We start from the raw sequence: 57323 nt of genomic DNA, 5'->3' as shown, positions 1-57323 counted from the left end.
CCGTTGTCACTCCACCACTGTTTGCAAGTGGGGTAGCCCGCGCCATTCTCCAACCGTGGCAAGGAAATATCTCGGGTTTCATCGTAGGGCCAACTGACTCGTGGTGTCCGTGAGCGATCGGTGTCGTAGTAGCCCGGAGTGTCGAGAAAATAGCGTGAGCCGATCCAGGACGCATCATGACTTTGTGCCTTGTCCAACTGAGGACGGTTGGTGAACAGCCGAGAACGGGAATAGCCGTAGCAGTCGCGAGTGAAGTCTGCGACTTCCTGCAGCAGTACCTGGTTATCGATGCGCGAGCTGTCGATCTCCATGCGCATCTGTCGGATATCCGGTGCACAGGGGATGGAGGCGGTGGCCGCTGCGGTCACTCCTTTACTTAAGGCGTGAACCAGAAACCACCAGATTGGCACGTTGGCAGAGAGTTCGCCGATGGTGTTGAACGTGGTGCCCCAAGCGGTTTCCGCTGGCTTCGCCACGCTGACACCGCAGCGTTGGCTCGCTGCATCGTCGAACGCCATTGAAGCGAGGTTTAGCGGAAAGGCCGGCGCACAGCCGAACAATACGATGATGTAGGCCAACCAAAGCCGGTTCTCGATCCTCGGTACCGAGAGCAATCCCTTGTTGCCTTCATCCGCGCCTTGCTGGCGGGCCGACAACCACTCTTGCAAGATGATCGCGCCGAAGGGCGCAGCGAACAATCCAGTATCAGACAGGACGTTCCAGATACCGTTGTTGATGATCCAGGCCAGCAGGGAAAGGTAAAACTCCAGGTAGCTGTTAGTGCTCATAAGCATGGTGGGACCTCACAATCGAGTAAGCTCGACGCAGGTAAACAGCAAGAGCCCTAATGTCCCGGCGCGTTTCACGCGAAGTCGGTCCTGTGGTCGATGTCGATAGCGCCTCAGCAGGTCCCACCAGAGTGCAAAGAGGACGCTATAGAGCAGGGCACGCCACCACCGCAGATAAGGCCGTATCGATTCCAAGGCTTGCTGCCAGACCTCGAAACTGCCCAGCGCAGTGCGGCCGATCCAGGCGACCAGTGCGGCGGTCAGGATCATCACCGCGGCAGTCCCCAGACTCGAAAGCAAAGTGAGTGGCGGTGAACGTTTCATGGCTCACTTGCGCCTGGCGTCAGCGTCGTTGAGTCGGCCTGGCTCGGGGTCGCCTTGCTCGACGGTGCGCGACGCATCGGCACCTCCGGCATGCCGATCGAGTACGAGGCTGGCGGTATTGGTTGCCAACATTTGCCGTACCTGCAGCTCGGTCTGCAGCAGGCGTATTTCACGCTCCAGCGTGTCGATGTTTTTCGTCAAGGCCGCTTGGGCCGGTTCGGCGGAAGCGATATTAGGTTCGTGGCTGCCTGCCAGCAGCGTGCGCAATAGCAGGAGCGCTTTGTCGAGCACGCTGGACAGGGCCGTCTCACTGGCCAGGCGCCGTGCCAGGAGTTCCTGATCAGGATCGTCGCGCAGGGCTTCGATTACACCACGGGTCACCGGCAGCATCGGGCTGGAGGCTTTGCTCAGATTGTCAGGGTTCGGCGGCAGAGATCCGGACAGTAAGCCTTGCAGGGTTTTGAGGTGTTCACTGTAGGCCTCCTGGATCAGCGGCGTCAGTCCGCTGCCTGCGGTAGCCCGCAGAGTCTCGCAGGTGTCGCAGGTCGCGACTTCGGTCTCGCCCAACACTCGAGCAGCCCATTCGGATTCCTCTTGGGGTGAGGTCCATGCCTGGCAAATAGCGCCGCCCAGGCAATCACTGCTACTGATCGAGGCGCTGTCATCCACCGACCGGTTATGCAGCAGGTTGTAGCCCGCGCGCACCACATCGGAGGTTGCCCGGATGGGTGTTTGTCCGCTACCCCCAGCCTTCTGCCCGCCGACCCAAGACACCCCATTATTGCCGTTACGGGCCTCGGTTTTTTTCACCGCGGCCACCGCATCACCGCCGGTTTGTTCGAGGTTGCCCTGCATCTCCTGGTTCTTGGCCAATGCGCCCCAGCCGGCTTGACCGACCTTGTCAGCCATCTTTTCGGCCATGGCCTGGCAGGTCAGTTTGGAGCGGTCGAAGTCGATACGCCCCTGCAGCACCCCGTTACTAAGCAACTCATAGAGACCGGGGTTAGCGCGCTGGATGATCAACGCCGGCAGCGACATCACGGCTTGGGTCGCGTTCTGCACGATGCTGCCCATGATCTGCTGGAAACCTTCGGTGACGCCGTTCAACTGGTTTTGCAAGGTATTGGTGAGGCTCATGTTTCCGCACATCATGTTCGCTTGCCAGGATCCGCCGACACCGAGCCCGTTGGGGCGATAGAGCGAGCTCGGCGAGCCCGCTGCCGAGCCGCCACCGATGGTGTACATCACCCGGTCGTCGAGCACTTCGCCTTGAGTGCCTAGACGGTAATCGTCCTCGGCAGCGTGGGCATGCGTGGCCACGGCGAGCAGTCCGCAGAGCAACAAACTCATCGGGCCCAACCATGGTCCTGCAGAAAGCCGACTCATGAAGCACCACCTTCGAAGTCGATGCTGAACAGGAAGGTCTGTCCCTCACGCTTGCAGCAGCTATAGGGACGCCACAGCGACCACGCGTAGCCGCCATCCGCGCTCTGCACCGAATCGCTGGGGAAGATGGCGCATGTGGGTTGAACCACGGGGGAGAGCAATTGCCATTTGTGGGTCGAAGCGTCGTTTTCAACGATTGGGCCAGGCGGCCAATAACCATCGCGTGGTACGGATATGAGCGGGACATACACGTGCGGTTGCCAGTTGCGGGTAATGAGATCACCCGCCCGCTGCGCCATCACCGCAGCGGCTTTGAAATCGTCGGGTTGCACCAAAAATCCTTGTCGGGGATAGACGTTGCCCCACATGTTTCCCTCGAGCTGACGACCGATTTCACGGATCCCGGGCACGAGCGACTCGGGGTAAAGGCTTTCCGGGATGCCATGGCGCCAGGCCAGTGAGTCCAGGGTACTCAGGTAGTAGGGCATGAACGCAGTAGCGCCGCTGGCGCAGGCGTAGCCGGATTGCGAAGCCAGTTGTGTGGCGACCCGGCCACCCGGATGACCAATTCCATCAACGTTTTTGAAACGAGGCAGATTGTCGCGTTGGTTATTCGACGTGATCAGATTACCGCCACCTTCCGCACCATTGATGGGAGCGGAGAGGGTGGCCATCTCGGTCCATGGATTATTGCCGGTGGTGGCGTAGCTGGAAACCACCAGCTCAGGAATGAAATGACGCACCTTGGTCGAGGTTTTGACTGTGCAGCCGAAGGGTGTGCACAGGAGCCAGAAACAAATACCGATGACCCTATATTCGAGACAGCTTGGCGAAAGCGCAGAGGACGTAATGCTGCCGGTGTCCAGCGCCATGCTTGGGCCGCACGCCAGCAACACGCTCAGCGCCAATGGCCGTAGCTTTGTGGGCGGGATTGACGAGCAGGCAATGGGCATGATCCAGGCTCTCGGTGTATGGCCTGGGCAGGTTCGGTTAGGGACTGAAGACTGTCAGCGGGAATTATGAAGGCGGATCTGTCGGATTTATGAGACGTGAGACTATTATTTGACGTGGAGGAGGCTGCGCAGGGTATCGGCGCCTACAAGTAGCTGATCTGTGGTAATTTCAAAAATATTGGCGAGTTTGCATAGGACCAGCAGCGACGGATTGGCCGTGCATCGTTCGATTTGACTGACGTAGGTACGATCCAGCTCGGCCATGAGCGCCAATTGCTCTTGGGTAAGGTTCTTCACGCGTCGCATCAAGCGGATGTTTTCCGCCAACTGCAGACGGAGCTGTTCGAAGTCTTGAGTCATGCGCGCAAATTGCGCCTTGAGGGACTCTCAATCCACGGGATATAGTCTACATTGGCGTTGATCTAGGCTATTTGATGCCCTTGCCTGTTATCGAGCGTTCATTTGGTGTCGTTAAGATTTCATGGCTGGCCTGCGCGTCTAACAATAAATCAGAAATCTAGGGTGTGTATGGACGAAAACTACGTTTCAATTCCTGCGGCGGATGGTTGCTCGAGTCTTCTGACACCTTGGAGCGACGAATTTGCCCCAATGATCGAACGTGGCGTGCAATGCGCCCAGGCTTGGCTTGATACGTCCGGCGAGATTCCACTGTGGTGGGAATTGGCGCAAACGCGCAAAACCTTTCCTGTCGGTGACTGCCAGGATGCTTTTGAAGCTGGTTTTTTGTTGAGGATTCAGCAGCGGCTAAGCAGTGTGCCACCCAGCCCAAATCAAGGTTGAAAAGAACTTCCCTAAAGACGCGTTCAAACACAAAGCTCGAACCGCTCCCAGAGTTCAGCCAGCGTTTCGGCTGCTGAAGCCCCAATACCAGCGCTCTCGAAGAGTTGGTATTGGGTAATCGCCACCAGCGTCTAGTTAACCGCGTCTTTCAGCGATTTACCGGCTTTGAAACTCGGCGTCTTCGAGGCTGCGATCTTGAGGGTGGCCCCCGTTTGAGGGTTACGTCCGTCGCGCGCTGCACGCGCTTTCACCGCAAAGGTACCAAATCCAACCAAGGTGACGTTCTCACCACCTTTCAACGCAGTGGTTATGACGGTTGTGAGGGCATCCAGTGCGCGTCCGGCGGTAGACTTCGGGAGGTCGGCGGAACTCGCTATGGCCTCGATTAGATCGTTTTTATTCATGTGTGACTCCTTCCGCTTGGCTGAGTGTCGACGAGTAATCTACTCAGATAGTTCTCGGATATCTACCACAAAACCGCACTCCAGCCCTGCGCAGACGTAACGCTATTTGGTCTTCAAATCTATCCTAACGTCCCGATTCCTCGGGTCTGGTCAATACGCTCAGCTACCTGGAAAGCTGCTTCCAACTCCGAGCAACCGTTCTCCTGCATCAACCTCCAGCGCTCGGCTTTTTCCTCGGGCTCCGTCATGGCCAAGGCGAGATAGAGGCTGGGTGGTACGGCTCGAAACAGCGTTTCGAGCTTTTTCGACAGCACGACTCCCTCGGTGTATTTCCCAGGCTCTTTACTGGCGGAGAGCAACAAAGCTTTCTGTGCCGGCGTGAGTTTCTTGAATCGTGCAATCTCTTCGATTTCCGCGGGCGGCATGTTCAAGCAAATCCACCATTCGATCATGTTGAGCATGGTCTGCGCGGCGGTGGGGAAGTCGGCAAGGTTTTGCGTTGCCAGCCAGAACCAGGCACCGAGCTTGCGCCACATCTTCGTTCCCTTGACCACAAACGGCGCCAGCAGCGGGTTTTTGGTGATGATATGGCCTTCGTCGGTGACCATGATGATTGGTCGGCCCAAGTACTGGTCGCGCTCGGCAAGGTTGTTCACGGTGTTCATCAGGCTGATGTAGCTGATGGACATCTGGGCTTCGTAGCCTTCACGCGCGTAAGTGGCGAGATCGACAATGGTCACATCGCTTTCGGGCCAAGGTGTGCCTTCGCGATCAAACAGTTCACCCTCGAACCCCTGGCAAAACAGGTCGATGGACTCGCCCATTTCCTGGGCTCGTTCACGACGCTTTTCCGGTAGGTGCGGGTCGGCGGCGACGTGCAGCAAGGCGTCACGCACGTCGCGGGTTAGCACCTGGCGACCCGCTGCGACACAGGTCTGTGCCGCATCGAGAATGCACCCGCGGATCAAGCTGCGATCGGCTCGACTCAGGCGCGCCTCTTCCTTGGTCTCGCCGCCGGTGATCATCAGGCGGGCGGTGATTTCCAATTCGCCAAGAACATCGCGTTGGTCTTCGCGACTGGCTACCGCCTCATCGTCCCACTCATCAATCGACAGGTTCGCCACTTGATCCGGCTGCTCGACAAGGCGCCAAGCATCGGCGAACGGGGCGAGACTGATCGAGGTGCCAGGTTTCAGTTGGACCTTGTTGACCGACAGATCCTGTGTTGCGAAGTATTCGCCCTGCAAACCAAACGAATTGCCGGCTTCGACGATAAACAGGCGAGGGCGGTACACCGCCATGACCTGCATCAGCAGGGTGACCAGGGTGGCCGACTTACCGGCGCCGGTCGGGCCGAACAACAGCAGGTGGCCGTTCATGGCCCGGTCCCGACGTGACAACGGATCAAAACTCAACGGCGAGCCACCACGGTTGAATAGAGTGATGCCCGGGTGGCCGGTGCCGGTGCTGCGGCCCCACACCGGAACCAGGTTCGCCAGGTGCTGGGCGAACATCAGGCGCGTGTACCAGTTGCGCGTGTCGCGGGCCGGGTTGTAAACCATCGGCAACCAACGTAGGTAGCTGTTGCAGGCGGCGACTTCATCGCCTTCGCGTACCGGTTGCAGCCCCGCGCCCAACAGCGCGTTGGCCAGGCTGACCGAGCGCTGGTGCAGTTGCTGTTCATCGTGACCGCGCACATAGAACGCCAGGGTGCCGCGGTACAGCTTATGCTGGCGACCGATGATCGCACGAGCCTCCTCGACATCCTGACGGGTCTGGGTCGAGGCCAGGTTTTCACCGATGGCTTTGCGCGCCAATCGGTTTAACTGGTCTTCGAGCACATCCTGCGGCTTGACCACCAAGGTCAGACTCATCACCGTGCCTTCGGGTAACTGGTCGAATAGGGCATTGGTTGCATCACCCTTACGGTTTTCTCCGGTGAGTTGACCAATCGACGGTGCCCGTCTCAGTTTGTCCACCACCATGACCCGATGGGGTTGCCCATCGAAGTGCCAGAGTCCCCGTTGCGCATCCGAACACGGTTCGTTGAAGAACAACCGTTCGGCGAAGTCGTGATCGAAGGGCAATTCCAGCGACTCGCCATCAGCAGGCTCTGGATAGGCAACACGTTGGTAAAAGCCCTCCGGCGTTTCATCCGTGAGCCTGGGCGCCGGATTGAACCAGGGCAATAACCAGGCATACAAACCGCGGCCGTCAACGCGTGCCGATTGCACGCCGCACGCCTGCAACGAAGCCGCAATACGTTCGCAAGCCTGCTGCAGGGATTGCACAGGGGTGAGTCCCGTATCGTCGGCGCCAGCCTCAAGCCAGCGATAGATCACCAGGCGCACCCGGCGGTTATTGCCACGCCAGGGTAGGCGTGTCACCACCTTATCCTCGAACAGCCCGCCGGGCTTGGCGATGACCTGCAGATGACGGCGAGTGAGGTCCAAGTATGCCTCGGTGAAGATCGTGCCTCGGGCGCCGTCCTGAATATAATCGGTGAGACGCGTCAGGTAGGGGGTGAAGTCGTTGTCGTCCTGGCAGAAAAACTGCGCCACCCACGGCGCTTGATCCAGCTCGTCAAAGCTATCCTGCAGGGCGTCTTCAAGGGCGTCGCGGGCCGCCATCAACCAATCTGGTTCGCGCCCTTCAGTGCCGATGGGCAGCAACTCGAACAACGCACCCACCGAACGATTGTCATCAAGCAGAAAACACTGCTCGGTATCGAGGTATTCGACCCAAGGTAGGTGATCAGTGAAGCTGGGGTTGTGCGCATAGAGTGCAGCTTCATCGGCCAAGGTGGCGCGAGGACGTAATGGGTTGCGCCAGGCTTTCCACGCGCCAGTGCGGTTATCCGAATCGCTGCTACGCACTACAAGTCTTCCTGACGTTCACCCGGTAATGCGTACTGCACCTGTTGGTAGAACGGAAAGACGGTTGAGTACCCCGGGACCGGTGCCTGCTCGGTACCACTCAAATGCGGATACACGTACAGCACCAGATCGGGATTGGGCAGGCGGGGGAACAGACTGTGGATCTCGTTCGCTGCGGTGCGCGTATACGGTTCCTGGAGAGGCGCGGAGAAGTCCGCCTGAGCCAGCGGGCGGCGTAGCTGCTGCCGAGCATCTAACAGTTGCTGCTGAGTGCCTTGCGAACCGGCGCCGCTCCAGATGTCCAGCATGGTTTGCTCGCCATGGGGCAGAAGCGTTTCTTTGTCGGTGGAACACCCTGCCAGGCCCCAGCAGAACGCGCTAATCCAGATTAGGTAGGGAGGCATGATCTTTTTCATGGCGAACGCTCCGGCCCTTGGGCTCGTAGTCGATGGTGATCTCATGGTCGAGGTGAAGAGCGACTTGGGCGGCCGGTGGCACGTACACGGCAGCAAAGGTCTCGCCATAGAGTTTGTTGATCCACTCACGGATGTCGCTGACCCCACCACTGAGAATTGAATTCAGCGCGCTATTGCCACTGCTGCTGGTAACCCCGAGCGTACTGCCGCCCGAACTGATCACGCTGCTGTTGTTCTGCTCATCCCCAAGCAAGGCGGCGACGCCGGCGCCGGCGGCAGTGATCACGCTCTGGCTGCCGAGGTACTGTTGAGCGTTTGAGCGGCGTTCGCCGGCAATGCACGGGATGCCATATGGATCGGACAAGTAACCGAGTCCGCCACGGATCTTGTCGGTGTTCGAGCTCTGAGTGGTGGAGGCGTTGCGGCTGGCTACTGCCTTTGGCTGAGGCACCGTGCGGATGGTGCCATCGGTAAATACAAAGGTGATCGACTCGACCTGTCCGCGTACGCAAGACAGGGTCCAGTCACCGGACGCCGTACCGCTCATCACGGCCCCCGCGACGTCCGGCAGGTCGATGCCGTTGGCCGTCAGGTTCTCCGGACCGACCAGCACCTTGAAGGGATAGGGGTCATTCACGGTGCCGTCCACCGGGACTCGGCCGATCAGCGCGGTCATGGCGATCGAGCCCATCAGCGTGGCGTTTTCGGGGATCGTGTAGACCGGCTTCGCGCCTTCGGTACGATCAGCGGAGCGTGTCAGTTCACGTTCACCCTTGGTGACCTCGCGTAACTGCTTCTGGCTGCGGTCGATGGCATTGTCCTTCAAACCCTCCAGTGAGTTGAAGGCAGTAGGCAGACTCAGCGCGGACACGGTCTTGGTTTTGCCCTGGGCGTCGGTGGGCCGAGCATCCGAGGGCTCAATCCATTGCAATGCATCATTGGCAGAATGCTGCCCTTCGAACTTAGCACCGTCGCCTGGCTCAAGCCCCAATCCGATCGGCATGTCCTTGTCTTTGCCGGTCAGCCCCGAGAGCTGTTCTTGCAATTGTGTCAGCAGGCCACGGGCCTGGCGACTGTCTTGTTCCGCTTTGAGTCGGGCCTCGTTGGCTTGTCGGCGGCCTTCGTCGACTTGCTGGGTCACACTGCCTAGCGCCGTCTGGATACGCGAATCAACACTGTTTTCCCGCTCGCGCAGGCGGATGTTCTCCGTTTGCAACGAATCATTGTGTTTTTTTAAGCCGAGCATGTCGCTGCGCATGGCCTTCACCTGGCCGATCAGGGTGGCGACCGTATCGCGTGGGGTGTCGCCCGCAATACCGAGTGACTTGGCTTGCTCGGCGGATAACTGAAGATTGCCTTGATCAACCGACTTCTCTGGAGAGGAACTGCTGCCATCCGCGACCCAAGTTTTCAGAATAATCAACACCACGCCCAGCAGCGCAGCCGGTACCAGCCATTTGAGCAATGCGTTAGTCCTCATCGCCAGCACCTCGCGCAACGGGCGGAAGCAGTACGGCGTGTTCGAGGCCGGCATCGCGAGTGACGAGGTAGGCGATCGTGGTGTCTTCTGCACTGCCGACCGGCCCGAGGAAAGCATGTTGGAAAGCCGCGGCGAACAGCTTGGCCTGAAGTCGACGTGGATCGAGTTGCACCGTCTCTAAACCACGATTGCGCAATTTCACCGCCGTCACCCAGTATTCACCTAATCGCCAGGCGGCAATGGGTGTGCTGGAAACGTTTTCGGTCGGCAGCAAGGTTGGCAGTTCGCTGCGCAGCTTGAGCGGGACGCGGCGTACGCCGGGCAGGGATTCTACGGTGCGCAGCGGCGCGTACAGGCTTTGCGCGGCGTAGCGCGTCAAAGCGACCGGGATCGGCGTACGTTCTGGAACAGAGGCGGTGCTGGATTCCGTCTCGGTAGCCTGCACCGGAGCGTTCTTGATAATACGCACGGGCTCCAGCGGCTGATCACCAGGTGTGGCCTCGACATCCAGCAGGATGATCTCGCCCGTCGTGACCGATTGCAGTTGCAGTCGAGTCGGGGCAATGGCTTCCGACGCGCGCAAGTACAGCGTGCCGCCGGTAGATTGCACGCGCAGCTTGTCCCTCAGGGATGAGGGCACTCCAACTCGAACATTTTCATCGACAAAGACCACCCGCTCCTGATTGATAACCAGCGGGACCGCAAGGGGAAGGCGTTCCCAGTGCATCAGCTCGACGGCCTGCGCTGCAACGTCCCACAGCATCAGTGCGACGGTGAGTCCCAGAATAGAAATCCGCTTCATGGCTCACCTCCAGACAGGGAGATTTTCTGCGGCGTGCCCTGATAACAATCCAGTGCCAGTCCCCACTTATTGCGTTCGGGGTCCAGGTCGAAACGCACCACGCGCAATGGATAACGCACCACCACCCGCTTCACCGGTTCGGCGGCGTAATACTCATCAGCGTTGAGGTCGAGGGTGACCAGCCAGCTGTCGTGATCGAGTTGCTTGACCCTGAGTTCCGGATATTCGCTGTAACCTCGTCCCAGAATTTCGTAGACGCCACGTACCCGCTGGCGCAGCTCGCCGGCGGCCTTGCGGTACTCGTAGTCGCCCTCGAGGAAGGCTTTGCAGGCGGGTGTCAGGTAGGACTGCAAGCTGTAGATAGCGCGGCGGTAATCCTGTTCGCCATCCGAAGGCCAGCGGTTAAGTTGACCGAAGATGTATAGGGCGAAGGCATAGACATTCTCTGAGGGGATATCCCACCACTTGCGAGTGCTACCCGAGCGCAGGTCCGGCGGGACGTGCACTGTCAGATCAGTAGGTGCCGAGCGCCAGCCATACCAGAGTCCGGCACAGAGCAAGGCAAGGATAATTACCGCCAGACGTAGACTGAAAATGTGGGCCTGTTGGGCATCCACCTTGTTTCGAAAGCGACTCATGGTTGCCACCGCGAAAGAGCAGGGCGCAGCCGACGCGAACGGCGAACCGTCCAGGGGCCGGAGTGGAGGATCAAACTTCCGCGACCCAAGCGCCAACGGCTGGCGAGGATCCATTCGAGTTTGCGGTACAACCAGGTCTCGGGCCGGGCGCGTTTGGCCCGACGCAGTAGCGCGCCACCAGCAAGTAACACCACCGCCATGCCTGCGATCATGCTGGTCGGCGCCACAGCAATGGAGGAGGTGGCAATCGCCAGAGGGACACCCAGCACCAAGCCGATGAATGCGCCGACACCGAGCGCCACCCACATCTCATCGTTGGTCAAACCGCGTAACACGGCGGGATCACGATTGAGTCGCTCAGGCAGAAAAACCAAGGTGCCGTCGGCAAGGCGTTCGATAGTGTCGTTCATGTCGATCTTACAGAATCGCTGCGGCTTTGGTCAGGAACCAGATGATGATCACTACCAACAGAGCTCCGATTCCGACCACCGCACCGAGGTCTTTCCAAGTCTTGCGCTGGTTTTGCACGTCGGCATAAACGGTCAGGGAATGCCAAGCTACACCGAGAAAAGCGAGCAGGGCGATCAGCAGACCGAGCAAGATGCCGCCGTCGTAGGCGTAGTTTTTGATCGTTTCGATCAACCCGGAACCTTCACCCCGTGAAGGCGCTTCCATGGTCGGTAGTTCGGCAAAAGCCAAACTTGGACCAAACACCAGCAGCAGACCGATCAAGCGTTGGCTCGCACGATCACGCAGGTTGTTTTTCAGAGGGGCAAGGCACTTGAGCATGGCGGCGATCTCCTGGATTAGGACAGGGTGAAGAACATCAGGACGAGTATGGTGAGCAAGATGCGGGCGACACTGCCGCCGAAGGCTCCAAAGCGCACACTGCCGTTGGCCCAACCCCGGTAAGCCGTCCACATCACCCAGGCACACCACAGCAAAGCCTGGACCGGTAGTGGTTTCTCTGACCGAGGACGCCTTGCACGATGAACTGCAAGCGCATTTCAGCGAACCTCTGGCTGTCAGCAGGCCGCGTCCTTCACCTGACGAAGTGAGCGGTTTTGTGCGGCTACTGGCTGAGGCCCGGCGGCCGGTGATCATCGCCGGTGCAGGGGTAAAGCGTGCTGGAGCCGAAGCGCTGCTGGTGCAGTTCGCCGAGCGTTGTGCGATTCCTGTATTGGCTGCATGGCGGCGTCACGATGTTTTTCCAAATGGTCATCGGTTGTATTGCGGACACCTGCAAATGGGAACTCCCCCGGCTTTGGTCGATACCCTGCGTCAGGCTGACATGCTAATTGTTATTGGCGCGAGGCTTAACGAGATCACCACCCAGAATTACGCGGCGGTGAGCGCCGGGCAGCGCATCCTGCAAATCGATATCGACGATCACATGCTGGGCAAAGTCTATCCAATCGAACAAGGCATTGTTGCGGATGCGAACCAGGCCCTTCAAGCGCTGCTGGAACAAACATTCGCTGTGCCTTCGGATGACTGGGCTAAATCGCGACGCACCGTCTACGAAGACGTCACCAACCTTGTCGTCGAAACGCATGAGGACTACGTCGACAATCGGCAGATCATTCGCGAGCTGCGAGCACAATTGCCGGACGATTCGATCCTGACCAATGACGCCGGGAACTTCGCAGGTTGGATGCACACGTTTTTCAGCTTTCGCCAGACCAACACCTATGTCGGTGCCGCTTCAGGTGCCATGGGGTATGGCATGCCGGCCGCCATTGGCGTGCAACTGGCTCATCCAGACAAAACCGTGGTTTCCCTGTCCGGCGATGGCGGTTTGATGATGACCATTCAGGAACTGGAAACCGCAGTGCGTCTGAAGCTGCCGATCATTGCCCTGGTGTTCAACAACAACATGTACGGTTCGATCCGCATGCATCAGGAAAAGGCCCATCCTGGGCGGGTCATTGGCTCGGATCTGGGTAATCCTGATTTCGTGCTGTTGGCCCAGGCATTTGGAGCACAGGGTTTACGGGTCAACAATGACGCCGCCTTTGCCGATGCCTTGCGGATTGCGCTTGCGGCCTCGGGACCGGTTCTGATTGAGATTGTCTCTGATCCACAACGTATCTCCGTGCGCCAGACCATAGACCAAATCCGCCAGTCAGGTACCCGACGGTGAGTGCGGAGGGCGACATGGATAGCGTGGGTATCGCACTCGATCGACCGACCGTTTCTGTACAAGCCTGGGGCGCAGGCAGCGGCACCGGAAGAGCGGCGAAGCTCAAGCAACGGCTACCCGCTTTCAGCTACCTTGAAAAAGCGGCACGGCGAAGGATTCCGGGTTTTGCGTTTGACTTTGTAGAGGGTGGAACAGGTGAGCATCTGGCAGCCGAGTGCAATCGCAATGCGTTGGATGCGGTCCAGATCATCCCCCGTTATGGCACTAGCGCAGTCATGAATACTGAGGTCGAGCTGTTTGGCCGGCGCTACGCCAGCCCCATAGGTATTGCGCCGGTTGGGGTTGACGGCCTGGTATGGCCGGGGGCAACCCAATTGTTGGCCAAGGCAGCTCAGCGGGCACGAATTCCCTACATCACCGGTACGCTGGCCAGCGGTTCACTGGAGGAGGTAGCGCGACTCTGCCCCGACAATGTCTGGCTGCAGCTTTATGGTCTTCCAAGGGACGAGCACCGGGTCACCTTCGATCTGATCCGGCGTGCTGAAGACTGTGGTGTGCATGTGCTGGTCGCCACTTTGGACGCGCCGGTACGCGCCAAGCGGCCTCGGGATTTGCACAACGGCCTGATCGTTCCGTTCCGCATGACGCCGCGCACCGTCTGGCAAGTGGCGACGTCGTTGCCCTGGACGCGAGCGTTGTTCAGGAGCGGGGCGCCAGGGTTCCCCAATATCGAGCGCTACGTCGGTGGCGGAAGCGGCATGGCAGCAACCGCCGGTTTCGTGCAGCGCGAAATCAAAGGCACCTTCGACTGGGAGACGCTGGCGCGCATGCGCGATGCATGGCCCAGGGCGCTGGTGGTCAAAGGGGTGCTGCACCCGGACGATGCCGAACGCGCGATCAACCTCGGCATCGACGGCATTTTGGTCTCCAATCATGGCGGGCGGCAATCCGAGGCTGCACCACCTTCCATCGACATGTTGCCAAGTATTGCCCGAGTTGTAGGAGAGCGCGCCACCGTACTGTTCGACAGTGGCATTCGTAGCGGCCTGGATGTCGCGCGTGCCGTGGCGTTGGGGGCTCGCGGCACCTTTTGCGGGCGAGCTTTTCTCTATGGCCTCGCAGCGCTGGGGAACGAGGGGCCTGACCATGTAGCGCAATTGCTTGACGACGAACTGCGTACTGCGCTGGCGCAAAACGGAGCTTACAGCTGCGCACAGCTACGCAATGCGGCCGTACGTCATCCTGCCGCCTGGCAGGTTTGATCGTGATCAAGGCCAATCGATAACAATTTCAATAGCGAGATTACCCATGTCAAACGACCAGACTCCTTATCTCGACCAACCGCTGCCGCCTGGTGCCACGCTACGTGGCTGGCTGGATCATTTGCAAAGCAGCCAGCGCCTGACGCTGGTCGAGGCTGGTACGGCGTTGCGCTTTGGCGTAGCAGCAGTGGCCAATCGTCTGGATGGCCAGAGTGCTTCACTGTTTCTTGCCCCTGACCAGCACGCAATCCCGGTGGTTTCCGGTTTGCTCTCTGACCGCCTGTGGATGGCTGAAGCCATGGGCGTCAAGCCCTCTGAGGTGCTCAACCGGTTTCAGGATGCCAGCCTCAACCCCATCGCCGGTCAGGAAGTTCCGGATGCTCCGTGTCAGACCGTGGTGCACCACGAAGTCGATCTGCTGAAGCAGCTGCCCATCCCGACCCATAACGAGCATGACAGCGGGGCCTACATCACGGCAGGTCTGCTGATTACTCGTAATCCGCGCACCGGTATTCAGAACGTTTCTATCCACCGGTTGCAGGTCAGTTCGGCCAATCGTCTAGGCGCGTTGTTGTTGCCTCGACATGCCCTGGCGTTTTTCCAAGAAGTCGAAGGTACAGGGGAGGATCTGGAAGTTGCGGTGGTTATCGGTGCAGACCCTCTGACCCTCCTAGCGTCTCAGGCTATCGTGCCCATTGATCACGATGAGCTGGAAATCGCCGGAGCGCTGCATGGGCGTCCGCTGCCACTGGTGCGTTGCGTGACCAATCGGATTCGTGTCCCGGCGGATGCGGAAATCGTTCTGGAGGGACGCTTGTTGGCCAACGTGCGTGAACTGGAAGGGCCTTTTGGTGAATTCCCGCAGTACTACGGCGAGCGTGCCGAGCGCCACGTAATTGAGGTGGACGCCATTACTCACCGGCTGGCGCCGATTTTCCATACCATCGTGGGTGGTGGGCTAGAGCATCTGTTGTTGGGCGGCATTCCTCGGGAGGCGACGCTGCTGGCCCACCTGCGGCGCAGTTTTCCCGGTGTACGTGACGTGCATCTAGCCAAGGGCGGCGTCTGCCGCTATCACCTGTACGTGCAACTGGACAAACGCTCTGAAGGCGAAGCGAAGAATGTGATTTTAGGCGCGTTCGGCGGTCACTACGATCTCAAGCATGTGGTGGTGGTCGACCTTGATGTGGATATTCATAATCCGACTGAAGTTGAGTGGGCGATTGCCACGCGGTTTCAGGCCGACCTTGATCTAGTGCTAGTACATGAGGCCCAGGGTTCGAAGCTCGACCCATCGACGCGCGACGGCGTTGGCTCGAAGATGGGCTACGACGCCACGGTGCCATTATCAGCGCCACAGATGCGCTTCAAGCGCATCCGCGTGCCTGGCGAAGCGGAGGTCGACGTGGAGGCTGTGACGCGACCGGCACCTGTTGATTGGCAGCGCCTATTCTGACTGAGTAAGCCCAAGCAACAATGCCGAATCTCTTCGTGGGGATTGGGCATCGTTGTTTCTGCGGGGCTGTGGCGTCAGCAGCCAGCGGTTCATGTCCCGGTGTAGCTGTCCACAACGCGTCGATATTGACTGGGCGACGCACCGATATGCTGACGAAAGAACCGTGTGAAGTGACCTTGTTCGGAGAATCCGAGGCTTTCCGAGAGCAGGCCGAGGGTACCGCTACGCTCGTGTTCCAGCCAGGTGAATGCGCGGCGCATGCGGGCGTCGTTGACCAGCAGGGTCGGTGTCATGCCCGTATCTTTCTTGAACAATGCGAAGAAGTGCGCTCTGGACAGTCCACTGGCACGCGCTGCATTGTCGATCAGGTCGGGTTCTTCAAGATGTTCGAGCAGGTAAGCCGTGCCACGGCGGATGCGTGCGTCGCGAAACCCGCCATGGCTCGGCGCACCCTGGCGCCATAGTTGCCGCCACTGGGAAAAGTCTTCGATCAGCTGGATCAAGAAATCGAACAGCAGGAACTCGATACGCTCCTTGGGTACCAATGCGTAGCCGTGCATCTCGGCAATCAGTATATCGGCCAGGGTGCGAAGTTTCAGCGACAGATCAATACATGGATACTCAAAGAAATCCGGGCGCGCGCTCAACGCCAGCGACTGCTGGGCGGTGGCCAGCCATGCCGGTTCGATGTACAAGGCCAGAATCAGCGTATTACCGGCCCCAGGTTGCGGGTCATAACAATGCGGCTCCCAGGCATTGACTAGCACTGCGCTGCGATCCGCCAGGGGGACTCGGCGGCCATTGACGTTGAAATAGGTGTCTTCTCCGCAAACCTTGAGCAGCACATGGCATTCGGAATGGGTATGAGTCACCAAGGCCCGGTCCATGTTGAGCAACGCGACACGGCCAAACTTTCCGTGAAGCACTCGTTGGGCAATTGACATTGGGTGCCTCCCTCGCTCGCTCGAAGCGGCTGTTATTTTGCGGCTGCGCCGAAGGAGTAGGGCAGTCGTTGTTCGGTTTGGCGTGACGTTGTTTTGCACGGCCGCATCATCGCAGATCGATAGCGCAGTCAAAGGTCCAATATCCCGTAGACCAAGGCCTGCGTCCAGACAGATTTGGTTGGCAGGGCGATGTTCCGCTCAATGGCCGCCTATCCAAACTTGCCTGTTTCTTCACCCGTCCAAAGCGACTGCGGTTTAATTGAAGTTTCCCTTGGTTTCCGGCACAACCAGGCTGCCGACTAGATAGATCAGCGACAGCACCACAGCGAAAATCGCCAGCACCTGAGGAATTTGCGCCGGGCTGCTACTGGCCAGGGAAACGAAGGTCGGCATGGTCCCGCCCAGGGCGAAGCCGATATTCCACGACAGCCCGGTGCCGCTGGCGCGCAGTTCGGTCGCAAAGCGTTCATTGAGGAAGATCAGGATAGGTGCAATCATCGCCCCGCCCATGAAGGCGATGCCTGAGCAGTACAGCGCGGTTTGCAGCAGCGAGCCGGGTTCGGCGACGTGAACAAACATCAGCGGCAGGCTGACCAGATTGAGCGCGCCCAGAACAACGAAGGTCTTTTTTCGACCTATCAGATCGCTGACAAAGCCGAACACGAGTGAGCCGACAATGGTGCTCAACGAGCCGTACATCAACAGTTGCGACGTTTCGGTGTGGGGCACTTTGGCGACCACGTTGAGCAGCGTCGGCAAGTAACCGCAGGCCAGATAATAAGTAGCTCCGCCACCGAAAGTGATCAGCAGGTTGATCAGCATGACCTTGCGGTATTCTATGCCGAACAGGCGCTTGAGCGGTGACTGCGTCGGTTTCGCCGGGGTGTTCTTGCGGGTTTCCTGCAGTTGGCGCCACACCGGCGTCTCTTCCAGGAAGCGAAACATCAATAAACCGAAGACGGTGCTGATCAAGCCGCAGAAAAACATGCAGCGCCAGCCCCACACGTCGAACTCGGCGCCGGGGAAGATTTCGGAAAGCACCAGATAGGCGAACGATGCCAGCAACGAGCCCATGCCGGCGCCAGCTCCGCCGATCAGGCCGGACATCAGGCCCCGGTAGCGCGGCGAGATGGATTCTGTGCCAATGGTGTGAGTCGAGGCCACGATACCGCCGACGAAAATCCCCTGAACGATCCGCAGAATTAGAAACAGCACCGGCGCAATGACGCCCACCTGGGCCAGGGTGGGCAGCACGCCGAACAGCGCGGTGGAAATGCCGACGCCCACCATCGATACCATCAGTGCACGTTTGCGCCCGTGTTTGTCGGCATAGGCACCAAAGATCGCCGAGCCCAGCGGACGCACCAGCAGCGCCACGGCAAACGATGCGTAGACCGCCGCGAGAGACAGGGTTGGCGTATCCGATGGAAAAAACAGTCGGCCAATGATCGGCGCCACATACAGCAGGATGAAAAGATCAAACAGGTCCAGCGCCCAGCCAAATGTCGACGCGAAGCCTGCCAGTAATGCCTTGCGGGCGGGCAGATAGCCCGCGGCGGGCACGTCCGGCGGCGAGGCGGTTGAGTGCGTCGTGGTGCTATCGATTGTTGCCATGACAGTGACTCCTATTTTTGTAGTTATCAGGGAGAAACCTACTCAAACAAGCGCTGGCGAAACGAAGGTGGTGCAGAAGCCTCGCTGTTGCACCGCCGTCGTCTGCGCAGGATCTGTCATTCACCTTTGAACACGGCTGCACGTTTGCCATGAAATGCCTCTACGCCTTCCTTGAAATCCAGGGAGCTGCGTAGGCGGCTATAGCAGTGGCCTTCCATTTCAATGGCCACGGTCAACGGCGAGTTTTCGTTGTCATTGATCAGACGCTTCGCGGTGCGTTGGGCCAGGGGCGAGAAGCGGCACAGCTCTTCCACCAGAGCGTCGACCGTGTTTTCCAATTCGTTGTCCGGCACACATTCGGTGGCGATACCCCAGTTGTAAGCCTGCTGCCCGCTGACTCGCTTGGCGCGCATGACCATGTGCTTGGTACGGGTGATGCCGATCATCTTCTGCAAGCGGGCGGAGCCACCCGAGCCGGGAATCTGACCCAGGTTCTGTTCCGGCAGCGCATAACGGGTGGTCTCTGAAGCAATGCGGAAATCACAAGCCAGGGACAGTTCGAAACCGACGCCAAAGGTGTAGCCGCGATTGGCGACAATCACCGGCTTCTCGCAGCGGGCAGGCGCTGCGACGTTCCAGGCGAGCTTGGACACATGCTCGGGTGAGGCCTCAAGAAAACCCTTGATGTCGCCGCCGCTGGAAAAGTGCTCGCCCTCCGAGCGCAGCACGATCACCCGGACTCCGGGATGTTCGTCGAGCGCTTCGAACACCTGGCGCAACGCATCGCGCTGAGGCATGGCGATCACGTTCAGCGGTGGACGGTTGAGAATGATGTCGGCGCGCTGCCGGGCCGTGTCCACCACGACTTGGAAGCCATCGAATTTGGTGTCGAGAAATTGCTGGATCGATTGCAGTTGCATGTGAATGTCCTCCTGGGGATTAGCACGCGGTCTTCAAGATTTTGTTCTGATGCTCTTCGAGCAGTACGCGACGCAACACCTTGCCGACCGGCGATTTAGGGATTTGCTCGATGAATTGGTAATGACGCGGGCGTTTGAACTTGGCCAGCCCCGAGGCAATGCAATGGGCATCGAGTTCGGCATGGCTGACGTCGCTGCGCAGTTTGATGAACGCGGCAATAACCTTGCCCCACTGTTCGTCTGGCAGGCCGACCACCACCACTTCTTCAACAGCGGGGTGTAGCGACAGCAGGCTTTCAATTTCCACCGGGCTGACATTTTCGCCACCGGTGATGATCAGGTCGTCGACCCGACCTGTGACGAAGAGGTCGCCGTCCGCATCGAAATAGCCGATATCACCGGTGAAATACCAACCATCGTGCAACGCCTTGGCCGTGGCGTCAGGGCGATTCAGATATCCTTCGAAGGCTTCGTCGCTAGCGAGGTCGGCAATGATCTGGCCTTCCTCACCTTGGCGGGTCGAGATGCTCGGGTCAGTGGAATCTATTGGCACGATGCGGATTCGCTGATTGAGCGCACCCCGACCGGACGAGCCAGGTTTTTGGTGGGCGTGCTGGTCGATCGTAAAGGTGTAGATTTCCGAACAGCCGTAATGATTGACGAACAATTCAGGCTCGAACGCTTGCTCGACACGTTTCATCAACCCTTCACTCATAGGCGCACCGGCAAAGCCGATTTTTTTCACGCTGGCTACCCGTTCCTTTCGAAAGCTCGGATGCTCGATTAGCATGTGATACAGGGTCGGCACCAGGTACAGGTTACTGACCTGCTGCTGCTCGATGGCTTGCAAGGTCGCCTCCACATCGAAGCGAGGTACACAGACAAAGTGTCCGTCGATCAAGGCCATCGACAGCAGCGAGCGCACGCCCATGGTGTGATACAGGGGCATCACGCCCAGCGTGCATTCGTCATGCCGGTACAGATTCTGCGCAACGTGGGCCACGGCTGCCGCGCGCTCGGCACGGTGGCGGCGCGGTACACCCTTGGGCTTGTTGGTAGTGCCGGAGGTATACAGCAACAGGGAAAAATCCTCGGCCGAGGCGCGCAGAATGGTGGAGGCGGGGGCCTCGGCACATAGCTCCTCGAAGCTCAGGTCCTCTAATGCCACACGCTCGCCACTGGCGATGCGCGGCAGGGCATTGGCACCGGAACAGGCCGCGAGCGCCGCAGCGGTGGCGTCGTCATAGGCGATGGCCTTGACCTGCGCATCGGCGATGCAATGCGCCAGTTCTTCGCCGGTAGAGCGCCAGTTCAACGGGGTCACGACAATCCCGGCGAATTGGCAAGCCCAATGCAGGGTCGCCATCTGCCAGCGGTTCTGCATTGCCACCAGCATCCGGTCGCCACGTTTCAGGCCCAGACGTTCCAGGCCATGGGCGGCACGTTGAATGACGACGAACCATTGCTGGTAAGTTTTTTTCAGGGCTGCATCGCTGACGGCCACCGCATCGGGACGGCGTTCGACTGCTGCGAGGAAGCTGCGTCCGAGATCGAACATTATTGTTTTACCTCCTGGTTCGTTTGACGTTGTGATGCCACTTCAAGAACAGCCCGGACCATACCGGTGTAACCGGTGCAGCGGCACAGATGCCCGGACAGCATGTCGCGAACCTGGGTTTCGTCAGGGACGGGTACCCGTTCGAGGAAGTCCACGCAGGACATGAGAATGCCCGCCGTGCAAAAGCCGCATTGCAGGGCGTGATGACGGCGGAATGCCTGCTGCAGGTCGCTGAGCACATCGTCCTCGGCCAGCGATTCCACGGTGTCGATGCGTCGCTCATGGCTCTGCACCGCCAGCATCAGGCACGAGCGCATGGCCACGCCGTCCACCAGCACGGTGCAGGCGCCGCAGACACCGTGTTCACAGCCGACATGCACGCCGGTAGTGCCCAGATCGTGGCGCAGGAAATCACACAGCTGGGTGCGAGGCTCGGTATTGGCTTGGCGGTCGCGTCCATTGAGTTTCAGATTGACGAGAAAAGCTTGGTCGGAATTGACGCGCATGATCACACTCCTTCAATTAGGCGCTGCCCCAGTTCGCGGACCAACTGCCGGCGATAGGCGGCGCTGGCGTGTACATCGTCCTGAGCGTCCAGCGACCAGGCCACTTCGTTCAAAGCCTCCTTGAGGGTGGCGCCACGCACTAGCCGCCGATGCTGCGGCCGGTCGCTGACGCCGCCGATGCCAAACTCCACCTGTTCCTCGCCTATCGCCGCCGCCAGGGCGACCATGGCGAAGTCACCATGGCGCATGGCGATTTCCTGGAAACGGTAGATAATGCCTTCACGCTTGAGAGGGAAGCGCACCTCGACCACCAGCTCGTCGGCTTGTTTATCGGTAGTCAGAATTCCCTGAAAGAACTCGCTGGCCTTGACGCGGCGCTTGCCTTTTTTCGATTCCAGGACGATTTCCCCGCCCAAGGTGACCAGGCACAGCGGCAATTCCGCGCTGGGGTCGGCATGGGCGACGGACCCGCAGACGGTGCCGCGATTGCGGGTCTGGAAATGTCCGATCCACGGCATGGCCAGGGCCAACAGCGGCACCTCGTCGGTCAATGACGGACGTTCCAGCAACTGCGCCTGACGCACCGCCGCACCCACCGCCAGACAATCCTGGTGTCGCTCGATGTAATTTAGGTCTGGCACATGGTTGACGTCGATTAGCAGTTTTGGCTGAGCCAGGCGCATATTCAGCACGGCCATCAGCGACTGGCCGCCGGCAATGATCCGGGCCTCCTGGCCATATTCGGCGAGCAGGTCGAGCACTTCGCGACGGCTGCTTGCGCGTACGTAATCGAACGAGGCCGGCTTCACTGTGCACCTCCTTTTCCCAGCAGGGCGGCAACGGTGGCTTTGAGACGTGTCCACCAGCTGTCGCTGATTGCCTGGCCGGTGACCCGTTGGGAAAGACGGGTGAATATCTGACTGATGATGACTTTCGAGGCTCCTTGGAGCATGCGTCCGCCCACTGCCGCGACCTTGCCGCTGACCGAGACCTGATAGTGGTATTCGAGGCGTGTGTGGCCGTTTTCCAGTTCGACGAAATGCACCTTGGCGTGGCCGATGGCCGATCCCATCGAGCTGCTGCCCGATCCGGAGAGACGCAGGGAGTGCGGCGGTTCCAGGTCACTGAGGGCAACCTTGGCCTCGAAACGCGCACGAATCATGCCGACGCCTACGGTGACATCGGCGCTATAGCGGTTTTCGCTTTCCAGTTCCAGTGCATGGCAGCCGGGGATAATTGCCTTAAGGGTTTGCGGATCCAGCAGGGCGTCGAATACCTGTTGCGGCGTGGCTGGGATCACCACCGAATCGCTGGCGCGAAGGGCCGAGCCACCGGCGGGTTCGGCCGGGAAACTGTCGTCCTGTAGCATGCCAGCGGGACGTGGCGGCTCGTCGATGCCGATCAGGGTGCGCACCCGTGACGGCGTCAGCGGCAAACGGATGTCGTCACGACCCAGCGCATCGGCCACGGCATTGGCGATGCACACCGGCGTGCTCATGTTGTTGCCTTCGCCGACACCTTTGGCCCCCAGGGGCGTGAAGGGCGAGGGCGTTTCCATGTGCAGGATCAGCGGCTCGATGACTTCCGGGGCGGTGGGCACCAGATAGTCGGCGAAGGTGCCTGACAGGAAACTGCCATCGGCGCCATAGGCGAACTCTTCCATCAGGGCGGCGCCCAGGCCTTGGGTGAAACCGCCACGTATCTGGCCGTCCACTAGGTCCGGGTTGAGCATGCGTCCGGCGTCGTGACTGGTGGTGTAACGATCGATATGGATGGCGCCGGTAACCGGATCGATTTCCAGCGCGCAGATATCGAAAACAAAGCCGTAGCACAGCGAGCTGTTGACCAGGTCTGCGTCATCCGGTGCAGTCAACTGCGGAGGCGACCAGAAGGCCGTTTCACGCATGCCACCGGACTCGCCCTCAGGGAGTAAGCCCGGCGCCCAATGCGCCGCCCCGGCAATTCGGTGAAAGGGGGCGGATGGGCCGTCCACCACGAAGATCTTGCCGTCGGCAAAGCGTACGTTCTGAGCGTCCACCTTGAGCTGCACGGCGGCCAACCTGGCCAGACGATCACGAATCTTGATTGCTGCCTGATACACCACGCCGGCCACGGCCCCGGCAAAGCGACTGGAGTAGTTGCCCGAAGCAATCGACCAGGCGTCTTTCTGAGTATCGAGCTCGACGTTGACAATGATTGACTCCAGGGTCACGCCCAGCACCTGGGCCACTACTTGAGCGACAGCGGTCTGATGGCCCTGGCCCTGAGGTGTGGAGGACACATGCACCGTCACGTCGCCCAACGGCCCGACCGTGATGGTGGCGGTACTCACCGCGCCGTTTTTCGGACCGGCCTTGCCACGCTCCTCGACGGTCATGGCGGTGGTGATATAGCCCATGTTGGATATTGACGGTTCAACCACTGCGGCATAACCGATGCCGTAAATCCTGCCTTCGGCGCGCGCCTTGTCACGGCGCTGGATCAGCTCGCCCAACCCGCCATCGTTGACCGCCAGGGCGATGCCCGCCTGGTAATCGCCGGAATCGAGCAAAGCGCCGGCGGCGGCCCGATAGGGGAAGGCGCCGGCAGGCACCAGGTTTCGGCGAATCACTTCCAGAGGATCAAGCTTGAGCTGCACGGCGATATGCTGCATCAGCCGCTCCAGGGCGAAATACACTTGTGGCCCACCGAACCCCCGGTTCAGCCCGGTAGGGGTCTTGTTGGTCAGTACAACCCGGTTGCGAACCAGTAGATTGCGTACGACGTAGGCCCCGGTGAGGTTGCCGTGCATGCGATAGAACGTAGCCGGTTCCGGGGCGCGAAGGTAGGCTCCGCAGTCATCGATCTGGTCATAGCGCAAGGCAGTCACCCGGCCATCGGCGTCCACCGCGGCTTCGATCTCAGTGACGCGGTTGGTAGCCGATGACGCACCCTGCAAGTGTTCCAGGCGATCTTCAACCCATTTCACCGGCGCGCCGACCTTGCGCGCAGCAAGGCCCATCATCACTACATAGGGGAAAACGCCCTGCTTGATGCCGAAGCTGCCACCGGAATCCTTGGGGGTGCGCAGGCGCAGACGATTGCCGGGTACGTTCAAAGCTCGGGCCATAACCGTATGCAGTGCGTATGGACCCTGGAAATTGGCCATGACGTCATACACGCCTGTGGTTCGCTCAAACTGCGCGAGAACCACATAACATTCGATTGGCGTACAGGAACTGCGCGGATACTGAACCTTCAGCGAGATCCGATGGGTTGCGGACTCAAAGGCCTGTTCCGGCTCGCCGTAGCGAAAATGACGTTCATTGACCACGTTGCTGCCGACAGCTTCATGGAGCAACGGCGCCTGTTCGCCGGTCGCTGCCTCCGGATCAATGATCGGCGGCAGTGGCTCATAATCGATGCGCACCGCTTCGATGGCGTCTTCGGCCAGATAACGATTCTCGGCAATCACCACCGCAACCGGCTCACCGACGTACCGTACCTTGTCGACAGCAACGCACCAATGCTCCATGGGCTGCCGCACACCCACCGGAAACGGCAGCGCCCAACGTTTGACGTCTGCGCCGACCAGCACGCCATGCACGCCTTTCATGGTCAGCGCTTTGGCGAAATCGATGGCGGTAATACGCGCATGGGCATGAGGAGAACGAACGATTGCCGCATGCAAAGTGCCGGGCGGAATGGCCGCGTCATCGGCGAATCGACCCAATCCGCGCAGCAGGGCTGCGTCTTCTACACGCGCTTGCCGCGCACCGATATGACCGGTGTTGGCTTGAATGTCAGGCAGATGACTGTTCATGTTTGGGCTCTTGTTTTTATACATCGCAGTCGTTGAACCTGCGATTGCTTTAGAGCCGAGTGTGAGCAATGAGGCCCAACAATGCCTTGCCTTGGCTAACGGAGTTCCGCGCTGGAGTCGGATGATTTGCCTTGGAGTCTGATTGACGGGATGGTGCAGCGTGCCAAAGATAAGCTGCGATAAACGCGAAGAAATCCGGTCTGTCGTTGTTCCAACCGGCTGCGGTCGCCTCAAGCTCTGTGGAAAACTCACCGAGCAGCTGAAAGCCCGCAGTCTAAAACAGCGATAGTTGACGATATTACGTCGTGCTTTCTGCACGGTTCGTTGGCCCCAGCATTGATCCGGGGGCAATTTTTAGAGGACTAGCGAAGGGTAGACAGTACGATCATTGACGGTTGTTCAGCGCCGCTCAAAATGTGGAAAGTCGGCGGCTTTCCGTGAGGGATCTGACCGCAATGATCGGCGTCCGCAGCGGCAAACGAGAGACGGATTCTGCTCCCGGCCTTGAACCCCCGTCGTGGCACCGGCTGTTGTCCAGTCCTCGGAACTCGCAGTGGAGCAAATCAACGCCGCCGGGGGAATCCTCGGTCGCCCGGTGCAGTTGGAGATAGTTGATGATGCGTCCGGCGCAATAGGCGCACAGAAAGCCTTTGATACGCTGGTGCTGGAAAAGAAAGTCTACGCCATCATCGCGATGGAAAGTAGCGCCGCGCGCAATGCCGCCTTGCCGATTACTTCCCGAGGTCGCGTGCCCTATATCTACACCTCGTTCTACGAAGGCCGTTCTTGCAATAAGTGGATGTATGTCAACGGCTGGGTCCCAGAACAGCAAGTTGCCCCTATAGTGGATTACTTCAGCCAAAAGCTCGGGGCCAAAAACTACTTTCTTGTCGGCAGCGATTACGCCTTTGGCCGGGACATGCTCAAATTTACTAAAGCGTACATTGAGCAACACGGTGGAAAGGTTATCGGTGAAGAGTACTTGCTGATGGACGGAAGTGACTGGACCGCAGTCATTTCAAAAATTCGCTCGACGCAACCTGATGCGCTTATCAGTGCCACAGCGGGGGGCGCACCTAACGTCTCATTGGCCAAGCAGTTGAAAGCAGCGGCGTTGAAGCTGCCTTATGGCAACCTGGCCATCGACGAAGGCACCGGCAAGACCATGGGTGATGTCGCAACGGGTATGTACATGTCCGCCTCCTATCTGACCAGTATCGACACACCGGAGAATAAAAAATTCCTGAGTGACCTCGGCCAGAAGTTTGCCGGGAACCTGTCCACGCCAAACGAGCATTCCGAACCGCAATATGAAGCCTTTTTTCTTTACAAGGCCGCGGTGGAAAAAGCCAACTCCATCGACGCCGCTGCGGTCGTAGCGGCGTTTAACGATGTCTCGATCGTCGGGCCACGCGGCGTTGTGCAAATGAATGCCAGCCGTCATACACCCTTGGCCTTGCGCCTGGGCCAAATACAAAGCGACGGTTCCATTCGCATTCTTGAAACCCAGGAAGCCGTCAGTCCAGGTATTCAATGCCCGAAATTTGTAAGGGGCCAATGTTTGATTTCTAAGTAACGCTTCACGCTGCATTCTCCCCGGAAGGAGACGTCATGGTGTTAATTCTAGATATAACAACAATAGCCATGCTGTTCATAGTGACGGCGGGACTGATGATGATTTTCGGCATCATGAAAATCGTCAACTTCGCCCACGGTGCCTTGCTGACCATGGGAGGGTACGCGGCGTTTGTCGTGACCCAACTGGGATGGAGTCCCTGGCTTGCGTGGCCGTTGGCTTTCGCGACGGGCATGATCGTTGGCGCGATCATCGAATACCTGATTGTCCGGCCGCTCTATAAACGCCCCCTGGATGCCATCCTGGCAACCTGGGGGCTGGGTATCGTCATCGGTCAATTGATCATTCTCGCCTTTAGCCGGGATGTGAAGTTTGCAGACGTGCCGCTGACCGGCACCTGGTCGCTGGGTGGAACGGATTACTCGGCTTATCGATTGCTGTTGATTCCCTTGGCACTCGGCTTGTGCGCGTTGCTGATGGCGCTACTCAACGGCACCCGCTTCGGTGTCAAAACCCGCGCCGTCATCATGAACGAGGCGTTGGCCAGTGGCCTGGGCATCCATGCCGGTCGCATACGTTTCATGACCTTCAGCCTGGGCGCGGGCCTGGGCACATTGGCCGGGGCCTTGATCAGTCCGCTTTCAAGTATTGACCCGAACATGGGGATTACCTGGCTGGTTTCTGCCTTTATGCTCGTCATGGTGTCCGGACATTCGATGCCCAGCCTGATTGTGACTTGCGCGGTATTTGGTGCCTGCCAAGTCATCGTGAACACCTACGCGAGCCCGGTACTGGGCGGGCTCACGATTGCCGTGTTGGCGGCGTTGACCTTGCGTATTCGTCCAAAGGGGTTCGCACATGACTAACTCTACGTTGCAGGCGGCGAGCCCCACCGGATGTCGTCATCATTGCCACCGGAGGATTGCCGAACACCGAGGTGCTTGAGTACGGCAACGAATGGGTCGTCAGTACGTGGGATATCCTTGCTGGCGACGTCAAGCCTGCGGAGTCGGCGCTGGTGTTTGACTATAACGGCGGTCATCAAGCGCTGACCGCCGCGGAGTTCATGCTCGATCATTGCTGCGAGCTGGAAATCGCTACGCCCGAACGCATGCTCGGCCCGGACATTGGTGGATTGAACACGCCGCCCTATTTGAAGGCCTTTGCCGAACATGGCGTGCAACAGACCTTGAGCCATCAACTGACGGGCGTGCGGCGTGAAAACGGCAGGCTGGTGGCTACCTTGCGCAACCGATACGCGGACATCACCAGCGAACGGGTGGTGGATCAGGTCGTGGTTGAGCACGGCATCCTGCCACTGGACGATTTGTATTTCGAACTCAAGGCGCTGTCGTGCAATCGCGGAGAACTGGATCATCAAGCCTTTATCGACATAGAACCCCAATTGCTGGGGGAGGGCGGTCCTGGGTTTCAGTTGTTCAGGATTGGCGATGCGGTGAACAGCCGGGACATCCACGCTGCGATTTATGACGGGATGAGGTTGTCCATTGCGCTTTGAGCGAGTGCGCCAAGCAGGATATTCGCGCCATTGGCCAATTGCTGTATTACTTCAGGCGTTTGATTCAGCGGCTAGGATGCAGTTTTGCTTGGACACAGGACCTAGCGGCTTTCACAGGCGTCAGCAGTTTTTTTGGTTCGCAGTGACGGTCCGGCCTGATGGCTGTCGCCTAGAGAGAGCCTGTCGACCAATAGCCCGTGCGAGCATCAGAAATCGTTTGTAACGGGTACCGTCACTTCGTCTTTTACAAGCTCCATCACTGCATAGGAATGTGTTTGATGGACATTTGGTAAACGCCCAATCTTCTGACCTAGTACAGCTCTCACGCCGTGCGGCGTTGTACCCGCGGTTGGGAAAACCAGGATGTCGACAGTGACGAGCAGTGCCTGCCCCGGTAATGTCTGCACACGTCCGATCAGCTCAAGCGCAGTAACTGTGCTGCTGGCTCAGGATCAGTTGCTTGGCCGCGCGCCACGCGCGCTCGATGATTTGCGCCGAACTGTCATCGGTAAATTGAGCGGCGGTCAGGCGGCGGACCTGCTCGCGGGGGAGCGACAGCTTCGCGCCCCCGCCCATCGCCAGCACCTGTGCCTGACACGCGCGCTCCAGGAAATAGATTTCATGGAACGCCTCGGCGCAATCGCTTCCCGCAGCCAGCAGGCCATGATTCCTGAGGATCATGGCCTTGTGCGGGCCGAGGTCGCTGACCAGCCGGTCCCTTTCACTTTCGTGCAGCGCAATACCCTCGTAGGGGTGGTACGCCAGCTTTCCATAGAATTTCAAGGCATGCTGACTGATCGGCAGTAGGCCGTCTTCCTGGGCCGACACCGCTATTCCCGCGGCAGTGTGGGTGTGCACGACGCAATGCAGCTCAGGGCGCGCGTGGTGGATGGCGGAATGAATGATGAAGCCCGCCTGATTGATATCGGTCGGGTCGATGCCCGGCGTCACGGGCGCGCCCTCATAATCGATCACCACCAGATCCGATGCGCGCATGTGTTCGAACAGTACGCCGTATTTGTTGATCAGGAAGCGGTCGGTGTAGCCGGGCACGCGCAAGCTGATGTGTGTGTCTATCAGGTCGGTCATCCTGAAGTGAGCCATCAGCCGGTACAGGGCGGCTAGCTCGCAACGAGCGTCCCACTCGGCGTCATCGTAAACACAGGTGTTGGTCATGAAACGCTCCTGTCTAGTCTGCTGCTTGGTTTTTGAGATGGCCGAAGCTGGACGGTTTACGTGAATGATCCGGCAACGCCAAGGAGCCTTGCGCGACTTTTTTCACCAGGTATTGATAGGTCTGCAGCGCTTGCGACCACATGTGTTCCCCGATCGCCAGTGCGTCATAGCTAGCGGCACTGTCCGCTTGCTGCGCGAACTGTGGCAGGGGGGCGATCCGGGTGTGGTAATCGCAGGCGTAAAACAATGGGAAAGAGTAGCGCTCCTGCGCCACCTTACGAACCCGGTGCGCCGTGGCGACGAACTCGCCGGCGGTCATCACCTCGAGCATGTCGCCAATGTTGACCACGAAGGCATCGTCCACGGGCGGGGCATCGATCCAGTCGCCGTTATCGTTCATGACTTCCAGCCCGGGTTGATCGGCCAGCAGGATCGTGAAGCATTCGTAGTCCGTGTGCGCGCCGATACCGGGGGCATCGTGCGCCTGTTCATCGAACGGGTAATGGATAAGGCGCAGTTTGGATGGCGGACAGGTGACGAACTGCTCGAAATGATCTTCCGGCAAGCCCAGCGCCAGCGCGAAGCCGCTGAACAGCCTGGAGCCCAGGGCGAACACCGCCTGGTAATAGTCGGTGACGCGGGGCTTGAAGCCCGTCAGCGTGGGCCAGTCGTTGCTGCCGATCAGCGGGGTGCCGGCTTGCACCAGCGGGTGATCGTCCGGGGCCGGGAAGCCGACGTCGAACGCTTCCTTGTGGTCTGGCCTGGCGTTCTTGGAATAGACCTCTTCGCCTTCCGGCACATACCCTTTGTGGGTCTTCGAGGCGCCGATGTAGTAGGCCATTTTGCTCGCCATGTCCTGGGCGAAGAAATCCCTGGCGGCATCGCGCAGATTTTTGATGAGCGCGGGGTTGATGTCGTGTCCCTTGATGTACAGGAAACCGACATCACGGGCCGCCTGGCCGAGTTCAGCGGCGACCTTCATGCGGTCAGCGAGATCGGCACTGTACAAACCACTGATATCGACGATGGGGATACAGGTGAAATGCTTTGAGCTCATGGCGGGCACCTATTCTGAACCGATGAATTTAGCGAAGTGGGCGCGTTCGGTTGCACCCATCCAGCTGTTGATTTCCCATAGCTCACCCACCGGTTCATTGCTGAACGGGACGTGGTGGAGGTAGCCGTCAGGACCAAATTCGGGCGTCAGGGTCGTTCGGCTGTAACCCCGGGTGCGCTGGGATGCCCAGACCTGTTCCCAGTGGTGCTGGTGGAAGTTCAGGGCCGCCGCGTACTCGGGTGCCGCTGGATGCGGCACTTGCGGACCCTGATCGTAGCCGACCCGGGCTTGTATGTGATGGACCCGGGAGATGAAGTCGCTCAAGTCATCGGTGGCATGATCCAGCAGGCGCTCGCACACCACGATCCAGTGGCTGATGTCGGTGGTGAACAACAGCTGCGGAACCTGCCTGGCCACCTCCAGCGTGACCCAGGGCGAGTACAGCGAGCGTGACCTGTGGGTTTCGAAGCAGCACAGATGGCCGCTGGCACGAGCGATCTCCAGTGCTCGTGCGAAAAAGTCGATCTGCTGTGGCAGCGACCAGCGATCATTGCCGGCCAGGACGTTGATGAAGCGTGGCTCAAACGCATCGGCCCACCCCAGCTTCCGCCGAAAGTCCTCCAGATGAACGTCAGGGCTGGCGTTCTGATCGGGGAGCACGTCATAGGCGGTGAACAGGATGGGAATGTAGGGAATCTGTTCGCTGGCCAGCAGGCGCGCGGCGTTTGAGCGCGCTTCAACGGTAGCCGGCAGGCGCGCTTCCACGCCGTCGAAGCCTTTGGCGCGCAATTCCTGGATGGCGGTTCGCCAATCTCCCTGATAGCCCCAAAGTGTGCGAAAAATATCGAGCTCCATCATGCTACCTTCGGTCGTACCTGTGGGAATGTCTTGCACGCGAGATGATCACCTGGTTTGAGGCCTTCACCTTTGATCGGTGGGGCGAGGTCGCTTTTCACATCGATGACGCGCACATCGTCCCCCGCCCAGCACGTGGACAGCACCCGTCGTGCATGCGACAACGGGTTGCCTGGCGCCCCGTGAAGCATCCGGCAATGGAAGATCAAGCAGTCCCCCGGTTGTAGCTCCCAGGACACAATTGTGTGCTCGTGTCGGGTGGCGTCTACGTCCGGAACCGGCAGGCGCGCATCGCGGGTGCCGTCGAATGTGCTGTTCTTGTCGAAGGGCACGGCTTCGAATACCGGTGATTGCAGGTGTGAGCCCTTAGCGAACTCAAGGGTGTTGGCCATTGACACCGGATCGAGCGGGGCCCAGATGGTCAGGGCCTGATTGCCCTCGAAACACCAGTAGGACTGGTCCTGGTGCCAAGGCGTGGTTTTGTTGCTTCCGCTGCCTTTGACCAGCAGGAAGTCGTGATAGAACGTCACCGTCTCGGACTTCATCAGGGCGCCGGCAATGTCCGCCAGCGGCCCTTCAAAAGCGAACTCTTCGAACGACTTGTGGCGCTGCCAGAGCATCACATCACCAAAAAATGCCCCGGCCTGGCCGGGCTCGCCAAATTTGAAATGATCGGGGCCTGGGTTTTCGTACGCGTGGATGACGGCTTCCTCGAGGCGCTCCAGCCAGGCGCGGCCTATGGCGCCGCGCAGGCACACCACGCCATCGGCCTGGAAGGCCTGAAGGGCTGACGGATCGCCAGGGCTGTAGGATGGGTGAGTATTCAATCTGCGGGCCTCCGGTTGAATAAAAGTAAAAATTTGGACGAAGATAGCCGTCCGATGCCCGCAATTTCGCATGTCACGCGGTCCGAAAAAAAACGATATTTTTTCTTCATTAATTATAGTTTTTCTCACGAAGGCCAATATTATGCGTAGGCTGCTCCCGCCGCTGAATCCACTGCGAACCTTCGAGGCGCTGGCTCGCCTGGGCAGTATCGGCGCGGCCGCGCATGAGCTGAGCGTGACCCACGGTGCAGTGAGTCATCAGATACGCGCCCTGGAGGACAGCTTGGGCACGCACCTTTTTCATCGGGACAAGCGAAGCCTGCGGCTCACCCAGGCCGGGCAGCTCTATTCGCAGAATGTCAGGCAGGCGCTGAACCTGATTGCCGAAAGCACGCTTAAGTTGAGCATTCCTTCTACGACGGGGCGCCTTTACGTCACCTGCCCACCGACTCTGGCCGCGTGCTGGCTGGCCAAGGAGCTGCGGGATTTCAGGCGTCAGTTCCCGGAGATCCGTCTCGACATCAAGCCCCACAACCTGGACCACCAGAGCATTTCCAGCTCCAGCTACGACATCGCAATCATTTATGGCAGCGGCGACTGGGGGGATCGATCGGTACGGCGCCTCACGGCCATTGAAATGTACCCGGTGTGCAACCCGAGGTTCTTTTCCGGCGGGGAAACACCCCGGCAGGTTTCCGACTTCAGGGGCGAGTGGCTCCTGCATGAGGACGATGGGGGCAACTGGAAGCGCTGGCTGGCATCGGTGGGGGTGAGGGTCGAGGGTTTCGCCGACGGTACGTATCTTTGGGGGGGCCACCTGGCTATTGAGGCGGCGGCCAGCGGACTGGGGATCGCCGTGGGCGACGACATCGTCTGCGCCAACTATTTCCAGCACGGGCGGCTGGTGCGCCTTTTTGACAACAGCGTGCCCGCGCCTGGTGCGTATTACACGGTTTGCGAAGCCAGCAGGGCGGATGAGCCAATGATTGCGCTGTTCATCGACTGGCTGGAAAGCCGCATGCGTGATGCCTGGGCGCGCTAATCAACGTTTTCTGGCCCCGCATTTGCTTGGAAAATACCCGGCTTGAATAAGGCCGGACGCCTTACCCTTGTTATGTTGAGAAAAACTATATAGTCACCGCGCAAATACTCGATTGAATTTTTTTACCGCTTGTCAATAATTCTAGTCATTGGTCCAGAGCTGCCCCACGGTGGCCCCAGTGAGTAGTGATGTCTGAAATGAACATTAAGCAAAGCCTCAAAGCCACGGGCATCGGCAAGCGATACGGCAACTTCGTGGCCCTCGATGACATCCATCTGGATATCCAGGAGGGCGAGTTCCTGACTCTCTTGGGCCCTTCGGGGTCTGGCAAGACGACCTTCCTGATGATCCTGGCCGGCTTCCTTGCACCCGATGCCGGGCAGTTGATTCGAGCGGGCCAGGACGTCACCCGGGTGCCGCCGGAGAAGCGCAACTTCGGTATGGTCTTCCAGGGGTATGCGCTGTTTCCGCACATGACCGTTGCTGAAAACGTCGATTTTCCCCTCAAGCTGCGGGGCATGAAGCCGACCGAGCGCGAGCGCAAGGTCAATCGGATACTCGACGTCGTCGGCCTGGGCGCACACAAAGGCAAGAAGCCGACCCAGCTCTCCGGTGGTCAGCAACAACGTGTGGCGATCGCCAGGGCCCTGGTCTTCGAACCTGAACTGCTGCTGTTGGACGAGCCACTCTCGGCACTGGACAAAAACCTGCGCGAGCAGCTTCAGAGCGAACTGCAGAGGATTCACCGCGAGGTGGGCACCAGCTTCGTCTTCGTCACCCACGATCAAGGCGAGGCGCTTGCGCTGTCCACCCGGATCGCCATTTTCAACCAGGGGCGCCTGGAGCAGGCGGGTTCACCACGGGACATCTACGAGCGGCCCATCAGCCGCTTCGTGGCCGAATTCATCGGCAAGACGAACACCTTCGATCTCAACAACGTGCAGCGCGAGGGCAACGCCTACGCCAGGAAAATCGGCGAGCATTGGGTCCGCGGAGAAAGTGACCGTGTGTACGTTCAGGAGCATCTTGTGCTGGCCGTTCGGCCGGAACACCTGACCGTGGATGACACCCCCCGGACCGATCCGTCGTTCAACTCGTTGCAGGTCACCGTTCACGAGCGCGTCTATCAGGGCCCGATCACGCTGATGAACCTGCGGGCGCTGGACGGCACCGAGCTGCAGATTTCCGTGCCCAGTCACAACGTCCTGTCGAGCGGTTCGGCAGGGCAGTCACTGTACATAAGCTGGCCGATTAGTGCTGGCACCGTGCTGCCTTATTAACCTGCCCTCATCCACCCTTCGCTAGGAAAAGACTTATGAATCATCACCACCAGCGTGACTGTATTGAGGTTCTGGTTGAAAAGGCGCAGCGCGGGCAAATCAGCCGCCGTAGCTTCGTGAAGGCCATGGGCGTGTTGGCAGCGGTTCCACTGGCGATGCGCGGCAATATTTCCTGGGCGACGGATAAACCGCTGGTCTTGGTGAACTGGGGGGGCGACGCGATCAATGCTTACAAAAAAGCCTTCACCGATAGTTTCACCAAAGAAACCGGCATCGAGATCAGGATCGACGGCAGTGGCCCGACCGAGGGTGCCATTCGCACCCAGGCGTCCAGCGGCAACCCAAGTTGGGACCTGGTCGACGCGGAGCCCTACACCTCGGAAACACTGGGTCGGGAGGGGATCCTGGTGCCGATCGATTACGGTGTGGTCGACAAGAGCCAGGTGGGGCCTGGGTTGGCCAACCAATACGGGGTGGCCGGCTATCAATACAGTTACGTCATTGCCTGGGACAGCAAGAAGTTCGGCACGAAGGGCCCGGCCACCTGGGCCGACTTTTTCAATGTCGACCAATTTCCTGGTAAGCGCACGCTTTACAAATGGATGAATGGCGTGCTCGAAGCGGCCCTGATCGCCGATGGCGTCACGCCTGACAAGTTGTACCCGCTGGATGTGGCCAGAGCTCTGCGCAAACTCGACGAGTTGAAACCCCATGTATTGGCTTATTGGAGTTCGGGCGCCGAAAGCCAGCAGTTGATGGTCGAGGGCGAAGTCAGCGTGGGGGCCATCTGGAACACTCGCGCCTTGCTGATCAACGAAGACTCCGAAGACCGGATCAAGTGGAACTACGACAACGCGTTTATCACGCCGAGCAGTTGGTCGGTGCTCAAGCATGGTGACGCGGACAGGGCGCCGGCCATGCAATTCATCAATTCGGCATTGGCGCCTCAAAAGCAGGTGGAGCTTTTGAAGTTGATGGGTAACGGTACCACCAACCCGAGATGCGCTGGCATGCTCTCGGCGGAGTGGCTGGCCAAGGACTGCGGCTCACCGGAAAACCTGGCCAGGCAGGTCAAGCTCGACATCGAGTGGTACGTCGACAACTACGGCGCGACGCTGGATCAATACCTGAGCAGGATCGGTAACTGATGAGTAAGCCGGTCTGCGCGAACAAGGGCATCGGCTGGCTGTTCTGGCCGGTTCCGCTACTGATCGTTGCCTTTTATCTGATCCCCTTTCTGGGGGTGGTGACGTGGAGTGTGTCGATGCCCGAAGTCGGGCTGGACAACTACGCTCGCATCGCCACGGATGCCAATATCCGCGACGTGATCTTCAGGACCCTCAGGATTTGCCTGCTGGTCAGCCTTGTCGCGACGGTACTGGCCTACCTGTTGGCGTTCACCTGGGTATTCAGCAACAAAAGGTGGCGGTTCTTCGTGGAGATCGGCGTGTTCCTACCGTTCTGGCTTTCAGTCTTGGTGCGCACCTTCGGCTGGCTGATTGCCTTGAAAAGCAACGGCCCCGTCAACAACCTGTTGATGATGACGGGGCTAATCGACAGCCCTCTGCAGTTAACCCGAAACGAACTCGGCGTGACGATCGGAACCGTGCACTTCCTGATTCCGTTCGCGTTCTTCCCGTTGCTGCAAGCCCTGCAGAGGGTCGATCAGCGCATCGTCCTGGCGGCGCGGGGTCTGGGGGCCGGACGCCTGCGCACGTTCTGGCAAGTGTTCTTTCCGCAGACCGTCAGTGGCGTCCTGGGTGCTTTCATCATGGTGTTCGTGTTCGCCGTCGGTTTCTTCATCATCCCGGTGCTGCTGGGCGGTGGCCAGACGGTCATGATCGCTGAATACATCTTTTTGCAGATGTTCCAGACCTCGAACTGGGGGTTGGGTGCGGCGTTGAGCATCGTCGTGCTGCTGGTCGTGGGGTTGCTGTCCTGGATCCTGGTCAAGTACGTCAAGTTCGGTTCAGTGGCCAGCGAGGAAAAATGAAGTGAACAGCTATAACAGCGCCTGGCAAACCAAGCTTCTTGCCGTCTTCGCGATCGTCTTCATGCTGTTTCCCTTGGCGGTGGTGATTCCGGTCTCCTTTACCAGCAAGCGTTACCTTTCGATGCCGGACGGCAACTGGTCGTTCAGGCATTACCAGGCCCTGCTCGGCGACGAGCAATGGCTGCACAGTATCGGCCAGAGCCTGCTGCTCGGGCTGTTGACCTGCGTACTGGCGACCTTGCTCGTGCTGGCGTTCAGCTTGAGCATTTGGTACATGCGCTCCAGGCTAGCGAAGGTGGGGATTGGGATCGCCATGCTCCCGATGATCATGCCTCCGGTGATCTCGGCGATGATTCTCTACTACATGGAGACGGCAGTGTCTGCCGCCCATAAAGGCCTTGGCTACGATTCGATCGCCGGGGTGACGCTGGCCCACGTCATCATGGTGTTGCCCTTCGGTGTGATCACCATGATGGTCTCGCTCGGGCAGTTGGATCGACGGATCGAGATGGCCGCCAGGAACCTGGGTGCTTCGCTATGGCAAACCATCGGTTACGTCATCCTGCCCAATCTGAAGTTTGGTATCGCGGCCACCGCGCTGCTCAGCTTCGCCCTGAGCTGGGAAGAGGTGGCCGTGACGCTGTTTATCACCAGCGTGGACGTGGTGACGCTGCCCAAGCAGATTTGGGGTGGCTTGAGGGATAACGTCAACCCCAGCGTGGCGGCGCTGTCGGTCATCCTGATCGCCATCACGCTGCTGATCCTGGTGGTCAAGAGCGTGGTTCAGGCGCGGTACGAACACGGCGTGGAAAAATGACGACGGTCGTGGTGCTCTCCAACGACGGCGCGGTCGTCGATGAGCTGCTGCAAGCGTTTTCGGCATTGTGCCTTGAGCTGCTGGCGGTCGGCGCGGATGACTCTCGTTCTGTCGAGGCGCAGATTGCCGCCTGCTGGTATCCGCCTGCAGGTTATTTGGACGGCTACCCCAACCTGCGATTGATCCATTCCGTCAGCGCCGGGGTGGAGCACCTGGGTCTGGAGCATGTCAGCAGCGGCGCCCGAGTCTGCAGGATCGCCGACGTGGATCAGCGTCAGGGGATGATTGAATACGTGCGATGGGCGGTGTTGCATCATCATCGAGGCTTCGCCAAGGTTCTGCGGCAGCAGAGCGCCGGGCGATGGCACACACCCCGCCAGGTCCCAGCCAGGAACTACTCGGTCGGTGTGATGGGGCTGGGCACGCTGGGCAGCGCCGTCGCTGCGGACCTGGCGGCGGCCGGATACGCGGTTCGAGGCTGGTCGCGGCAGCAAGGATTTGCCCAGCATACGCTGTCTTGAAGGAAGTGCCGGGCTGGTAATGTTTCTCGACGGGCTTGATTGCGTGATCAACCTGCTGCCGTTGACGTCCGAAACCCAGCATATTCTCAACCAGCGCACCCTGGGTTTGCTCGGCCATGGCGCTCTGCTGGTCAACTGCGGCCGCGGGGGCTCACATCGAATACGAGGCACTGGCCGACGCGCTGCTCAATGGAAAACTGGACAGTGCGGTACTGGATGTCTTCGAGGTAGAGCCTTTGTCCGAGAACAGCCCGCTTTGGCACTGCCCCGGCATCACGATCACCCCGCATATGGCCTCTACGGCCTCCACTGTGAGTGTCGTCCACCAAGTGGCGGCCAACGTTGCACGTCTCGCGCAGGGGCAGCCGCTGCTCAATCAGGTGGATTTGGAGAGGGGCTACTGACTGCTGCGCGGTTGATATGGCACGCCAAACTCCGCGCCAAGGGCTACACCTTCCCTGACTACAACGGCCTCGTCCTTTTCGGGAGTACAAAAGACTCCAAGTGCTTGCACTTCCGCTTTTCCTGGGCGGATAAGCAACCCTATATTTCTCTCGTTACCTATTCTGAAATTCTGTTGGATTTGCTGAGCAGGATTGAACAGCACAAGGCCTTAACGACTGCCGAAAAATGCCGGAGCTGGTTCAACCAATTGTTCCGCTATGCGCTGGTGAATATCGAGGGGCTGGAACACAACCCAGCTTCGGACCTTGATGTGGTTGCAATCCCCAAACCGCCTGTTACGCGCAGACCGACCCGCCGGGGCTTGCGCCTCAAAGTGGGATGTGCGTTGTCGACAAGACCTGGCGCAACCCCATGAACGAGCGAATCTGGCGAACCCCGGGCAAGTAAAGCAATTGCTCCGCATGGAGCCGGTTGAAGCTGTTGCTGTCCTTCGTGCGCAGCAACATGAAGTAGTCGAACTCTCCCGTCACCACATGGCACTCCATGCAGCCGGACACTTTTTGGGCGGCTGCCTCGAATGCGGCGAAGGATTCCGGTGTGGAGCGGTCCAGCACTACGCCGATCAGTACCACCATCCCCGCATCCAGCGCTTCATTGTCCAGCAGTGCGACGATGTTCTTGATCAGGCCGGCCTGCTTGAGCCGTTCGACACGCCTTAGGCAAGCAGGGGCACTCAATTTCACCTTCTCTGCAAGCGTGACATTGGAGATGGAGGCATCTCGTTGCAGGGCCTTGAGAATGGCGCGGTCGGTTCGATCCAGTGGCTGCGGCATTGGGGCTGAAACGCCCGGCTTCTTGTGAGTATTTGTTGCTTTCATATTGATTTCTACACATTAAAAGTATGTTAAGTGCCATCTGATGGAAATTATGTTTCGCCAAGCGATAAAAACTTGCAACACATATTTTTCCGATTCTTCTTAATATTGAACTCATCGAAGCCCTCCTGAAAGAGCCTTCAATGCGGCCCTTTTTCCTTTCGGTCTGGCGCTTGGATATCCAATATCAAGGAGCAGAGTCATGAACCTGAATCGTTTTGAACGTTATCCATTGACCTTCGGTCCTTCGCCCATCACGCCCTTGAAGCGCCTGAGTAAACATCTGGGGGGCAAGGTCGAGCTGTATGCCAAACGTGAAGACTGCAACAGTGGCCTGGCCTTTGGTGGGAACAAGACACGCAAGCTCGAATACCTCATTCCCGAAGCGCTCGAGCAAGGCTGCGATACGCTGGTCTCCATCGGTGGCATTCAGTCGAACCAGACCCGCCAGGTTGCCGCAGTCGCTGCCCACTTGGGCATGAAGTGCGTGTTGGTGCAGGAAAACTGGGTGAACTATTCCGATGCGGTGTATGACCGGGTAGGCAACATCGAGATGTCGCGAATCATGGGCGCTGACGTGCGGCTTGATGCAGCTGGCTTCGATATCGGCATTCGGCCAAGTTGGGAAAAGGCCATGAGCGATGTCGTGGAGCAGGGCGGCAAACCGTTTCCGATTCCGGCGGGTTGTTCCGAGCACCCTTATGGCGGCCTCGGTTTTGTCGGCTTTGCCGAAGAAGTGCGGCAGCAGGAAAAAGAACTGGGCTTCAAGTTTGACTACATCGTGGTCTGCTCGGTGACCGGCAGTACGCAGGCGGGCATGGTGGTCGGTTTCGCGGCTGACGGTCGTTCAAAAAATGTGATTGGCATTGATGCTTCGGCCAAGCCGGAACAGACCAAGGCACAGATCCTGCGCATCGCCCGCCACACCGCTGAGCTGGTGGACCTGGGACGCGAGATTACCGAGGAGGATGTGGTGCTCGATACGCGTTTCGCCTACCCGGAATATGGCTTGCCCAACGAAGGCACCTTGGAGGCCATCCGTCTGTGCGGCAGCCTTGAAGGCGTGCTGACCGATCCGGTGTACGAAGGAAAATCGATGCACGGCATGATTGAAATGGTGCGTCGTGGTGAATTCCCCGAAGGCTCGAAAGTGCTTTACGCGCACCTGGGCGGGGTGCCGGCGCTGAACGCTTACAGCTTCCTGTTTCGTAACGGCTAAGTGTGGCGCTGCTTTTGGAGTCATCTGTGGGAGCCCCTGTGGGAGCGAGCAAGCTCCCCACGGGGAATTGCGTCAGCCAGGCTCAGGAATCACACCGGGAGTACCATCATGCATGCGTTATCGCAGTCTGCAATCTGGGTGAAAGAACCCCTGGCGGATACCGGCGTTGTCATCGTGACCAGCGCAGCGTTGCCCAAGTACATGATTGACTCGTTGCACATGGCGATCGACGACTGGGACCAGGTTGCCTATCTGGTGGTCCAGCAATCCAAGGCATTCATGCTCGACTGGCTGCAGTTTGGGGCCCACTCGATAGAGCCGGTGCCGGCTAGCACCTGTCGGGCCAGCCAACTGCTGCACGGTATCTCCAAAGGTTGTTTTTTACTGGATATCGAAGACACCCCGATACCCCGTCTGACCTGGCTGGGATCAGTCTGCGGACACCCACTGCGTGTCCTCAAGCTGGGAGACGCAGCCTCCCAGGCAGCGATCGATAAACAGGTGGAAGAGATTTTATCGGTGACCCGGACACTGGTGAAAAGCGGGTTGCAGGAACGTTGTTTCAGCTAGCAGATGTCATCGCCATTCTCGCCTGAATTTATTCTCCAAATAGAAAGGCCACATCCATGAGCCGATCTGCCGACTGTCGTTCTAAAACCCTGAAGTGGATGCGTGAGCCTTCGAGCTGTACGCGCATCGTGGTCATCGTGTCCGCAATGGACAGTGATCATATTGACCTGATGCATCACGGGTTCAGCTGTTTTGACAATATCGCGCTGGTACAGGTTGAGCCTTCAGGCAGGGGGGCGCAAAGGTGCGTTGAAGTACACGTCGCGGGGTGTGATTACAGCTTTCTCGTTTGCGGTGAACTGGAAGAGTCTCTGTTAAATGATCTTTCCATTGGCAATCCGTGCATCTACCAGATAGGGCAAGGCAGCTGGGCCGAGCGCTCCGTGATTGAAGCGGTAGAGCAGGTCAAGAAACTCGCCCGATTGAGCTATTCACGCCTTGAAACGTTACCCGACATTTGCAGGATATGCCCATGAACGACCTGTCCGATATTCACGCCCAATGGCCGGGCCAGGCCACCGAAGATGCTCAAGAAATTGCTGAATGGCGGGACGCCTTGCTGTCGGTTATCGCCCATAGCGGCGCGGTTCAGGCCAAGCAGATCCTCGACATGCTGATGACTGTGGCAAGCGCCTCGGACATCGATTGGCGGCCCAGCCATGGCACGCCCTACATCAATACCATCGGTGTCGAGCGCCAGCCGGTATTTCCAGGGGACCTGGCCATCGAAGAACGGCTGGCCTCGATCATGCGCTGGAACGCGTTGGCGATGGTTGCCAGGGCCAACCACGCTTATGGCGAATTGGGCGGACATATCGCCAGTTATGCCAGCGCGGCGGACTTGTTCGAAGTGGGCTTCAATCATTTTTTCAAAGCGCGGACCGACAGCAACGGTGGCGATCTGGTGTTCTATCAACCGCATTCGGCGCCAGGGGTCTATGCCCGGGCGTTCCTCGAGGGCCGCCTGGAAGAAAAGGACCTAATGCATTATCGGCAAGAGATCGGCGCATGCGCCAAGGGCGCCCGAGGGTTGTCGAGTTACCCGCATCCTTGGCTAATGCCGGATTTCTGGCAGTTTCCGACGGGCTCCATGGGCATTGGTCCAATCAGTTCGATCTACCAGGCGCGTTTCATGCGTTACCTGGAGCACCGGGGCCTGCAAGACACCACGGGTCGAACCGTCTGGGGCGTGTTTGGCGACGGCGAAATGGATGAGCCGGAAAGCATGTCGGCGCTGACGATGGCCACCCGGGAAGGGCTGGATAATCTGGTCTGGGTGGTCAATTGCAACCTGCAACGGCTGGACGGGCCGGTTCGTGGCAATGGACGCATCATTGACGAGTTGGAGGCGTTGTTTGGTGGGGCAGGCTGGAACGTCATCAAACTGGTCTGGGGTTCCGACTGGGACAGTTTGTTTGCGCGCGATACAGATGGCGCGCTAGTCAAGGCGCTGTCCAGTACTGTCGATGGGCAGTTCCAGACGTTCGCGGCCAAAGACGGGCGCTTCAACCGGGAACATTTCTTTGGCCAGAACGAGGCATTGGCCCATCTGGTACACGGCCTGACGGATGAGCAGATCGATCGTCTGAAACGGGGCGGTCACGACATGGTGAAGATCTTCGCCGCCTATCAAAGCGCACTGCGCGAAGGCAACAAGCCCACTGTGATTCTGGCGCAGACCAAGAAAGGCTTCGGCATGGGCGATGCCGGACAGGGCAAGATGACCGTGCACCAGCAGAAGAAGCTCGACAAGGAGGCGCTGATCGCGTTCCGCAAACGTTTCAACCTGCCGCTGACCGATGAGCAGGCCGCCTCGTTGAGCTTCTTCAAGCCCGCTGAAAACAGTGCTGAAATGCGCTATCTGCATGAGCGTCGCCGTGCATTGGGCGGGTACATGCCATCGCGTCCTTCGACCGCCGAATCATTGGCGGTGCCTGACGTCAGCAGCTATGGCACGTTTGCCATTGCCGCGGATGGCAAGGAGATGTCTACCACCATGGCGTTCGTGCGAATGCTCAGTGGTTTGCTGCGGGACAAACAACTGGGCCCGCGCATCGTGCCGATCGTGGCGGATGAAGCGCGTACGTTCGGCATGGCCAGCCTGTTCAAGCAGATCGGCATTTACTCCAGCGTGGGGCAGCGATATGAGCCGGAAGACATCGGCTCGATCCTGAGCTATCGAGAAGCGCTGGACGGCCAAATTCTCGAAGAGGGCATCAGCGAGGCAGGGGCGATCAGTTCCTGGGTTGCAGCAGCGACCAGCTATTCGGTGCATGGCTTGCCGATGCTGCCGTTCTACATCTATTACTCGATGTTCGGTTTCCAGCGCATCGGCGACCTGATCTGGGCCGCAGCGGATCAACGGGCTCGCGGTTTTCTGCTCGGGGCCACCGCCGGCCGCACGACATTGGGCGGTGAAGGTCTGCAGCACCAGGACGGCAACAGTCATCTGATGGCGGCGATGGTCCCCAATTGCCGGGCTTACGATCCGGCATTCGCCTGCGAGTTCGCGGTGATCCTGGATCACGGCATGCGCCAGATGCTGGAGCGTCAGGTGGACGAGTTTTATTACGTCACCTTGATGAACGAGAACTACCCGCAGCCCAGCCTTCCTGACGGCGTCGAACAGGCGATTATCAAGGGCATGTATCGGTTCGCCGGGCATGAAGTCGAGGGTGCGCGTGGACGTGTGCAGTTGCTGGGCTCCGGCGCCATCCTGCGCGAAGTGATTGGCGCCGCCGAGTTGCTGGCCAGCGATTGGGGTGTCGACAGCCAGGTCTGGAGCGTGACCAGCTTCACCGAGTTGGCTCGTGATGCGCGCGAAGTGGAGCGCTGGAATCGACTGCATCCTGGACAACCTTCGCGCCGCAGTCATGTCCAGGTGTCGCTCAACGACTCGGCGCCGATCATTGCCTGCACCGACTACGTTCGCGCCCTGCCGCAGTTGATCGCCAGTTATCTCGACGCCCACTACACGGTACTCGGCACCGATGGATTTGGCCGCAGCGATACCCGCAGTCAGCTGCGCAGGTTCTTCGAAGTGGACCGCCACCAGATTGTCCTGAGTGCATTGACTGCATTGGTGAACACTGCGCGCCTCGATGCCAATGTATGTGCCGAGGCCATTGAACGCTACGCGATTGATGTTGACGCGGTGGCCCCTTGGGACGCTTGAAACCGGGCAATCAACAGTTATCACCGACCGCCAGAATGGTCGCCACCAACGCCAGAGCGCGAGGCACCAGCGTGTCCAGTTCCAGATATTCACGGTCGGTATGGACTTTGCCACCCACTGGCCCGAGGCCACACAGGGTCGCAATGCCCAGGCTTGCTGTGAATCCGGAGTCGGCACAACCGCCGGTGAACTCACCTTCGACGCTGAAACCCAGCGCCAGCGCTTCTTGTTGGTAGATTTGCAGCAGCCGTTCGCTGTGACAGGCTTCCATTGGTAGAAAGGTTGTCGCTTCCTTGAGGATGGCGCGGGTGCCTGCCAGTTCTTCCTCTGCGACGATGGCCTGAATTTCGGTAAAGAGTTGATCCCAGTGCTTGAGTTCGATGAAGCGCACATCCAGCCGGGCAGAGGCGCTGGGCGCGACGGTGTTGCTGGAGGTGCCACCGGCTATCAGGCCGACATTGGTCGTGATGCCTGCTGTGTAATCGGTCAAGGCATGGAGCTTGACGATCTTGCGTGCCAGGGCTTCGATGGCACTGGCGCCGTCGGCATGGTTGACCCCGGCATGCGCCGCGCGGCCGCTGACTTCGATGATCAGCGTGGCGCCGCCTTTGCGTGCGCTGACCACGTTGCCGCTGGCCCGGCCGGGTTCGGTATTGAGCACGGCACGGGCGCCACGGGCGGCTTTTTCGATATGGGTCCTGGCGCTGCCGGAGCCGATTTCTTCGTCGCCGGTGTACAGGACCTGCACCGGGTAGGGCAACTGACCGGCGCGCTTGAGTGCCCTGAGCGCGAAGCAATTGAGCACCAGGCCGCCTTTCATGTCGGCGACGCCGGGGCCATAGGCGAGGTTGGCAGCGCGGCTGTAGCCGCGCGTCGAGGTGGTGCCTTTGGGAAACACCGTGTCGCGATGGCCCAGCAACAGCACCGGCTTTCCAGATGCGCCTGGCACCTCTGCGAGTAGCACGTCGCCAAAATCATCGACCGGCATGCGCTTGAGCAGGATGCCGTCGGCTTCCAGTTCCGTCGCGAGCAGCGCGCCCACCGCGTCGACGCCCGCCTTGTCATAGCTGTTGGAGTCGGTGTCAACGATACGTTGTAGCAGCGACTCCATGGCGTGGCGCTGGCCGGCAAGCCAGTCCAGCGCCTGTTGTGGCGAGTCGCTCATTGCGCCTGCTCCCGCAACTGGTGCTCCTGAGTCAGGCGTGCCGCATCGTTGCCCAGGTCCCAGAACAGACCGGCCATGATTTGCAGGCTTTCCTTGACCACCGGCGCCAACAAGTGCTCATTCGGCGCATGTTGCGAGCAGGCCGGGTACGAGTGCGGTACCCACAAGGTCGGCAGGCCAAGCACGTCGGCGAAGACGTCGTTGGGCAGCGAGCCCCCAAGGTTTGGCAGCAGCGCAGGTTTTTTACCGGTGGTCTGTGTCAACGAGCTGAGCGCCCAATTGACCCACGGGCTTTGCGGGTCCAGCCGAGTGGCATGCATCACATCGATGCGACTTTGCTTGACCTCGACATTGCTGAAGCCATGGGCATCCAGGTGGGCACGAACCGCCGGGATAAAGGTCGTGTAGTCGCTGTTCACTACGAAGCGGATATGGCAGTGGGCATTGGCTCTACCAGGGATCGCATGCACGGGGGCATCCGGGTTGCCGGTCTTGAAGGCGATGACGTCGAGGGTGTTCCAGCCGAACACCTTTTCGCTCAGCGAGAGCTGTGGGTTACCCCAGTTGGCGTCGATTTCCGGATCGCCCGGGCCGCCGCCCACATCAATATCAGCCAGTGCCCGGCGAACCGGTTCCGGCAGTGACTCGGGCTGTAGGCCTGCCACTTTCACCCGGCCCTGTTCATCGACCATGCTGGCGATGGCATTGGCCAGAATGATGCCTGGGTTGGCCAGCAAGCCGCCCCAGTTGCCAGAGTGATGGGCGCCTTCGCGCAAATTGACCACCAGCTCGAAATTGAACACCCCGCGTGAGCCGAGAAAAATCGTCGGTCGTGATGCCGCCAGGCGCGGGCCGTCCGAGGCGATGAAGATATCTGCCGCAAGCTCTTCGCTGTGGGCGGCACAGAACGCGTTCAAGCCCGGCGAGCCTTCTTCTTCGCCCATTTCCAGCAGCAGCTTGACGTTAAAACCCAGCTTGCCGTCGCGAGCCTTGAGCGTTTGCTCCAGCGCGGTCAGGTTGATCAAGTGCTGGCCTTTGTTGTCCGCCGTGCCGCGGCCGTACCAGCGATCACCTTCGACAGTGACTTGCCACGGGGACAGGCCTTCACGCCATTGCGCTTCATAGCCGCGCACCACATCACCATGGCCGTAGCTGAGTACGGTCGGCAGTTCCGGATGTTCGATGCGTGTGGCGATCATGAAGGGGCCACGCTCTGCCACCGGGTTGTCATAGATCTTGACGCTGAAGCCCATTGCCTCGACATGCGGGGTGATGAAGTCATTGAGGTAGCGATACAACTCGGGCTGGCTGTCCGATGCCTGGCTTTCGGTGTGCAAGGCGACGCTGCGTTCGAGCAGGTTTAAAAAAGCGCCGTTGTCGAATTGCGCGGTGGTGTTGCTGATGGCCAATGAACGACTCATGAGTGGACAAGCTCCAGTGTTTGGGCGGGACTGTCGTGAAGGTGGCAACGCACGTTGCCGCCGATAATGGAATCATTGGCCGGGTAGGCCGTTTTGCAGGGTGCGAAGCAGCTCGGGCAGCGCGGGTGAAACGCGCAACCGGACGGCGGTGACATCGGATTGGGAAAGGTGCCGTGCAGGCCGATGTCGGGAATGCCCAGACGCGGATCGGGGGTGAGCACCGAGTCCAGCAAGGCGCGGGTATAAGGGTGGCCGGGTTCGGCAAACAACGCTTCGCGCGTACGTTCTTCGACGATGCGCCCCAGGTACATCACCGCGACCCGGTCGGCGAGGTGTTCGATGACCGCGAGGTTGTGGCTGATCAGCAGATAGGTCAGGCCGAATTCGCGCTTGAGGTCTTGCAGCAGGTTGAGGATCTGCGCCTGCACCGACACATCCAGTGCCGAGGTGGGCTCGTCGCAGATCAACACATCGGGGCGCATGATCAGCGCGCGTGCGATCGAGACGCGCTGGCGTTGTCCGCCGGACAACTGGCTCGGGTAGCTGTCGATCACCCGCTTGGGCAGACCGACCACATCGAGCATCGTTTCGGTCTTCTTGCGCCGCTCGGCGGGGCTGCCGATGTCATGCACGATCAGCGGCAGGGTAATGATTTCGCGCAGCGTCTTGCGTGGGTTCAGCGAAGAATACGGGTCCTGGAATATCGGCTGGATGTGCCGGGACATTGTCTTGCGATCCGTCGCCGCCAGATGTTTACCATTGACCAGCACATCGCCGCTGGTAGGCGGCAACAGGCCGAGCAGCAGCTTTGCCAGGGTACTTTTTCCGCAACCGGACTCACCCACCAGGCCGAGGGTCTCGCCCCGCATCAGCCGCAGGGAAACGCCATCCACGGCCTTCAGGGTGGCGGCGGGTTTGAAAAAGCCCTGGTTGATCCGAAACTCGCGACGGATGTCGCACAGCTCCAAAGCGATGTCTTTTTTCATGACCGTGCACGCTCCTGAAGGCGAATCGGTGCCGGGGCTGGTGCGGCGAACAGACAGCGCGCCATGTGTCCGTCCTGCTCGACTTCGGGGATGTCTTGCGCGCAGGCCGGTATCGCCTGACCGCAACGATTGCGGAACGCACACCCTTGCTGTTCGCCTACCAGGCTTGGCACCAGACCTGGAATCGAACCCAGCGCCGCCCCCGGTTTGGTCTGGCCCGGGATCGGGATACTGGCCAGCAGACCACGTGTGTACGGATGCTGCGGGTTCTCGAACAGCTGCAAGGCAGGGGCGGTTTCGACGATTTCCCCGGCGTACATCACGGCGACCCGATCGGCGATTCGCGCCACCAGTCCCAGGTCGTGGGTGATGAAGATCACCGCCAGGCCGAGCTCTTTCTGAATGTCGCGAATCAGGTGCAGGATCTGCGCTTGAATGGTCACGTCCAATGCAGTGGTGGGCTCATCGGCAATGATCAGGTCCGGTTCGCACATCAGCGCCATGGCAATGATCACCCGCTGGCGCAAACCGCCAGACAGTTGATGCGGGTACTGGCGCAAGCGCTCGGTGGCATTGCTGATGCCGACTTTCTCCAGCATCTGCCCGGCGCGCAACAGGGCTTCCTTGCGCGACACCTTGCGATGCCGGGTCAGCACTTCGCTGAGTTGATCGCCAATGCTGTAGGCCGGATTCAGCGAGGTCATCGGTTCCTGGAAGATCATCGCCAGGCGGTTGCCGCGCAGGTCGCACATGTGCCGTTCGCTCTGGCCGATCATGTCGATGCCGTCCAGCATCAGCCGCGACGCCGTGCGCTTGGCCTTGCGTGGCAACAGGTCCATCAGCGCCAGCGACGTCAAGGATTTACCGCAGCCGGATTCGCCGACGATGCACAACATTTCACCGCGCTCGACTTCAAAGGTCAGACCGCGCACCGCATGCAGCATGTCATCCGGCGTCGGGCGGTTGCCCATGGGGATATCCACGCGCAGGTTTTCTACATGGAGTAGTGCCATGTTCGGTACCTTCTATAGTTACGGCATCTATCAGTTACGGCTGTCTATCAGCTACGGCCGTCGGGCAGGATCAGATCGCGCAGGCCATCGCCGACCAGGTTGATGCCCAGCACCAGAATCATCAGGGCGACGCCGGGAATGGCGATGACCCACGGGGAAAAGAACATGTAGGGTTTGCCTTCGGCGATCATCAAGCCCCAGGACGGCGTTGGCGGCTGCACACCCACCCCGAGGAACGACAGTGCCGACTCCAGCAGGATCGCGTGTGCCATTTCCAGCGTCGCGACGACGATCAATGCGCCGACCAGATTGGGCAGGATTTCACTGACCAGAATGCGCAGGGTCGAACAGCCCAGCGCCTGGGCCGAAGCCACATATTCAGCATCGCGAATCTGTTGCACCGAAGCCCTGACCACCACCGCGAAGCGATCCCAGAGCAGGCAGCCGAGCAGCACAATCACCACTTTCAGCGAGCCGCCCATCAGCGAGGCCGAGGCCAGTGCGACCATCACGACCGGCATCGCCAGCCGGGTGGTGATCAGGTAGCTGATAAACGCATCGACCTTGCCGCCGTAGTAACCCGCCAATAGCCCCATGACGGTGCCGATAAAGCCGGAAATAAGCGCCGCGGCAATGCCGATGAACAGTGAGATACGTGCGCCGTAGAGCAGTCGTGACAGGTAGTCACGGCCCAGCTTGTCGGTGCCCAGGACGTATTCCCAGGTGCCGTTGGCCATCCATACCGGCGGTTTCATACGCAGCATCACGTCTTGCGCATACGGGTCATAAGGTGCCAGCCACGGCGCGAACAGTGCACCCGTGAAGATGATCAGCAACAACACCGTGCCGATGGCGAAGCCACGATGGCGAAAGCTCTTGCCAAGTACGCGGCTCAGGCTGCTGGGGGGTGGCAGGTAGTCATTGATCGCGAGGGTAGTGGGGGTGCTCATGTAAGCCTCCTAGCGCACGCGAATGCGCGGGTCGAGCAGTGCGTTGAGCACATCGGCCAGCAAGGTGAGGATGATGTAGATCACCGCGATGAGCAGGACCACGGCCTGTACGACAGGAAAGTCGTCACGGGCGATGGCGTCCCAGGCGAGCTGTCCGATACCTTGCAGGGAGAACACGGTTTCGATCACTACCGAACCGCCGAGCATGAAGCCAAACTCCACCGCCGCCAGTGCGACGACCGGAATCAAGGCGTTGCGCAGCGCATGCTTGAACAACACGCGGGCAGGGCGCAGGCCCTTGGCGCGGGCGGTGCGGATGTAATCGGAACTGAGCACATCGAGCATGCCGGCACGGGTCAGACGCATAATTGCCGGCGTCGCGTAATAACCCAAGGCAATGGCCGGCATGACGAAGTGCAGCATCGTCGAGTTGCCGGACACCGGCAGCCACTTGAGCGTCACCGCGAACACTACAATCAGCATCAGCGCAAACCAGAAACTTGGCATTGCCTGACCCAGCACGGCGATGCTCAAGGCCAATCGGTCAATCCAGGTGTCGCGTTTGACCGCGGCCAGCACGCCCAGTGGAATCGCTACCAGCAAGGCGATAGCCAGCGCCATGGCGCCTAACCCGAGGGTAATCGGCAAGCGGCTGGCGACGAGGTTGTAGACCGACTCCTGAAAGAAAAACGAGTTGCCCAGGTCCAGCCGCAACAAGTCGCCCAGCCAGTTGAAGTACTGGGTCGGTAGTGGTTTGTTCAAACCGTACTGCACGCGGATCTGTTCGATCTGCTCGCTGGTGGCTTCAGGTCCGCCAATGGCCGTGGCCAGGTCGCCGGACAAGTGCAACAGAGAAAAGCTGATCACCGACACGGTAATGGCAACGCAAATGGCGATGCCCAGACGGCGCAGAAGGAATCCAAGCATGGCAAGTTTCCTCATATCCAATGGATGACAGGTGTGAGGACGTGTCCGTGGTGCGGGTCAGTTCGCGCGCCACGGCACCTCGATCAATCCGCTCGGTGGCGGATTACTTCCAGCTGGACTGAACGAAACGCGGCAGCTCATCCGGATACGGCGTGAACGCCAGATCGGCGGTGTAGGCGTAGTTCATCGAGTAGTTGAACAGCGGTGCCCAGTACGCCTGTTCGCTGATGCGCTGCAACGCCATGCGGTAGTTGTCTTTGCGCAATTGCGGGTCGAGGGCGTTGTCAGCGGTCTGCAACCAGCCCTGGACTTGCGGGTCCTTGATGTTGTCGTCCGGGTTGCCCTTGAACCAGGTGCCGGCCGACGCCGAGGTGTCGAGGATCGAGAACGAGCCCCAGGCCTGAAACGACATGGGCACCTTGCCGCCACGTTGCTGATCGCGCAGGGCGGCGTACTTCAAGTAGCGCAGTTTGGCGTTGATGCCCACGGCCCGCAGGTTGCCAATGATGGCTTCGACGTAATCCCGGTCGCGATAAGCGAAGATTTCTGTCTCGAAGCCATTGGGGTAGCCGGCCTCGGCGAGCAGCGCCTTGGCCTTGGCCGGGTCGTAGTTGTAGACCGTGGCCGCGGTGGTATCGCAACCGAATTGGCCTGGATAACAGGCCACCTGCAAAGGCTTGGCTTCGCCACCCACCAATTGCGTGGCCAGCGCATTGCGGTTGATCGCATGGTTGATGGCCTGGCGTACCTTGAGGTGCTTCATCGGCGAGTTTTCAGTGGAGGTGCCCCGAGCATCGAGAATCAGGAAACCGATGCGCATGGTTTCGCCGCTGGTCACGGTCAGGTTCGGCATACCTTTGAGGTCGACTGCCTGATCCGGGGTCACACGCCACGTCCAGTCGACACCATCGGTCATCAACTCTGCCAGGCGGGTTTCCGCATCCGGGATCACCCGGAACTTCAGGTGGCCGATATGCGGCTTGCCTTGTGGGCTGTCCGGAAAGTAGTCCTTGTTGATCTCCATGGTCACGCCTTCGCCAGCCACCACCGACACGGCTTTATACGGCCCGGTACCCACTGGCTTGCGGCTGAACTCAGCCAGGCCGACTTTCTCGAAGTACTGCTTGGGAAACATCGGAACGGCGTTGGACAGGTATTCCAATGCCGGAGGGAAAGGTTTCTTCAAATGCAGGCGGACGCTGTAGTCACCGGTTTTTTCGGCGCTCTTGATCCAGTCTACGTTTTGCACGGTAACGACTTTCGCTTCAGGCGATACCACGTAGTTGAGGGTGAACACCACGTCGTCGGCGGTGAAGGCGTCGCCGTTGTGAAATTTGACGCCTTTGCGCAGCTCGAAGTCGAGGGTGGTGTCGTCAACCTGTGTCCAGCGGGTAGCCAACATGGGTTTGTATTCGCCGCTGTTGGGATCGCGGTAGATCAGGTTGTCCCAGATCAGCCGGCCGAGAATCACCCCTTCGCGCAAATCGTTGTGATAGGGACTGATGTTTTCAGGCTCGCTGTCGGAAGCGTAAACCAGGGTGTCGTTGGCTTTACCGGCATGCGCCGGAAAACTGCTGATGAGGCCTGCCAGCGCAATGCTGCAGGCGAAACCTTTGATGCCCATGCCGTCGTCTCCGTTGGCGAGAGTGGTTGAATCAAAGGGCAGCGAATCGCAAATGCGCAAAGGAGGATGAAGCGGTCAGGTCATGTTTTTTGGTATATACACGAATGTAGGGAAAGGCTATCAATGCCACAAGAATAATATTTCGATACTTGCGTTGCCGAAAAGGCAATTCCCTGGAGGCGCCGATGCAGCTGTATGGTGTGCAGTCCACGGCACTGCGTTATTTTCTGGAAGTGGCGCGATGCGGATCGATCAGCGAAGCCTCGGTGCGCTTGAACGTCGCAGCCTCAGCGGTGAGCCGACAAATTGCCAAGCTCGAGTTGGCTCTGGACGCCAGCCTGTTCGAGCGCCGTGCCCGAGGCATGGTGCTCAGCGAGGCGGGGGCGCGACTGGCGGCTTATGCGCGCAAGTCGCAGCTTGAGGCCGAGCAGGTAGTGCTTGAGATCACCGAGCTGCACGGCTTGCAGCGGGGCCATGTGCATGTTGCCTGCTCGGAAGGGTTTGCACTGGAGTACATGCCCCGGAGCATCAGCGCATTCAGGCGTGAGTATCAGGGTATTCATTTCACATTGGAGGTCTGTGCGCCGGCCGAAGCGACCGAAAAGGTGCGTTCCGGCGAAGCCGATCTGGCGATGACCTTCAGCCTGACGCCGCAAAGTGAAATCAAGGTCGAACATGTCATGAGCGGGGCGATTTTTGCCGTGGTCGCCAATTCCCATCCCCTGGCCGGGCGCGAAGCGGTCAGCCTCGCTGAGCTGCAGCCCTGGCCCATTGCGTTACCCAAGGCTGACACCACGATACGGCAGCTGTTCGACATCTGTTGCGGTGTACAGGGGTTGTTGTTCGACCCGGTGTTGACCACCAATTATGTGGCCGCGCTCTATAGCTTCGTCCGCGAAGAAGGCGTTATCAGCCTGGCCAGCGAAATGACCTTGCAAAAACAGGTAGCGGACAAGGCCCTGCAATGCGTGCCGATCCTCGATGAAGGCATGCAGGCACGACGTATAGAACTGCAAAGCATGGCGGGCCGCAATTTACCGGCGGCGGTTTCTGCGTTCAGGGATTTTTTGATTGCTGATCTGGAAAGCGGAGCGTCGTTAAAAGGAGGCCGTCCGTGAGGTTTCGCACACCCGATGCCCGGGGGGCGATCCGAATCTTTCTTAGGAACATTTTTCAGACCAGCGAACGGGGCAAAGTTGCCGCAGGGTGACCCAGGGCAACTGCAACGGGAGAGGAGGTAGACTGCAGCCACCTCAGAAAAAGTCCCACATTTCTGGAATATAGCTGTTCTGGCAATCGAGCCCGTACGAGAAGAACAAAGCGCGTTTAGCGAACCCTACGTCATCATCGAGGGGACGTACTGGGTGGCGGCGGATTCTCCCTAATTAATGTTCTTAATTGATGCCCATATAATGAAGGGCTCCAGTGTTGCCTAGTCCCGATCCAGATATCCCACAGTTCCCCTTCACTTCATAATAATCTATTACGCTGCTGTCGTTTTTAACCCAGAATGAGACGGTGCAGCGCTCCTGAATATTTTTTGTTTGAATCTGCTGCACGTTGATTGGCTGTCCAGATGATGTGTCCATATATGAGCCTACAGCTGTTTGCTGGTCGTAATTAGTTCCATAGCTGTCGAATACGTATATTTTTTGTCCATACAGCTCATGACTTGAACTTACTGAGTGCTCTGTTAAGGTTAAAGAAGGCTTGCCAAATTTTTTCTATGCCTCCTGAATGTTTTTTCCCATAAGTTCACTTGCGGCGGAACGTTCAGGTGCAATTGTAGAGCACCCCGATAAGGAAAGTGTAAGCAGAGAGAGGAGTGTGAGTAGTGGTGCTTTATAAAAAACCATACAGTCATTCCTTGAGTGGATTGGAATTTTAAGTAAAGTTGCAATAAGCACCATCGGTCTTGCTAGGTTGCACTCAGTGTGTGCTTTTAATCAGAAGGTGGAGAAGTGTTTTAGATGCTTATGGTTTTGATAGGGCGTTGCATATTATGTGTAACGCCCTGGTTATTAGTTGGCTAAGGATTTTGTTACATGTGCATTCACGAGTAAAAAGCCAAAAGAATTAACCATCGCCTCCACCCCCACAAGCAATCAGCTCGATAAGCCCCATTTGATACCACTTATTCTGGCAACTCCAGCCGTGTTCAAAGGTAAAGGCACTTGCCGTGCCGCTAAACGCGAGCCCCACTGAAAGGGCGAGAGCAGTTCCAATGGTCCAACGTGTTTTCTTCGTTTTTTTACTCATGGAGACTTCCTCTATCACTCTGTCGCTCTACGGGCTAGCCGGTGAAGGGGCAGCGGTTGTCAAAACGAGCCGCCATTCCTGTGGCAGGGATCCCACTTTTTTGCTTGTCAACTGCATCTGAATAAGTAAAGCGGTGGGGGGTGGTTAACACTGAAACAACGTTGATTCAGCGAAGCACGCTCCTCAGATCCATTTGATTACGGAGAGCTATCTATATCAATAGTACAGATGACCTATTCCCTCGTCGCAAAGACAGAGAAACGAAATAATCTAGGTTAGATGTGCCAGTTTCGATACCTCCTTCAAACTGCAGTAGTGGCTTCTTGAATCGTCAGGCCGCCTCGAATACTCGAGGCGGCCTTTTGTCATGCGGGTGTATCGGCAGTCATCTGGGGATGGGCGGGTAGCAGGTCCATGACGTTGCAGAAGAGATTACGCTGCTTCCAGTCATTGCGATCACCGATCACATACAGCCGGCGCTTGGCGCGGGTGGCGGCGACGTTGAGGAGGTTAGGTTGAGAAACTGCCCAATTGCGAGCGCCGGCGTTTTCGCTGTTACCGCCCAAGACGAGGATGATGACTGCGGCTTCCTTGCCCTGCATGGTGTGGATGGTGCCTCGTACGATCTTCTCGGGGAGACGGTCCTTGAGCTGGTTGCGTACGTCCTGAAAGGGTGTAATGACGGCGATACTGTCGGGTGGTACGCCATCGGCATCAAGCAACCCGAGCAGATGTTCGAGGGCGTGCCCTTCGTTGTCGACCCAATTGCCGGAAGAGCGACCGCTTGCGTGCACCCAACCGGTGGGTAGGCGGGCTGGGGTCTCCTTGGCCGCGGACGGGGCAATGGTGCCATAGACCATTGCGCCGTCGTAGGCGATGCGGTTGGCCAGGTCGAACATCGGCTTGTCGCAGCGCCGGTGCACTACCAGCGGCAGGCCGACCCAGCATTTTTGGCCTTGTGGGCCGGCCATGCGGCCCCAAGGGGTGGCATGGTCGGCAAGGGTTTGGGCGGACTGACGGTTGGGCAGCCAGTGGGCGTCTACCTGATAGCGGGTGCGCATGTGCTCAAGCACAGCGTCGGAGACGGTGACGATGGGCTCCAATTGCAGCGGATCACCGACCAGTATGGCACGGCGCGCGCGCCATAGCGCGCCCACTGCAGCCTGCGGGGTGGCCTGGCCGGCTTCGTCCACCAGCAGCCAGCCGATCTCGCCGCAACCGAGGCTACCGAAGGAGCGGGCGAATGAGGCAAAGGTGCTACTAAGCACCGGCACCACCATGAACAGCGACGCCCAGGCCGAGCGCATCACGGCTTGGGACACACCACGATAACGGCTTCCGGTCAGCAGGCTGGTGATGAAGGTCAAGTTATTGCCCAGGCGTGAGGCTTCGATCTGGAAGAAGGTGCGATGTAGCTTGAGCGCTTCGATGAACACTTTTGACCTGGCCTGGCGCCAGCCTTCGAGGATCCAGGGTTCGAGCAGTTCGATCTCGCTGCCTCTGCCGAGCTGGCCTTGCGTGAGCCAAATCAGCAGGTGTTCGGCCTGGCCGGCCTGGGCAACGCTGCGAGCTTTGTCGATTTGCAGGGTGGCGTGGCGTATGGCTTCGTTGATCTGCTGTTCGTCCGTGGCCAGTTGTCGATTGAGTTGGCTGAGTTGGGCGCTGAGTCGCTGCAGTTGGCGTTGGGCGCTGTCGAAGGCCTCTCGGGCCAGGGCATGGGCGCTGTCGAGCAGGCGTTGCCGGACGGACCACTTACGATGAGCACCCCATAGGCTAAACAGGTTGGCGAGCAGGCCGGGCTTTTGTACAAAGTGCGCTTCGAGGGCTTGGAGTTCACGCTGCAGCTGCTCACGGGCGGGCGTTAGCTGCCGGATCTCAAGGGTGGTTTGTTCCTCGTCGAGGCTGCGGCGTTGCGTCAGGCGTATCTGACGCTCCTGTTCCTTCTGTCTGATCCGCGCCTTGGCACTGATCACGGCCTGGATCCGTTCCAGGATGTCGCTGACCTGAGCACGCAGCGCCTGTTCGGCGTCCTTGGCGTCCTGGTACTGCTTGACGGCGGCACGCCAGAGGGTGGCTTTTTCGGCAGGCGCGAGCAGCTTCATCTGCTGCGCCTGCTCGTTCAGCCACTCACGCATGCCCTTGGGCGCCGGCTCGTTGTTCGCTTCCGGGTTGTCGAGCATAGGCTCACCGGTGTACAGGTCTTCGTCCGGGGCTTGGCTGTCGAGAGGTTCCAGGTTTAGAGGCGCTGGCTCGTTTTCTGACTTCGTCGCTTTAGAAGGACGTTTGCCATAGAAGAAGCGCTCGACAAACTGGGTGCGCTTGGATTTGCTGCCCAACGCTGCAGAGATCAGGCCCCAGGCAGGCCTGCCGCTGGTTAGCTCGGCAAGCTCGCTGAAATATTCGGCATCGGGCAACCAGGACGGGTCGATTTTGTCGCGCTGGGGCAACTCAAGAGTTACATTCTCGACGGCACCGTTGTTGGAAGAGGCCACCACCATCTCGAAGCCGAACAGGCGCGGGTCAAGTTGGTAAGCATAGCGCTCGCGTCCGCCATCGTTGGCAGATTCGCGGCCATTCTGGACGAAGGCCTCCGAGGCCTTGCTCAGCGAAGCCAACACATCGGCTCGCTGCGTCACCACGGCGGCAATCAGGTCGCGCAACAGGGTTGTCTTCCCTGTACCTGGCGGGCCGTTGACGCCCATCACGCCGGTGTCGTTGCCCAACGTCTGCAGCAGACTGTTGACCGCCAGTTGCTGGGAGTGCACGAGGCCCAGGTGCCGTTCGGCAGGCCAGCAGCCGACGGCGTAGCGCGAGGGGGCGAGGCGATCGATTAGCGCAAGGTCCGCGCGGGACTGGTCTAGATGCAGCCGCTGACTGGGATCGTGCAGGCTAAGGTAGCGGGCCAGCGGTTCACTGATCTTGCCGCGAGCGAGGGCATCGGCCACATCGGCCAGGTCGCTGAGCAGGAAACTGTTGAGCGGATCATCTTCATGTTCGG

51 protein-coding genes and 4 pseudogenes (2 of these 55 cut by a window edge) are annotated in these 57323 nt (G+C 59.2%); 20 read left to right on the top strand and 35 right to left on the bottom strand.

The annotated features are described in order from the left end of the window. The 5 genes from J3P96_RS17160 to J3P96_RS17140 form a co-directional block, all read right to left on the bottom strand. Nucleotides 1–794, bottom strand: partial view of a conjugal transfer protein TraG N-terminal domain-containing protein gene (locus tag J3P96_RS17160; protein WP_434652537.1) — the 5' portion only. 748 nt of this gene lie to the left of the window's left edge; the window shows 794 of its 1542 coding nt (coding positions 1–794); it begins with the start codon at nt 792–794; the stop codon falls past the left edge of the window. Between the two features lie 9 nt (nt 795–803). Continuing rightward, nucleotides 804–1112: a hypothetical protein gene (locus J3P96_RS17155; RefSeq protein ID WP_150689147.1), complete on the bottom strand. Its 309-nt coding sequence runs from the start codon at nt 1110–1112 to the stop codon at nt 804–806. A 3-nt stretch (nt 1113–1115) separates the two neighbouring features. Next, nucleotides 1116–2498 carry an integrating conjugative element protein gene (locus J3P96_RS17150; RefSeq protein ID WP_434652534.1) on the bottom strand — a complete coding sequence of 461 codons (1383 nt, stop codon included), beginning with the start codon at nt 2496–2498 and terminating at the stop codon, nt 1116–1118. After that, a complete protein-coding gene (locus J3P96_RS17145; RefSeq protein ID WP_434652532.1) occupies nt 2495–3451 on the bottom strand; it encodes a TIGR03756 family integrating conjugative element protein in 957 nt (318 codons plus the stop codon). Before J3P96_RS17145 ends, J3P96_RS17150 begins: the two co-directional genes overlap by 4 nt. A 105-nt stretch (nt 3452–3556) precedes the next feature. Beyond that, the gene (locus J3P96_RS17140) at nt 3557–3811 is read right to left on the bottom strand and encodes a helix-turn-helix domain-containing protein (RefSeq protein WP_150689144.1); all 255 of its coding nucleotides are present in this window, start codon (nt 3809–3811) and stop codon (nt 3557–3559) included. Nucleotides 3812–3979: 168 nt separating this feature from the next. Between J3P96_RS17140 and J3P96_RS17135 the strand changes: the two genes are divergently transcribed. Further along, entirely contained in the window at nt 3980–4252 is a 273-nt protein-coding gene (locus J3P96_RS17135) for a LasR-specific antiactivator QslA (protein ID WP_150689143.1), read from the top strand. 131 nt (nt 4253–4383) lie between these two features. On the opposite strand, the gene J3P96_RS17130 is transcribed toward J3P96_RS17135, so the two are convergent. The 9 genes and pseudogenes from J3P96_RS17130 to J3P96_RS17090 form a co-directional block, all read right to left on the bottom strand. Beyond that, nucleotides 4384–4656, bottom strand: coding sequence for an HU family DNA-binding protein (locus J3P96_RS17130; RefSeq protein WP_150689142.1), 273 nt, complete (start codon nt 4654–4656; stop codon nt 4384–4386). Between the two features lie 119 nt (nt 4657–4775). Then, complete coding sequence (locus J3P96_RS17125) at nt 4776–7532, bottom strand: conjugative transfer ATPase (RefSeq protein ID WP_434652529.1); 2757 nt, start codon at nt 7530–7532, stop codon at nt 4776–4778. Next, the gene (locus tag J3P96_RS17120) at nt 7532–7948 is read right to left on the bottom strand and encodes a TIGR03751 family conjugal transfer lipoprotein (protein ID WP_434652527.1); all 417 of its coding nucleotides are present in this window, start codon (nt 7946–7948) and stop codon (nt 7532–7534) included. The genes J3P96_RS17125 and J3P96_RS17120 overlap by 1 nt, the downstream gene beginning before the upstream one ends. Further along, nucleotides 7911–9428 (bottom strand): TIGR03752 family integrating conjugative element protein, encoded by a 1518-nt coding sequence (locus J3P96_RS17115; protein ID WP_434652525.1) that lies wholly within the window; start codon nt 9426–9428, stop codon nt 7911–7913. The genes J3P96_RS17120 and J3P96_RS17115 overlap by 38 nt, the downstream gene beginning before the upstream one ends. Beyond that, on the bottom strand, nt 9418–10230 hold the full coding sequence (locus J3P96_RS17110) for a TIGR03749 family integrating conjugative element protein (protein WP_434652523.1): 813 nt from the start codon (nt 10228–10230) through the stop codon (nt 9418–9420). The genes J3P96_RS17115 and J3P96_RS17110 overlap by 11 nt, the downstream gene beginning before the upstream one ends. Beyond that, nucleotides 10227–10868: a PFL_4703 family integrating conjugative element protein gene (locus tag J3P96_RS17105; protein ID WP_434652521.1), complete on the bottom strand. Its 642-nt coding sequence runs from the start codon at nt 10866–10868 to the stop codon at nt 10227–10229. Before J3P96_RS17105 ends, J3P96_RS17110 begins: the two co-directional genes overlap by 4 nt. Continuing rightward, nucleotides 10865–11278, bottom strand: coding sequence for a TIGR03750 family conjugal transfer protein (locus J3P96_RS17100; protein ID WP_434652519.1), 414 nt, complete (start codon nt 11276–11278; stop codon nt 10865–10867). Before J3P96_RS17100 ends, J3P96_RS17105 begins: the two co-directional genes overlap by 4 nt. 7 nt (nt 11279–11285) lie before the next feature. Further along, on the bottom strand, nt 11286–11657 hold the full coding sequence (locus J3P96_RS17095) for a TIGR03745 family integrating conjugative element membrane protein (RefSeq protein WP_434652517.1): 372 nt from the start codon (nt 11655–11657) through the stop codon (nt 11286–11288). 17 nt (nt 11658–11674) lie between these two features. After that, a pseudogene (locus tag J3P96_RS17090) lies at nt 11675–11821 on the bottom strand (TIGR03758 family integrating conjugative element protein); the annotation flags it as partial. A 29-nt stretch (nt 11822–11850) separates the two neighbouring features. Between J3P96_RS17090 and J3P96_RS17085 the strand changes: the two are divergent. From J3P96_RS17085 to J3P96_RS17075, 3 genes are read left to right on the top strand one after another with little or no spacing between them, the layout of a single operon-like run. Beyond that, complete coding sequence (locus J3P96_RS17085) at nt 11851–13011, top strand: thiamine pyrophosphate-dependent enzyme (RefSeq protein ID WP_434652515.1); 1161 nt, start codon at nt 11851–11853, stop codon at nt 13009–13011. Next, nucleotides 13008–14273, top strand: a complete 1266-nt coding sequence (locus J3P96_RS17080) for an alpha-hydroxy acid oxidase (protein WP_434652513.1) — start codon at nt 13008–13010, stop codon at nt 14271–14273. The genes J3P96_RS17085 and J3P96_RS17080 overlap by 4 nt, the downstream gene beginning before the upstream one ends. Before the next feature lie 46 nt (nt 14274–14319). Then, on the top strand, nt 14320–15729 hold the full coding sequence (locus tag J3P96_RS17075) for a UbiD family decarboxylase (protein ID WP_434652511.1): 1410 nt from the start codon (nt 14320–14322) through the stop codon (nt 15727–15729). An 89-nt stretch (nt 15730–15818) separates the two neighbouring features. Here J3P96_RS17075 and J3P96_RS17070 read toward each other — a convergent pair whose 3' ends face one another. The 7 genes from J3P96_RS17070 to J3P96_RS17040 all read right to left on the bottom strand — a co-directional run bounded on the left by J3P96_RS17070 (nt 15819) and on the right by J3P96_RS17040 (nt 25073). Further along, on the bottom strand, nt 15819–16673 hold the full coding sequence (locus tag J3P96_RS17070) for an AraC family transcriptional regulator (RefSeq protein WP_434652509.1): 855 nt from the start codon (nt 16671–16673) through the stop codon (nt 15819–15821). Nucleotides 16674–16928: 255 nt separating this feature from the next. Continuing rightward, nucleotides 16929–18287, bottom strand: a complete 1359-nt coding sequence (locus J3P96_RS17065) for an MFS transporter (protein ID WP_434652508.1) — start codon at nt 18285–18287, stop codon at nt 16929–16931. 116 nt (nt 18288–18403) lie between these two features. Then, nucleotides 18404–19207 carry an enoyl-CoA hydratase/isomerase family protein gene (locus tag J3P96_RS17060; protein WP_434652506.1) on the bottom strand — a complete coding sequence of 268 codons (804 nt, stop codon included), beginning with the start codon at nt 19205–19207 and terminating at the stop codon, nt 18404–18406. Nucleotides 19208–19226: 19 nt separating this feature from the next. After that, nucleotides 19227–20765, bottom strand: a complete 1539-nt coding sequence (locus J3P96_RS17055; protein WP_434652504.1) for an AMP-binding protein — start codon at nt 20763–20765, stop codon at nt 19227–19229. After that, nucleotides 20765–21271, bottom strand: a complete 507-nt coding sequence (locus J3P96_RS17050) for a (2Fe-2S)-binding protein (RefSeq protein WP_434652502.1) — start codon at nt 21269–21271, stop codon at nt 20765–20767. Before J3P96_RS17050 ends, J3P96_RS17055 begins: the two co-directional genes overlap by 1 nt. Nucleotides 21272–21273: 2 nt before the next feature. Next, nucleotides 21274–22080, bottom strand: a complete 807-nt coding sequence (locus J3P96_RS17045; RefSeq protein WP_434652500.1) for an FAD binding domain-containing protein — start codon at nt 22078–22080, stop codon at nt 21274–21276. Further along, the gene (locus J3P96_RS17040) at nt 22077–25073 is read right to left on the bottom strand and encodes a xanthine dehydrogenase family protein molybdopterin-binding subunit (protein WP_434652498.1); all 2997 of its coding nucleotides are present in this window, start codon (nt 25071–25073) and stop codon (nt 22077–22079) included. The genes J3P96_RS17045 and J3P96_RS17040 overlap by 4 nt, the downstream gene beginning before the upstream one ends. A 553-nt stretch (nt 25074–25626) precedes the next feature. On the opposite strand from J3P96_RS17040, the gene J3P96_RS17035 reads away from it, so the two are divergent. From J3P96_RS17035 to J3P96_RS17025, 3 genes are read left to right on the top strand one after another with little or no spacing between them, the layout of a single operon-like run. Next, entirely contained in the window at nt 25627–26649 is a 1023-nt protein-coding gene (locus J3P96_RS17035; RefSeq protein ID WP_434652496.1) for a substrate-binding protein, read from the top strand. Nucleotides 26650–26684: 35 nt separating this feature from the next. Further along, nucleotides 26685–27515 carry a branched-chain amino acid ABC transporter permease gene (locus tag J3P96_RS17030; protein WP_434652494.1) on the top strand — a complete coding sequence of 277 codons (831 nt, stop codon included), beginning with the start codon at nt 26685–26687 and terminating at the stop codon, nt 27513–27515. A gap of 56 nt (nt 27516–27571) precedes the next feature. Beyond that, entirely contained in the window at nt 27572–28168 is a 597-nt protein-coding gene (locus J3P96_RS17025) for a hypothetical protein (protein WP_434652493.1), read from the top strand. A 420-nt stretch (nt 28169–28588) separates the two neighbouring features. Here the strand turns inward: J3P96_RS17025 and J3P96_RS17020 are convergent, their stop codons facing one another. From J3P96_RS17020 to J3P96_RS17005, 4 genes are read right to left on the bottom strand one after another with little or no spacing between them, the layout of a single operon-like run. After that, nucleotides 28589–29344, bottom strand: a complete 756-nt coding sequence (locus J3P96_RS17020) for a class II aldolase/adducin family protein (protein ID WP_434652491.1) — start codon at nt 29342–29344, stop codon at nt 28589–28591. A gap of 13 nt (nt 29345–29357) precedes the next feature. Continuing rightward, entirely contained in the window at nt 29358–30401 is a 1044-nt protein-coding gene (locus tag J3P96_RS17015; RefSeq protein ID WP_434652489.1) for an isopenicillin N synthase family dioxygenase, read from the bottom strand. 9 nt (nt 30402–30410) lie between these two features. Continuing rightward, nucleotides 30411–31256 (bottom strand): sugar phosphate isomerase/epimerase family protein, encoded by an 846-nt coding sequence (locus J3P96_RS17010; RefSeq protein WP_434658225.1) that lies wholly within the window; start codon nt 31254–31256, stop codon nt 30411–30413. Then, nucleotides 31256–32083 (bottom strand): phytanoyl-CoA dioxygenase family protein, encoded by an 828-nt coding sequence (locus J3P96_RS17005; protein ID WP_434652487.1) that lies wholly within the window; start codon nt 32081–32083, stop codon nt 31256–31258. The genes J3P96_RS17010 and J3P96_RS17005 overlap by 1 nt, the downstream gene beginning before the upstream one ends. A 142-nt stretch (nt 32084–32225) precedes the next feature. On the opposite strand from J3P96_RS17005, the gene J3P96_RS17000 reads away from it, so the two are divergent. From J3P96_RS17000 to J3P96_RS16970, 7 genes and pseudogenes are all read left to right on the top strand, one after another. Continuing rightward, nucleotides 32226–33125, top strand: coding sequence for a LysR substrate-binding domain-containing protein (locus J3P96_RS17000; RefSeq protein WP_434652485.1), 900 nt, complete (start codon nt 32226–32228; stop codon nt 33123–33125). Nucleotides 33126–33313: 188 nt separating this feature from the next. Then, nucleotides 33314–34405: an ABC transporter ATP-binding protein gene (locus J3P96_RS16995; RefSeq protein ID WP_434652483.1), complete on the top strand. Its 1092-nt coding sequence runs from the start codon at nt 33314–33316 to the stop codon at nt 34403–34405. 35 nt (nt 34406–34440) lie between these two features. Continuing rightward, entirely contained in the window at nt 34441–35553 is a 1113-nt protein-coding gene (locus J3P96_RS16990; RefSeq protein ID WP_434652481.1) for an ABC transporter substrate-binding protein, read from the top strand. Then, nucleotides 35553–36398 carry an ABC transporter permease gene (locus J3P96_RS16985; protein ID WP_434652479.1) on the top strand — a complete coding sequence of 282 codons (846 nt, stop codon included), beginning with the start codon at nt 35553–35555 and terminating at the stop codon, nt 36396–36398. Before J3P96_RS16990 ends, J3P96_RS16985 begins: the two co-directional genes overlap by 1 nt. Nucleotide 36399: 1 nt before the next feature. Continuing rightward, nucleotides 36400–37215, top strand: coding sequence for an ABC transporter permease (locus J3P96_RS16980; protein WP_434652477.1), 816 nt, complete (start codon nt 36400–36402; stop codon nt 37213–37215). Beyond that, a pseudogene (locus J3P96_RS16975) lies at nt 37212–38140 on the top strand (NAD(P)-dependent oxidoreductase). The gene J3P96_RS16980 and the pseudogene J3P96_RS16975 overlap by 4 nt, the downstream one beginning before the upstream one ends. 170 nt (nt 38141–38310) lie before the next feature. Next, nucleotides 38311–38499 (top strand): annotated as a pseudogene (locus J3P96_RS16970) (phage integrase central domain-containing protein); the annotation flags it as partial. A 10-nt stretch (nt 38500–38509) separates the two neighbouring features. Here the strand turns inward: J3P96_RS16970 and J3P96_RS16965 are convergent. After that, complete coding sequence (locus J3P96_RS16965; RefSeq protein WP_434559473.1) at nt 38510–39019, bottom strand: Lrp/AsnC family transcriptional regulator; 510 nt, start codon at nt 39017–39019, stop codon at nt 38510–38512. A gap of 199 nt (nt 39020–39218) precedes the next feature. On the opposite strand from J3P96_RS16965, the gene J3P96_RS16960 reads away from it, so the two are divergent. The 4 genes from J3P96_RS16960 to mdeB all read left to right on the top strand — a co-directional run bounded on the left by J3P96_RS16960 (nt 39219) and on the right by mdeB (nt 43980). Then, on the top strand, nt 39219–40235 hold the full coding sequence (locus J3P96_RS16960) for a 1-aminocyclopropane-1-carboxylate deaminase (RefSeq protein WP_434559471.1): 1017 nt from the start codon (nt 39219–39221) through the stop codon (nt 40233–40235). A 108-nt stretch (nt 40236–40343) separates the two neighbouring features. Continuing rightward, nucleotides 40344–40805: a transketolase gene (locus J3P96_RS16955; RefSeq protein WP_434559469.1), complete on the top strand. Its 462-nt coding sequence runs from the start codon at nt 40344–40346 to the stop codon at nt 40803–40805. A gap of 56 nt (nt 40806–40861) precedes the next feature. Further along, nucleotides 40862–41281: a hypothetical protein gene (locus tag J3P96_RS16950; RefSeq protein WP_434559467.1), complete on the top strand. Its 420-nt coding sequence runs from the start codon at nt 40862–40864 to the stop codon at nt 41279–41281. Continuing rightward, nucleotides 41272–43980, top strand: coding sequence for an alpha-ketoglutarate dehydrogenase (gene mdeB / locus J3P96_RS16945; protein ID WP_434559465.1), 2709 nt, complete (start codon nt 41272–41274; stop codon nt 43978–43980). The genes J3P96_RS16950 and mdeB overlap by 10 nt, the downstream gene beginning before the upstream one ends. Before the next feature lie 10 nt (nt 43981–43990). Here mdeB and J3P96_RS16940 read toward each other — a convergent pair whose 3' ends face one another. From J3P96_RS16940 to J3P96_RS16910, 7 genes are all read right to left on the bottom strand, one after another. Continuing rightward, the gene (locus tag J3P96_RS16940) at nt 43991–45145 is read right to left on the bottom strand and encodes a M20 family metallopeptidase (protein WP_434559463.1); all 1155 of its coding nucleotides are present in this window, start codon (nt 45143–45145) and stop codon (nt 43991–43993) included. Beyond that, on the bottom strand, nt 45142–46566 hold the full coding sequence (locus J3P96_RS16935) for a M20 family metallopeptidase (RefSeq protein WP_434559461.1): 1425 nt from the start codon (nt 46564–46566) through the stop codon (nt 45142–45144). Before J3P96_RS16935 ends, J3P96_RS16940 begins: the two co-directional genes overlap by 4 nt. Beyond that, nucleotides 46563–47552, bottom strand: coding sequence for an ABC transporter ATP-binding protein (locus tag J3P96_RS16930; protein WP_434559459.1), 990 nt, complete (start codon nt 47550–47552; stop codon nt 46563–46565). Before J3P96_RS16930 ends, J3P96_RS16935 begins: the two co-directional genes overlap by 4 nt. Further along, nucleotides 47549–48565 carry an ABC transporter ATP-binding protein gene (locus J3P96_RS16925; protein ID WP_434559457.1) on the bottom strand — a complete coding sequence of 339 codons (1017 nt, stop codon included), beginning with the start codon at nt 48563–48565 and terminating at the stop codon, nt 47549–47551. The genes J3P96_RS16930 and J3P96_RS16925 overlap by 4 nt, the downstream gene beginning before the upstream one ends. Nucleotides 48566–48612: 47 nt before the next feature. After that, nucleotides 48613–49515: an ABC transporter permease gene (locus J3P96_RS16920; protein ID WP_214509212.1), complete on the bottom strand. Its 903-nt coding sequence runs from the start codon at nt 49513–49515 to the stop codon at nt 48613–48615. Nucleotides 49516–49524: 9 nt separating this feature from the next. Then, nucleotides 49525–50442, bottom strand: coding sequence for an ABC transporter permease (locus J3P96_RS16915; protein ID WP_434559455.1), 918 nt, complete (start codon nt 50440–50442; stop codon nt 49525–49527). A gap of 103 nt (nt 50443–50545) precedes the next feature. Beyond that, nucleotides 50546–52066, bottom strand: a complete 1521-nt coding sequence (locus tag J3P96_RS16910) for an ABC transporter substrate-binding protein (RefSeq protein WP_434559453.1) — start codon at nt 52064–52066, stop codon at nt 50546–50548. A 185-nt stretch (nt 52067–52251) separates the two neighbouring features. Here J3P96_RS16910 and J3P96_RS16905 point away from each other — a divergent pair, with 185 nt between their 5' ends. After that, nucleotides 52252–53184: a LysR substrate-binding domain-containing protein gene (locus tag J3P96_RS16905; protein WP_434559451.1), complete on the top strand. Its 933-nt coding sequence runs from the start codon at nt 52252–52254 to the stop codon at nt 53182–53184. Between the two features lie 156 nt (nt 53185–53340). Then, nucleotides 53341–53445 (top strand): annotated as a pseudogene (locus J3P96_RS16900) (restriction endonuclease); the annotation flags it as partial. Between the two features lie 697 nt (nt 53446–54142). Here the strand turns inward: J3P96_RS16900 and J3P96_RS16895 are convergent. Both J3P96_RS16895 and J3P96_RS16890 read right to left on the bottom strand, forming a co-directional pair. Then, entirely contained in the window at nt 54143–54325 is a 183-nt protein-coding gene (locus J3P96_RS16895) for a hypothetical protein (RefSeq protein ID WP_434559449.1), read from the bottom strand. A gap of 365 nt (nt 54326–54690) precedes the next feature. Further along, nucleotides 54691–57323, bottom strand: partial view of an AAA domain-containing protein gene (locus J3P96_RS16890; protein ID WP_434658223.1) — the 3' portion only. 598 nt of this gene lie beyond the right edge of the window; 2633 of the gene's 3231 nt are visible here — the last part of the coding sequence; its start codon lies beyond the right edge, outside the window; it ends in the stop codon at nt 54691–54693.

It is taken from the genome of Pseudomonas sp. R3-56, from assembly GCF_051132075.1.
Lineage (GTDB): Bacteria > Pseudomonadota > Gammaproteobacteria > Pseudomonadales > Pseudomonadaceae > Aquipseudomonas.
The sequence above is the reverse complement of the archived record's forward strand: the minus strand, read 5'-3'. Positions and strand labels throughout refer to the sequence as shown.

Excerpts from the sequence above, each read along its gene's own strand:
- J3P96_RS17065 (WP_434652508.1), bottom strand. The coding sequence starts at position 18,287 with ATGGCAACAATCGATAGCACCACGACGCACTCAACCGCCTCGCCGCCG.
- J3P96_RS17105 (WP_434652521.1), bottom strand. The coding sequence starts at position 10,868 with ATGAGTCGCTTTCGAAACAAGGTGGATGCCCAACAGGCCCACATTTTC.
- J3P96_RS17010 (WP_434658225.1), bottom strand. The coding sequence starts at position 31,256 with ATGGAGCTCGATATTTTTCGCACACTTTGGGGCTATCAGGGAGATTGG.
- J3P96_RS17155 (WP_150689147.1), bottom strand. The coding sequence starts at position 1,112 with ATGAAACGTTCACCGCCACTCACTTTGCTTTCGAGTCTGGGGACTGCC.
- J3P96_RS16985 (WP_434652479.1), top strand. The coding sequence starts at position 35,553 with ATGAGTAAGCCGGTCTGCGCGAACAAGGGCATCGGCTGGCTGTTCTGG.
- J3P96_RS16915 (WP_434559455.1), bottom strand. The coding sequence starts at position 50,442 with ATGCTTGGATTCCTTCTGCGCCGTCTGGGCATCGCCATTTGCGTTGCC.
- J3P96_RS17050 (WP_434652502.1), bottom strand. The coding sequence starts at position 21,271 with ATGCGCGTCAATTCCGACCAAGCTTTTCTCGTCAATCTGAAACTCAAT.
- J3P96_RS16990 (WP_434652481.1), top strand. The coding sequence starts at position 34,441 with ATGAATCATCACCACCAGCGTGACTGTATTGAGGTTCTGGTTGAAAAG.
- J3P96_RS17075 (WP_434652511.1), top strand. The coding sequence starts at position 14,320 with ATGTCAAACGACCAGACTCCTTATCTCGACCAACCGCTGCCGCCTGGT.
- J3P96_RS16910 (WP_434559453.1), bottom strand. The coding sequence starts at position 52,066 with ATGGGCATCAAAGGTTTCGCCTGCAGCATTGCGCTGGCAGGCCTCATC.
- J3P96_RS17100 (WP_434652519.1), bottom strand. The coding sequence starts at position 11,278 with ATGAACGACACTATCGAACGCCTTGCCGACGGCACCTTGGTTTTTCTG.
- J3P96_RS17150 (WP_434652534.1), bottom strand. The coding sequence starts at position 2,498 with ATGAGTCGGCTTTCTGCAGGACCATGGTTGGGCCCGATGAGTTTGTTG.
- J3P96_RS17120 (WP_434652527.1), bottom strand. The coding sequence starts at position 7,948 with ATGAAAAAGATCATGCCTCCCTACCTAATCTGGATTAGCGCGTTCTGC.
- J3P96_RS17020 (WP_434652491.1), bottom strand. The coding sequence starts at position 29,344 with ATGACCAACACCTGTGTTTACGATGACGCCGAGTGGGACGCTCGTTGC.
- J3P96_RS17015 (WP_434652489.1), bottom strand. The coding sequence starts at position 30,401 with ATGAGCTCAAAGCATTTCACCTGTATCCCCATCGTCGATATCAGTGGT.
- J3P96_RS17130 (WP_150689142.1), bottom strand. The coding sequence starts at position 4,656 with ATGAATAAAAACGATCTAATCGAGGCCATAGCGAGTTCCGCCGACCTC.
- J3P96_RS17140 (WP_150689144.1), bottom strand. The coding sequence starts at position 3,811 with ATGACTCAAGACTTCGAACAGCTCCGTCTGCAGTTGGCGGAAAACATC.
- J3P96_RS16950 (WP_434559467.1), top strand. The coding sequence starts at position 40,862 with ATGAGCCGATCTGCCGACTGTCGTTCTAAAACCCTGAAGTGGATGCGT.
- J3P96_RS16960 (WP_434559471.1), top strand. The coding sequence starts at position 39,219 with ATGAACCTGAATCGTTTTGAACGTTATCCATTGACCTTCGGTCCTTCG.
- J3P96_RS17135 (WP_150689143.1), top strand. The coding sequence starts at position 3,980 with ATGGACGAAAACTACGTTTCAATTCCTGCGGCGGATGGTTGCTCGAGT.
- J3P96_RS17055 (WP_434652504.1), bottom strand. The coding sequence starts at position 20,765 with ATGTTCGATCTCGGACGCAGCTTCCTCGCAGCAGTCGAACGCCGTCCC.
- J3P96_RS17115 (WP_434652525.1), bottom strand. The coding sequence starts at position 9,428 with ATGAGGACTAACGCATTGCTCAAATGGCTGGTACCGGCTGCGCTGCTG.
- J3P96_RS17060 (WP_434652506.1), bottom strand. The coding sequence starts at position 19,207 with ATGCAACTGCAATCGATCCAGCAATTTCTCGACACCAAATTCGATGGC.
- J3P96_RS17110 (WP_434652523.1), bottom strand. The coding sequence starts at position 10,230 with ATGAAGCGGATTTCTATTCTGGGACTCACCGTCGCACTGATGCTGTGG.
- J3P96_RS17040 (WP_434652498.1), bottom strand. The coding sequence starts at position 25,073 with ATGAACAGTCATCTGCCTGACATTCAAGCCAACACCGGTCATATCGGT.
- J3P96_RS16935 (WP_434559461.1), bottom strand. The coding sequence starts at position 46,566 with ATGAGTCGTTCATTGGCCATCAGCAACACCACCGCGCAATTCGACAAC.
- J3P96_RS16965 (WP_434559473.1), bottom strand. The coding sequence starts at position 39,019 with ATGAAAGCAACAAATACTCACAAGAAGCCGGGCGTTTCAGCCCCAATG.
- mdeB (WP_434559465.1), top strand. The coding sequence starts at position 41,272 with ATGCCCATGAACGACCTGTCCGATATTCACGCCCAATGGCCGGGCCAG.
- J3P96_RS17000 (WP_434652485.1), top strand. The coding sequence starts at position 32,226 with ATGCGTAGGCTGCTCCCGCCGCTGAATCCACTGCGAACCTTCGAGGCG.
- J3P96_RS16930 (WP_434559459.1), bottom strand. The coding sequence starts at position 47,552 with ATGAAAAAAGACATCGCTTTGGAGCTGTGCGACATCCGTCGCGAGTTT.
- J3P96_RS16905 (WP_434559451.1), top strand. The coding sequence starts at position 52,252 with ATGCAGCTGTATGGTGTGCAGTCCACGGCACTGCGTTATTTTCTGGAA.
- J3P96_RS16940 (WP_434559463.1), bottom strand. The coding sequence starts at position 45,145 with ATGAGCGACTCGCCACAACAGGCGCTGGACTGGCTTGCCGGCCAGCGC.
- J3P96_RS16925 (WP_434559457.1), bottom strand. The coding sequence starts at position 48,565 with ATGGCACTACTCCATGTAGAAAACCTGCGCGTGGATATCCCCATGGGC.
- J3P96_RS16995 (WP_434652483.1), top strand. The coding sequence starts at position 33,314 with ATGTCTGAAATGAACATTAAGCAAAGCCTCAAAGCCACGGGCATCGGC.
- J3P96_RS17095 (WP_434652517.1), bottom strand. The coding sequence starts at position 11,657 with ATGCTCAAGTGCCTTGCCCCTCTGAAAAACAACCTGCGTGATCGTGCG.
- J3P96_RS17145 (WP_434652532.1), bottom strand. The coding sequence starts at position 3,451 with ATGCCCATTGCCTGCTCGTCAATCCCGCCCACAAAGCTACGGCCATTG.
- J3P96_RS17030 (WP_434652494.1), top strand. The coding sequence starts at position 26,685 with ATGGTGTTAATTCTAGATATAACAACAATAGCCATGCTGTTCATAGTG.
- J3P96_RS16920 (WP_214509212.1), bottom strand. The coding sequence starts at position 49,515 with ATGAGCACCCCCACTACCCTCGCGATCAATGACTACCTGCCACCCCCC.
- J3P96_RS16955 (WP_434559469.1), top strand. The coding sequence starts at position 40,344 with ATGCATGCGTTATCGCAGTCTGCAATCTGGGTGAAAGAACCCCTGGCG.
- J3P96_RS17070 (WP_434652509.1), bottom strand. The coding sequence starts at position 16,673 with ATGTCAATTGCCCAACGAGTGCTTCACGGAAAGTTTGGCCGTGTCGCG.
- J3P96_RS16895 (WP_434559449.1), bottom strand. The coding sequence starts at position 54,325 with ATGAGTAAAAAAACGAAGAAAACACGTTGGACCATTGGAACTGCTCTC.